Source organism: Ruegeria sp. CDSB114 (genome assembly GCF_059611025.1).
The window spans coordinates 226671-282504 of record NZ_JBXWOT010000004.1 but is presented as its reverse complement, the minus strand read 5'-3'; the positions used below and the strand labels follow the sequence as shown (position 1 = coordinate 282504).

Annotated in this window: 60 protein-coding genes, 1 tRNA gene and 1 pseudogene (2 of these 62 only partly in view); 25 read left to right on the top strand and 37 right to left on the bottom strand. The window is 56.0% G+C overall.

The window, feature by feature from the left end; all coding sequences use genetic code 11:
- On the top strand, positions 1-245 hold the 3' portion of the coding sequence (gene rplT / locus AC2FIP_RS12800; RefSeq protein ID WP_142637903.1) for a 50S ribosomal protein L20. Its footprint begins 121 nt before the window's first position; only the last 245 of its 366 coding nucleotides appear in the window; its start codon lies beyond the left edge, outside the window; the stop codon is at positions 243-245.
- 138 nt (positions 246-383) lie between these two features.
- On the opposite strand, the gene AC2FIP_RS12795 is transcribed toward rplT, so the two are convergent.
- The 4 genes from AC2FIP_RS12795 to dgcN all read right to left on the bottom strand — a co-directional run bounded on the left by AC2FIP_RS12795 (position 384) and on the right by dgcN (position 4543).
- Entirely contained in the window at positions 384-1196 is an 813-nt protein-coding gene (locus tag AC2FIP_RS12795) for a class I SAM-dependent methyltransferase (RefSeq protein ID WP_496786700.1), read from the bottom strand.
- 437 nt (positions 1197-1633) lie between these two features.
- Positions 1634-2494, bottom strand: coding sequence for a D-amino-acid transaminase (locus AC2FIP_RS12790; RefSeq protein WP_142637899.1), 861 nt, complete (start codon positions 2492-2494; stop codon positions 1634-1636).
- Positions 2495-2504: 10 nt separating this feature from the next.
- Positions 2505-3470, bottom strand: a complete 966-nt coding sequence (gene dgcA, locus AC2FIP_RS12785) for an N-acetyl-D-Glu racemase DgcA (protein ID WP_496786699.1) — start codon at positions 3468-3470, stop codon at positions 2505-2507.
- A gap of 71 nt (positions 3471-3541) precedes the next feature.
- The gene (gene dgcN / locus AC2FIP_RS12780; protein ID WP_496749246.1) at positions 3542-4543 is read right to left on the bottom strand and encodes an N-acetyltransferase DgcN; all 1002 of its coding nucleotides are present in this window, start codon (positions 4541-4543) and stop codon (positions 3542-3544) included.
- 295 nt (positions 4544-4838) lie between these two features.
- Between dgcN and AC2FIP_RS12775 the strand changes: the two genes are divergently transcribed.
- Positions 4839-5801 carry an L-malyl-CoA/beta-methylmalyl-CoA lyase gene (locus AC2FIP_RS12775; protein ID WP_496786696.1) on the top strand — a complete coding sequence of 321 codons (963 nt, stop codon included), beginning with the start codon at positions 4839-4841 and terminating at the stop codon, positions 5799-5801.
- Between the two features lie 33 nt (positions 5802-5834).
- On the opposite strand, the gene AC2FIP_RS12770 is transcribed toward AC2FIP_RS12775, so the two are convergent.
- Entirely contained in the window at positions 5835-6413 is a 579-nt protein-coding gene (locus AC2FIP_RS12770) for a PA14 domain-containing protein (protein WP_142637891.1), read from the bottom strand.
- Positions 6414-6530: 117 nt separating this feature from the next.
- Positions 6531-6983, bottom strand: a complete 453-nt coding sequence (locus AC2FIP_RS12765) for an Lrp/AsnC family transcriptional regulator (RefSeq protein WP_496786694.1) — start codon at positions 6981-6983, stop codon at positions 6531-6533.
- 73 nt (positions 6984-7056) lie between these two features.
- Between AC2FIP_RS12765 and AC2FIP_RS12760 the strand changes: the two genes are divergently transcribed.
- Complete coding sequence (locus AC2FIP_RS12760) at positions 7057-7653, top strand: LysE family translocator (protein WP_496696771.1); 597 nt, start codon at positions 7057-7059, stop codon at positions 7651-7653.
- Positions 7654-7799: 146 nt separating this feature from the next.
- Entirely contained in the window at positions 7800-8762 is a 963-nt protein-coding gene (locus AC2FIP_RS12755; protein ID WP_142637885.1) for an acetyl-CoA carboxylase carboxyltransferase subunit alpha, read from the top strand.
- 3 nt (positions 8763-8765) lie between these two features.
- Here the strand turns inward: AC2FIP_RS12755 and AC2FIP_RS12750 are convergent, their stop codons facing one another.
- From AC2FIP_RS12750 to AC2FIP_RS12740, 3 genes are all read right to left on the bottom strand, one after another.
- Positions 8766-9893, bottom strand: a complete 1128-nt coding sequence (locus AC2FIP_RS12750) for a lytic murein transglycosylase (RefSeq protein ID WP_496786692.1) — start codon at positions 9891-9893, stop codon at positions 8766-8768.
- A gap of 111 nt (positions 9894-10004) precedes the next feature.
- Positions 10005-10652: a GntR family transcriptional regulator gene (locus AC2FIP_RS12745; RefSeq protein WP_271950069.1), complete on the bottom strand. Its 648-nt coding sequence runs from the start codon at positions 10650-10652 to the stop codon at positions 10005-10007.
- A gap of 30 nt (positions 10653-10682) precedes the next feature.
- Positions 10683-11378, bottom strand: coding sequence for a M48 family metallopeptidase (locus AC2FIP_RS12740; RefSeq protein WP_496693021.1), 696 nt, complete (start codon positions 11376-11378; stop codon positions 10683-10685).
- Between the two features lie 100 nt (positions 11379-11478).
- Here AC2FIP_RS12740 and AC2FIP_RS12735 point away from each other — a divergent pair, with 100 nt between their 5' ends.
- Positions 11479-11805, top strand: a complete 327-nt coding sequence (locus tag AC2FIP_RS12735) for a TIGR02300 family protein (RefSeq protein ID WP_496693020.1) — start codon at positions 11479-11481, stop codon at positions 11803-11805.
- Between the two features lie 141 nt (positions 11806-11946).
- A tRNA-Ala gene (locus AC2FIP_RS12730) sits at positions 11947-12022 on the top strand.
- Between the two features lie 4 nt (positions 12023-12026).
- Here AC2FIP_RS12730 and AC2FIP_RS12725 read toward each other — a convergent pair.
- The 14 genes from AC2FIP_RS12725 to ehuR all read right to left on the bottom strand — a co-directional run bounded on the left by AC2FIP_RS12725 (position 12027) and on the right by ehuR (position 26003).
- On the bottom strand, positions 12027-12404 hold the full coding sequence (locus AC2FIP_RS12725) for a hypothetical protein (RefSeq protein WP_496786690.1): 378 nt from the start codon (positions 12402-12404) through the stop codon (positions 12027-12029).
- A 184-nt stretch (positions 12405-12588) separates the two neighbouring features.
- Positions 12589-13962, bottom strand: a complete 1374-nt coding sequence (locus tag AC2FIP_RS12720; RefSeq protein ID WP_496786689.1) for an aspartate aminotransferase family protein — start codon at positions 13960-13962, stop codon at positions 12589-12591.
- A gap of 11 nt (positions 13963-13973) precedes the next feature.
- Positions 13974-15449 (bottom strand): NAD-dependent succinate-semialdehyde dehydrogenase, encoded by a 1476-nt coding sequence (locus tag AC2FIP_RS12715; RefSeq protein WP_496786687.1) that lies wholly within the window; start codon positions 15447-15449, stop codon positions 13974-13976.
- Positions 15450-15561: 112 nt separating this feature from the next.
- Positions 15562-16044, bottom strand: a complete 483-nt coding sequence (locus AC2FIP_RS12710; protein ID WP_142637871.1) for an Lrp/AsnC family transcriptional regulator — start codon at positions 16042-16044, stop codon at positions 15562-15564.
- Positions 16045-16067: 23 nt separating this feature from the next.
- Positions 16068-17060, bottom strand: a complete 993-nt coding sequence (doeB, locus tag AC2FIP_RS12705) for a N(2)-acetyl-L-2,4-diaminobutanoate deacetylase DoeB (RefSeq protein ID WP_496696764.1) — start codon at positions 17058-17060, stop codon at positions 16068-16070.
- Positions 17061-17063: 3 nt separating this feature from the next.
- Positions 17064-18251, bottom strand: a complete 1188-nt coding sequence (gene doeA / locus AC2FIP_RS12700; protein ID WP_496689993.1) for an ectoine hydrolase DoeA — start codon at positions 18249-18251, stop codon at positions 17064-17066.
- 15 nt (positions 18252-18266) lie between these two features.
- Positions 18267-19259, bottom strand: a complete 993-nt coding sequence (gene eutC / locus AC2FIP_RS12695) for an ectoine utilization protein EutC (protein ID WP_496786685.1) — start codon at positions 19257-19259, stop codon at positions 18267-18269.
- Between the two features lies 1 nt (position 19260).
- Entirely contained in the window at positions 19261-20250 is a 990-nt protein-coding gene (eutB, locus tag AC2FIP_RS12690) for a hydroxyectoine utilization dehydratase EutB (protein ID WP_496786684.1), read from the bottom strand.
- A 20-nt stretch (positions 20251-20270) separates the two neighbouring features.
- Complete coding sequence (gene eutA / locus AC2FIP_RS12685) at positions 20271-21035, bottom strand: ectoine utilization protein EutA (protein WP_496786682.1); 765 nt, start codon at positions 21033-21035, stop codon at positions 20271-20273.
- An 8-nt stretch (positions 21036-21043) separates the two neighbouring features.
- The gene (locus tag AC2FIP_RS12680; RefSeq protein WP_496701214.1) at positions 21044-21481 is read right to left on the bottom strand and encodes a universal stress protein; all 438 of its coding nucleotides are present in this window, start codon (positions 21479-21481) and stop codon (positions 21044-21046) included.
- A 12-nt stretch (positions 21482-21493) separates the two neighbouring features.
- Positions 21494-22780 carry a TRAP transporter large permease gene (locus AC2FIP_RS12675; RefSeq protein WP_282027707.1) on the bottom strand — a complete coding sequence of 429 codons (1287 nt, stop codon included), beginning with the start codon at positions 22778-22780 and terminating at the stop codon, positions 21494-21496.
- A 2-nt stretch (positions 22781-22782) separates the two neighbouring features.
- A complete protein-coding gene (locus AC2FIP_RS12670; protein ID WP_142637854.1) occupies positions 22783-23355 on the bottom strand; it encodes a TRAP transporter small permease in 573 nt (190 codons plus the stop codon).
- Positions 23356-23493: 138 nt separating this feature from the next.
- On the bottom strand, positions 23494-24513 hold the full coding sequence (gene dctP / locus AC2FIP_RS12665) for a TRAP transporter substrate-binding protein DctP (protein WP_496786681.1): 1020 nt from the start codon (positions 24511-24513) through the stop codon (positions 23494-23496).
- Positions 24514-24608: 95 nt separating this feature from the next.
- Positions 24609-26003, bottom strand: a complete 1395-nt coding sequence (ehuR, locus tag AC2FIP_RS12660; protein ID WP_496786680.1) for a MocR-like ectoine utilization transcription factor EhuR — start codon at positions 26001-26003, stop codon at positions 24609-24611.
- Between the two features lie 143 nt (positions 26004-26146).
- Here ehuR and AC2FIP_RS12655 point away from each other — a divergent pair.
- Positions 26147-26403 (top strand): annotated as a pseudogene (locus AC2FIP_RS12655) (site-specific integrase); the annotation flags it as partial.
- 160 nt (positions 26404-26563) lie between these two features.
- Positions 26564-27511 (top strand): DMT family transporter, encoded by a 948-nt coding sequence (locus AC2FIP_RS12650; RefSeq protein ID WP_496786678.1) that lies wholly within the window; start codon positions 26564-26566, stop codon positions 27509-27511.
- A gap of 103 nt (positions 27512-27614) precedes the next feature.
- Here AC2FIP_RS12650 and AC2FIP_RS12645 read toward each other — a convergent pair whose 3' ends face one another.
- On the bottom strand, positions 27615-28010 hold the full coding sequence (locus AC2FIP_RS12645) for a hypothetical protein (protein WP_496701220.1): 396 nt from the start codon (positions 28008-28010) through the stop codon (positions 27615-27617).
- Between the two features lie 367 nt (positions 28011-28377).
- Between AC2FIP_RS12645 and AC2FIP_RS12640 the strand changes: the two genes are divergently transcribed.
- From AC2FIP_RS12640 to AC2FIP_RS12605, 8 genes are all read left to right on the top strand, one after another.
- Positions 28378-29589, top strand: coding sequence for a caspase family protein (locus tag AC2FIP_RS12640; protein WP_496786677.1), 1212 nt, complete (start codon positions 28378-28380; stop codon positions 29587-29589).
- 89 nt (positions 29590-29678) lie between these two features.
- A complete protein-coding gene (locus AC2FIP_RS12635) occupies positions 29679-30425 on the top strand; it encodes a M15 family metallopeptidase (protein ID WP_496786675.1) in 747 nt (248 codons plus the stop codon).
- A gap of 46 nt (positions 30426-30471) precedes the next feature.
- Positions 30472-30861 carry a hypothetical protein gene (locus tag AC2FIP_RS12630; RefSeq protein WP_496786674.1) on the top strand — a complete coding sequence of 130 codons (390 nt, stop codon included), beginning with the start codon at positions 30472-30474 and terminating at the stop codon, positions 30859-30861.
- Entirely contained in the window at positions 30845-31570 is a 726-nt protein-coding gene (locus tag AC2FIP_RS12625; protein ID WP_496701225.1) for a hypothetical protein, read from the top strand. Before AC2FIP_RS12630 ends, AC2FIP_RS12625 begins: the two co-directional genes overlap by 17 nt.
- 1143 nt (positions 31571-32713) lie before the next feature.
- On the top strand, positions 32714-33145 hold the full coding sequence (locus AC2FIP_RS12620; protein ID WP_496786672.1) for a c-type cytochrome: 432 nt from the start codon (positions 32714-32716) through the stop codon (positions 33143-33145).
- A 10-nt stretch (positions 33146-33155) separates the two neighbouring features.
- Positions 33156-33497 carry a copper resistance CopC family protein gene (locus AC2FIP_RS12615; protein ID WP_281973150.1) on the top strand — a complete coding sequence of 114 codons (342 nt, stop codon included), beginning with the start codon at positions 33156-33158 and terminating at the stop codon, positions 33495-33497.
- A gap of 2 nt (positions 33498-33499) precedes the next feature.
- Complete coding sequence (locus AC2FIP_RS12610; protein ID WP_496786671.1) at positions 33500-34366, top strand: CopD family protein; 867 nt, start codon at positions 33500-33502, stop codon at positions 34364-34366.
- A 77-nt stretch (positions 34367-34443) separates the two neighbouring features.
- Positions 34444-34812 (top strand): c-type cytochrome, encoded by a 369-nt coding sequence (locus AC2FIP_RS12605; RefSeq protein WP_496786670.1) that lies wholly within the window; start codon positions 34444-34446, stop codon positions 34810-34812.
- 79 nt (positions 34813-34891) lie between these two features.
- Here AC2FIP_RS12605 and AC2FIP_RS12600 read toward each other — a convergent pair whose 3' ends face one another.
- On the bottom strand, positions 34892-35983 hold the full coding sequence (locus AC2FIP_RS12600) for an NAD(P)/FAD-dependent oxidoreductase (RefSeq protein ID WP_496786669.1): 1092 nt from the start codon (positions 35981-35983) through the stop codon (positions 34892-34894).
- A gap of 87 nt (positions 35984-36070) precedes the next feature.
- Here AC2FIP_RS12600 and AC2FIP_RS12595 point away from each other — a divergent pair, with 87 nt between their 5' ends.
- The gene (locus tag AC2FIP_RS12595; RefSeq protein WP_142637835.1) at positions 36071-36430 is read left to right on the top strand and encodes a winged helix-turn-helix transcriptional regulator; all 360 of its coding nucleotides are present in this window, start codon (positions 36071-36073) and stop codon (positions 36428-36430) included.
- Between the two features lie 54 nt (positions 36431-36484).
- Here AC2FIP_RS12595 and AC2FIP_RS12590 read toward each other — a convergent pair whose 3' ends face one another.
- The 5 genes from AC2FIP_RS12590 to AC2FIP_RS12570 all read right to left on the bottom strand — a co-directional run bounded on the left by AC2FIP_RS12590 (position 36485) and on the right by AC2FIP_RS12570 (position 42173).
- Positions 36485-37795, bottom strand: coding sequence for a TRAP transporter large permease (locus AC2FIP_RS12590; protein WP_271950034.1), 1311 nt, complete (start codon positions 37793-37795; stop codon positions 36485-36487).
- On the bottom strand, positions 37792-38331 hold the full coding sequence (locus tag AC2FIP_RS12585; protein WP_142637832.1) for a TRAP transporter small permease subunit: 540 nt from the start codon (positions 38329-38331) through the stop codon (positions 37792-37794). Before AC2FIP_RS12585 ends, AC2FIP_RS12590 begins: the two co-directional genes overlap by 4 nt.
- A 65-nt stretch (positions 38332-38396) precedes the next feature.
- Positions 38397-39461, bottom strand: a complete 1065-nt coding sequence (dctP, locus tag AC2FIP_RS12580) for a TRAP transporter substrate-binding protein DctP (RefSeq protein WP_496678000.1) — start codon at positions 39459-39461, stop codon at positions 38397-38399.
- Positions 39462-39659: 198 nt separating this feature from the next.
- Positions 39660-41198 (bottom strand): aldehyde dehydrogenase (NADP(+)), encoded by a 1539-nt coding sequence (locus AC2FIP_RS12575; RefSeq protein WP_496786668.1) that lies wholly within the window; start codon positions 41196-41198, stop codon positions 39660-39662.
- A 9-nt stretch (positions 41199-41207) separates the two neighbouring features.
- Positions 41208-42173: a dihydrodipicolinate synthase family protein gene (locus tag AC2FIP_RS12570; RefSeq protein WP_496696947.1), complete on the bottom strand. Its 966-nt coding sequence runs from the start codon at positions 42171-42173 to the stop codon at positions 41208-41210.
- A gap of 255 nt (positions 42174-42428) precedes the next feature.
- Here AC2FIP_RS12570 and AC2FIP_RS12565 point away from each other — a divergent pair, with 255 nt between their 5' ends.
- The 8 genes from AC2FIP_RS12565 to AC2FIP_RS12530 all read left to right on the top strand — a co-directional run bounded on the left by AC2FIP_RS12565 (position 42429) and on the right by AC2FIP_RS12530 (position 51244).
- Positions 42429-43130: a GntR family transcriptional regulator gene (locus AC2FIP_RS12565; protein ID WP_496692997.1), complete on the top strand. Its 702-nt coding sequence runs from the start codon at positions 42429-42431 to the stop codon at positions 43128-43130.
- A gap of 159 nt (positions 43131-43289) precedes the next feature.
- A complete protein-coding gene (locus tag AC2FIP_RS12560; RefSeq protein WP_281973159.1) occupies positions 43290-43895 on the top strand; it encodes a helix-turn-helix domain-containing protein in 606 nt (201 codons plus the stop codon).
- A gap of 133 nt (positions 43896-44028) precedes the next feature.
- Positions 44029-45612 carry an ABC transporter substrate-binding protein gene (locus AC2FIP_RS12555; protein WP_271950020.1) on the top strand — a complete coding sequence of 528 codons (1584 nt, stop codon included), beginning with the start codon at positions 44029-44031 and terminating at the stop codon, positions 45610-45612.
- Positions 45613-45669: 57 nt separating this feature from the next.
- Complete coding sequence (locus AC2FIP_RS12550) at positions 45670-46611, top strand: ABC transporter permease (RefSeq protein ID WP_496749276.1); 942 nt, start codon at positions 45670-45672, stop codon at positions 46609-46611.
- The gene (locus AC2FIP_RS12545; protein WP_496701234.1) at positions 46608-47465 is read left to right on the top strand and encodes an ABC transporter permease; all 858 of its coding nucleotides are present in this window, start codon (positions 46608-46610) and stop codon (positions 47463-47465) included. Before AC2FIP_RS12550 ends, AC2FIP_RS12545 begins: the two co-directional genes overlap by 4 nt.
- A gap of 2 nt (positions 47466-47467) precedes the next feature.
- The gene (locus AC2FIP_RS12540; protein ID WP_496696734.1) at positions 47468-48460 is read left to right on the top strand and encodes an ABC transporter ATP-binding protein; all 993 of its coding nucleotides are present in this window, start codon (positions 47468-47470) and stop codon (positions 48458-48460) included.
- Positions 48457-49452: an ABC transporter ATP-binding protein gene (locus tag AC2FIP_RS12535; protein WP_496786666.1), complete on the top strand. Its 996-nt coding sequence runs from the start codon at positions 48457-48459 to the stop codon at positions 49450-49452. The genes AC2FIP_RS12540 and AC2FIP_RS12535 overlap by 4 nt, the downstream gene beginning before the upstream one ends.
- Positions 49439-51244 carry an aminopeptidase P family protein gene (locus tag AC2FIP_RS12530; protein WP_496786665.1) on the top strand — a complete coding sequence of 602 codons (1806 nt, stop codon included), beginning with the start codon at positions 49439-49441 and terminating at the stop codon, positions 51242-51244. The genes AC2FIP_RS12535 and AC2FIP_RS12530 overlap by 14 nt, the downstream gene beginning before the upstream one ends.
- A gap of 15 nt (positions 51245-51259) precedes the next feature.
- On the opposite strand, the gene AC2FIP_RS12525 is transcribed toward AC2FIP_RS12530, so the two are convergent.
- From AC2FIP_RS12525 to AC2FIP_RS12495, 7 genes are all read right to left on the bottom strand, one after another.
- Positions 51260-51772, bottom strand: a complete 513-nt coding sequence (locus AC2FIP_RS12525) for a hypothetical protein (RefSeq protein WP_496786663.1) — start codon at positions 51770-51772, stop codon at positions 51260-51262.
- Positions 51773-52081: 309 nt separating this feature from the next.
- The gene (locus AC2FIP_RS12520; RefSeq protein ID WP_142637805.1) at positions 52082-52477 is read right to left on the bottom strand and encodes a RidA family protein; all 396 of its coding nucleotides are present in this window, start codon (positions 52475-52477) and stop codon (positions 52082-52084) included.
- On the bottom strand, positions 52474-52881 hold the full coding sequence (locus AC2FIP_RS12515; RefSeq protein ID WP_496786661.1) for an acyl-CoA thioesterase: 408 nt from the start codon (positions 52879-52881) through the stop codon (positions 52474-52476). The genes AC2FIP_RS12520 and AC2FIP_RS12515 overlap by 4 nt, the downstream gene beginning before the upstream one ends.
- Positions 52881-53567: an ABC transporter ATP-binding protein gene (locus AC2FIP_RS12510; protein ID WP_496786660.1), complete on the bottom strand. Its 687-nt coding sequence runs from the start codon at positions 53565-53567 to the stop codon at positions 52881-52883. Before AC2FIP_RS12510 ends, AC2FIP_RS12515 begins: the two co-directional genes overlap by 1 nt.
- Entirely contained in the window at positions 53564-54313 is a 750-nt protein-coding gene (locus AC2FIP_RS12505) for an ABC transporter ATP-binding protein (protein WP_496786658.1), read from the bottom strand. Before AC2FIP_RS12505 ends, AC2FIP_RS12510 begins: the two co-directional genes overlap by 4 nt.
- Entirely contained in the window at positions 54306-55286 is a 981-nt protein-coding gene (locus AC2FIP_RS12500) for a branched-chain amino acid ABC transporter permease (protein WP_271950103.1), read from the bottom strand. Before AC2FIP_RS12500 ends, AC2FIP_RS12505 begins: the two co-directional genes overlap by 8 nt.
- 2 nt (positions 55287-55288) lie before the next feature.
- Positions 55289-55834, bottom strand: the 3' portion of a protein-coding gene (locus AC2FIP_RS12495) for a branched-chain amino acid ABC transporter permease (RefSeq protein ID WP_281995512.1). Its footprint extends 375 nt past the window's final position; only the last 546 of its 921 coding nucleotides appear in the window; its start codon lies off the right edge, out of view — the gene reads right to left on this strand; its stop codon occupies positions 55289-55291.

Below are 55834 nucleotides of genomic sequence, written 5' to 3'. Positions count from 1 at the left end.
AGGCCAACCAATATGCAACCCGTGACCGTAAGAACCGCAAGCGTAACTTCCGCGCGCTGTGGATCCAGCGGATCAACGCTGCTGTACGTTCGCATGACGAAGCCCTGACATATTCCCGCTTCATCAACGGCCTGAACCTGGCCGGTATTGAAGTGGACCGTAAAGTTCTGGCCGATCTGGCCGTGCACGAACCGGAAGCGTTCGGCGCGATCGTCGCCCAGGCTCAGGCTGCTCTGACCGCCTGATCCTCTGTAAAGAGACAGTGAATAAAGGGCCGTTCCGTTTGGGGCGGCCTTTTTTGTTACTGGTAACTGGTAGGGTCCGCTTTGAACCAAGAAGGCCGGATGCTGTGCAATGTCTGTCTGCTCGATTACTGAGAACGGTCAAACGATCTTGGGTTTATTTGCGATTTGGCTCACATAGGACATAAAACCAAAAAACATCTTGGCAGATACTCTGCGTTTCGCTTCTGATTTCAAAGCCTCTGCAGTTTCGGAAAATAACAGACCCTCTTCCACCATGCGGTCCGCTCCGCGTTCAATTACGGTGAGAAAATAGGTCGCTTCCCCTTCTGCCACATATCCATGACCTTTCCGGGCCCCAAGTCGAAATCCCGCATCGACCAGGATGGCTGAAATCTGACGCATTTTCCAAAGATTAGTGACATTTTGATTGATCATGAATTTGATGAGTTGATCGAGCGGATCAAAGTCCGCGATCTGTGCAGTTGCAGTGCTGTAGTCGCCATCACAAATTGCCAGCACACCTCCGGGCTTCAAAAGGCGGAAGGCCTCTTGAACAACGTCTTCCGGTCCAGGGACGTGGCACAACAACGTGTGCATTACCACAAGGTCAAAGGTCTCGCTTTCAAAACCTGTGTTTTTGGCATCCCCGATATCGAAGCTAAGTCGATCATCATCCCCAAAGCTCTTCTGGGCCCGTGCGACCATGACGGGCGAGGGTTCAATTCCATGAGCCGTTGCGGCTCCTGCAAGCTCCAACAAATCTCGGGTAACGTGTCCTGTTCCTGAACCAAGCTCCAGCGCCCGTGCACCTTTGGGGAGACTCAGGTTCTCCATGTAGGCTTTGCGAATTGCAATCTGCGCAGGCTCTAAACAGCGCACTTCCATTGCTGTTGCGATCCGCTCTTGAAGGGCGGTGTCTTGCGCGCCGAGGTCAGAGTATGGATCGGCCATAAGTTAACTCATTTGAAATGGACCACAGGAGGACATGATAGACCAACATTTTCATCGGCACCAATAGCGGCCATTGAGGCCCATAGGTCGTTTGACGGGGCATCTCCGGCCCTCTGTCCCCTTGCTACACCAGCAGCACGTAGGGGCTTCGCCATCATTATGTGTGAAGTTGGCTCCTGAAAACCGCAACTCAGCGCGTAATATGCCGCCTGGTTTCGGCCATACCAATACCGCTCGTCAGGCTGGATATGCCTATTCTCATAGCGGCCTGTCAGGATGCAGGATCACCAACTATCGTGTTCAGATCGCGCTCAGAGATTTTGGTGCCGCACCCTCTTTGCGCCGTTCATCCCGACCAAGACCTGCACGCGGCACCAAATGTTGTCAAATTCGTAGCGACCACCCCATGCCACACAAACGCCCAGCATGAGATTCCTTTAGAGCGCTGCCTTGCGGCTTTCGTCCAGATAAATCTCGCGCAGACGTTTGGCTATGGGTCCCGGCGTGCCGTCGCCCAGCGCTGTGCCGTCAATTTCAACCACAGGCATGACAAAAGCACTGGCAGAGGTGGTGAACGCCTCATCAGCCTCCTTGGCCTCGTCGATGGTGAACAGGCGTTCTTCGACAACCATCTGCGCTTCGGCTGCCATTCGCAGAACGGCCTTGCGGGTGATGCCGTGCAGGATGTCGCTCGACAACGGTCGGGTGACAATCTTGTTGCCTTTGACAAAATACGCGTTGTTGCTGGTGCCCTCGGTCACATAACCGCCTTCGACCATCCAGGCATCATCACAGCCCGCGGCCTTGGCCATCATCTTGCCCAGCGAGGGATAGAGCAGCTGTGTCGTCTTGATGTCGCGCCGGCCCCAGCGGATATCCTCGATCGAGATGACCTTGGCACCTTTCCGGGCAGCAGGGCTGTCTGCCAGACCCGGCTTGTTTTGGGTGAACAAAACCAGTGTGGGTTTGGTATCAGCCGCAGGAAATGCAAAATCTCGGTCGCCGTCGCTGCCGCGCGTGACCTGAAGATAGACCAGCCCCTCTTCAATGCCGTTCAACTCAACCAGCTTGCGGTGGATCTCCAGCAGCTCGTCCTTCGCGCAGGGTTCAGCCATCTGTAATTCGTCCAGCGAGCGCTTGAGGCGGACCGCGTGGCCTTCGAAGTCGATCAGCTTGCCGTCCAGAACGCTGGTCACCTCATACACGGCATCGGCCATCAGGAAGCCACGATCAAAGATCGACACTGTGGCTTCGGTTTCGGGCAGGTAGTCGCCATTCACATAAACGGTGCGGGTCATGTCAATCTCCTTAGCCCCAGAGCGCTGCCAATGGCGGGTACACTCCGGCATCATCAAAAGTCAGCGGGTTGTCGCGGTCTTCGGCCAACAAAAGTGGTCCGTCAAGGTCCGTTACCATCGCACCCTGCGCCAGCAATGTCGCAGGGGCCATCGCCAAAGAGCTGCCGACCATACAGCCGACCATGATGTCATAGCCTTCAGCAATCGCCGCTTTGCGCAGCTCCAGCGCTTCGGTCAGACCTCCGGTCTTGTCGAGCTTGATGTTGATCACATCATATTTGCCCTTCAGTTTGGGCAGGCTGGCACGATCATGGCAGGATTCGTCGGCACATACGGGTACCGGGCGCTCCATCCCGATCAGCGCGTCATCGTCACCGGCGGGCAGAGGTTGCTCGACCAAGGCCACACCCAGGCGCACAAGATGTGGCGCAAGATCGGTGTAAACGGCGGCGGACCAACCTTCATTTGCATCCACGATGATCGTCGAATTCGGTGCGCCTGCGCGAACGGCCTCAAGCCGGGGCATGTCATCCGGCGTGCCCAGTTTGATCTTTAAAAGCGGGCGATGCGCATTCGCAGCTGCCTGCGCCTGCATCGCCTCGGCTGTGTCCAGCGACAATGTATAGGCGGTGATTTCGGGGCGCGGCTGAGGCAGTCCAACCAGATCCCAGACACGTTTACCGGCTCGCTTGGCCTCAAGATCCCACAGCGCACAATCTACGGCATTGCGGGCAGCACCCGCAGGCAACAGATCCATCAGTTGCGCCCGGTCAAAACTGTCCGGCAATCTGGCAATTTCAGCCTCAACCGAGTCCAGAGTTTCATCATAGCGCGCATAGGGTACACATTCGCCCCAGCCCTGATGCTGACCGTCAGAAATGCGTACGGTCAGAACCTTGGCCTCGGTCCGTGACCCGCGTGAAATCGTAAAGACCTGAGCCAGCCTGAACACATCGCGAGAGACGTCAATTTGCATCACATACCTTTTCCTGGCTGAACCGCCCGGCTTTTCCAAATTTCGATCCGGGCCGGCGGGACCAGACCGCTTTACACTGCTGCCAGCGCGTCGACCAGCTTGCCCGCACCAAAGCGGAACGGGTCCGTTGCGGGCAGTCCCATGTCGGCCTCAACCTGCGCCAGATAGGCAGAAGCATCCGCTTCGCTCATGTGCTGCGTATTGACCGAGACGCCGACGACCTGACAGTCAGGGTTGGCAACCTTGGCCAGCCCCAGCGCCGTATCGCGCAAGGTTTGCAAAGACGGCAAGCTATAGGTCGGCAGACCGCGCATATGTTCGCGTGTCGGTTCATGAGACAGGATCAACGCATCGGGCTGACCGCCATGAATCAGCGCCATCGTCACGCCGGAATAGGACACGTGGAACAACGAGCCCTGCCCTTCGATCAAATCCCAATGGTCGTCATCATTGTCAGGTGTCAGCCATTCAACCGAACCCGCCATGAAATCGGCAATCACCGCGTCCAGCGGCACGCCGTCACCGGTGATCAGAATGCCGGTCTGGCCGGTGGCCCGAAAGGTCGATTTCATGCCCCGCTTGCGCATCTCGGCATCCATGGCCATCGCGGTGTACATCTTGCCGACCGAACAATCGGTGCCGACGGCAAGACAGCGCTTACCTTTACGTTTGATGCCGTTGGCGATTGGATAGTCGACCGACGGAACCCGCACATCATGCAGCTTGCGGCCTGTTGCTTCGGCGACTGCGACTAGATCGGGTTCATCACACAAAAGGTTGTGCAGGCCCGAGGCCAGGTCGAAACCTTCCTCCAGCGCCATGACCAGCACCTTTTTCCATTCCTGACTGATCACACCGCCACGATTGGCCACGCCAATGACCAAAGTCTTGGCCCCGGCCTCTTTGGCCTTAGCAAGGGACATGTCGGTCAGGCCCAGATCGGCTTTACAGCCCTCCATCCGGTATTGACCCACGGCGTTTTCCGGACGCCAGTCCTTGATTCCTACGGCAACCTTGGCCGCCAGCTGGTCGGGCGCATCGCCCAAAAACAACAGATACGGTGTCTCGATCATTGCGGTGCACTCCTTTGATTCTGGCGCAGGCTATGGGACGGGCAAGGCGAGTGTTTCTCGATTTCGCCCAGCATCGCTGGATCCCGCAGGAAAATTTTGCGCAAATATCGTAGCTTGCGCAAAATTCTTTCAAGTTTCTAAAGCGATTAAACTTTAATCACCAGAGACATGGCGCATTGCGGCGAATGCTGCGACTGCATTGCCGCAGATGCACAAACGTGCTTGCGGAGACCTGCGCAATTTAATACCTCATAAGACAACAAAATCGCAATTTCCTTTCCGGCACGAGGTCCAGATGAGCTTTCGCATTCAACCCGCCGCCCCCGCGCGCCCTAACCGTTGTCAGTTGTTCGGCCCCGGGTCGAACACCAAGCTCTTCCCCAAGATGGCGGCCTCTGCGGCGGATGTGATCAATCTTGATCTTGAGGATTCGGTTGCACCATCTGACAAGGACACAGCGCGTGCCAATGTCATCGAGGCGCTGAACACCCTTGATTGGGGCACCAAATACATGTCCGTACGAATCAACGGACTGGATACGCCTTACTGGTACCGCGATGTCGTGGATGTGATGGAGCAGGCCGGAGATCGACTGGACCAGATCATGATCCCCAAGGTCGGTTGTGCGGCGGATGTCTATGCGGTGGACGCGCTGGTCACCGCCATCGAACGCGCAAAAGGCCGTACCAAACCGATCAGCTTTGAGGTCATCATCGAATCCGCAGCTGGCCTCGCCCATGTCGAAGAAATCGCTGCCTCGTCCCCCCGGATGCAAGCCATGAGCCTTGGGGCAGCCGACTTTGCGGCCTCGATGGGCATGCAGACAACTGGCATCGGCGGCACGCAGGAAAATTATTACATGCTGCGCGAAGGTGAAAAACACTGGTCCGACCCGTGGCACTGGGCGCAGGCCGCCATCGTTGCCGCCTGCCGCACCCATGGCGTGCTGCCGGTGGATGGACCGTTCGGCGATTTCAGCGATGACGAAGGCTATATCGCGCAGGCCAAACGTTCTGCCACTTTGGGCATGGTCGGCAAATGGGCAATCCACCCCAAACAGATCACGCTGGCCAACCAGGTCTTCACCCCCTCGGACGAGGCGGTGTCAGAGGCCCGCGAAATCTTGGCCGCCATGGAGCAAGCCAAGGCCATTGGCGAAGGTGCGACGGTCTACAAAGGGCGTCTGGTCGATATCGCCTCGATCAAACAGGCCGAGGTGATCGTGGCCCAGGCCGAATTGATCGCTGCCAACAGCTAAAAGTAGAAAGGCGCCTCACCGGGCGCCTTTTTCTTACCGTCCGAAGACATCATTGGGTGTCCAGGTGAACCTTTCGCCCTTTTTACCAGATTTCATCATCAGACAGGATGTTCCGAGCTTCTGGAAATAGATGATCTTGAGCGCGTACCACCCGGCTTTGGGCACATCGACTTCGGTCCGCTGATTGGCCTCGCAGCCCTGAATGCCCGAGACTTGTCCAATGTTCTGGCCTCCGACGAATGCCTCTATCCCGTCATTTGACCACGTTTCCAACTCGTAGATTCCAGCAGAGTCGAACCGCATGTACCCCGTAATCTCGGCGGCGACATTGTAAGCGCCGTCAAACGTCATGACGTCCTGACCCTTACTGGTGTCCCTGTAATCCAAGCCCCGCAACGGTTGTCCGGGCTGCGCTTTAGACAGCATGCTTTTTGCATGGCTCAGATCTCGGATCTTCTTGTGTTGATTGCCAGTGCCAAAGTAGTTCACATTCAATCCCGCCTTGGGGCTGGGCTGTGGGTTGGCAGGTTGCAGCTTTAACGGAGCTGCAAAAGATGCTCCCGCAATCATCACCAAAGTTGCGACCAGTGCTCCGGTCCGAACAAGTTTCATCGTCTTCTCCCTGAATACGACCGGTTGGGGTTGTCCCCATTTTTGGTCAAATCTTTGGCAAGACAGTAAAACGTGAATCCAACTCCGGCAAGCCGGTACAGAATCATCTTTCCAATGTCAGGCCCGCATATCCTTGGGCGAGCCCATGACGACATAGGACGTGATCGACGTGACATGGGGCAAAGTCCCCAGAACTTCGGTGTGAAAAGTTTTGTAAGACGACAGATCGGCACATTCCACGCGCAACAGGTATTCGATCGTGCCGGTGATGTTATGGCACTCCACCACCTCAGGCGCGCGCTGCAATGCACGCTCGAACCCTTCCTGAGCGGCCTTTGTATGTTCGCCCAGCCCCACGCCAATATAGGCGACAAAGCCGATGCCCAGCGCAGATGGGTTCAATACAGCACGATAGCCCGAGATCACGCCCGCGCGCTCTAATTCCTGAACACGGCGCAAACAGGCCGAGGCTGACAGCCCGACCCGATCGGCCAATTCAAGGTTGCTTATCCGCCCATCACGTGTCAGCTCACGCAATATATGGCGATTTATATCATCCAACTTGATCATTAATTGCAGAATTACCGCAATAACCAGCGCAAACGCAATTTCATTTGGGCGGATTCCATCAATTATCTGCGCTATGAACCCTGAATTGCTTTTTGCCCTCGTCACCTTTGCCTTCGTCTCGTCGATCACGCCGGGACCCAATAACCTGATGCTGATGGCCTCGGGCGCGAATTTCGGGTTTCGACGCACAATCCCACATATGTTCGGAATCGGGTTGGGCTTTACAGTCATGGTCCTTCTGGTCGGAACGGGGCTGGTGCAGGTGTTTGATGCCTATCCAATCAGCTATACCGTGTTGAAAGCGGCGTCGGTGGCCTATCTGCTGTATCTGGCATGGAAAATCGCGCATTCGGCCCCAGCCGAAGCGGGCGCGCCTGCGGGAAAACCGATGACGTTTTTACAGGCTGCAGCATTCCAATGGGTCAATCCAAAAGCCTGGGCCATGGCCCTGACAGCAACAACTGTATACACACCCGACCGGACGCTGAACGCCATCGTCATTGTCGCGATTGTTTTCGGCGCAATCAATTTGCCCTCGGTCAGCACATGGACGGTACTCGGGCAGCAGATGGCGCGGATTCTCACGAACCCACACCGACTGATGCTGTTCAACTGGGTGATGGCGGGGCTGCTGGTCGCGTCGCTCTACCCTGTGCTTTGGCCCGTTTGAGAACGTTCGCAGGTTAGCAATGACCGGTCATCAAGGCCCTTTTGAGGGTGAATACGGGCACCCCTACCAACCCTTTAAATCTTGCTGAGTTGCATCCGGGGCAACGTCAGGCCATATAGCAGGGAACTTCCGCGTTGAGAGGCGTCATGACCCAGTATCTGGAATTCGAAAAACCCCTGGCCGAGATCGAAGGAAAGGCCGAGGAACTGCGTGCGCTGGCGCGCGCCAATGAAGAGATGGATGTGGCCGCAGAGGCCGCCGCTCTGGATGCCAAGGCTGAAAAGCTGTTGGACGAACTCTATGCCGATCTGACGCCATGGAGAAAATGTCAGGTCGCTCGTCACCCTGGACGTCCCCATTGTAAAGACTACGTGGAAGATCTGTTCACCGAATTCACACCGCTGGCAGGCGATCGGAATTTTGCTGACGACCTGGCCGTGATCGGCGGTCTGGCGCGGTTCAACGATCAACCTGTTATGGTGATCGGCCACGAAAAGGGCAGCGACACCAAATCGCGCATCGAACGCAATTTCGGCATGGCTCGCCCCGAAGGGTATCGCAAGGCTGTCCGACTGATGGAAATGGCAGGACGCTTTGGACTGCCGGTTATCACCTTGATCGACACGGCGGGCGCCTATCCCGGCAAAGGCGCCGAAGAGCGCGGCCAGTCCGAGGCGATTGCCCGCTCGACCGAGATGTGCCTGAAGATCGGCGTGCCGTTAGTCTCGGTCATCATCGGCGAAGGTGGATCAGGCGGTGCGGTGGCTTTTGCAACGGCAAACCGTGTCGCGATGCTGGAACATTCGGTCTATTCGGTCATTTCACCCGAAGGCTGCGCCTCGATCCTTTGGAAAGATTCAGAGAAAATGCGCGAAGCAGCCGAAGCGTTGCGGCTGACCGCGCAAGACCTGCACAAGCTGGGCGTTTGCGACCGGATCATTTCGGAACCCAAGGGCGGCGCACATCGCGATCGCGCTGCGACCGTGGACTCCGTGCGGGATGCGATTACGGCGATGCTCAAGGATCTGGACGGCAAGGATTCCGCCGCCCTGATCAGAGATCGTCGTCAAAAATTCCTCGACATCGGCTCAAAAGGGTTGGCTGCGTAACCCTCAGCCCCCCAACTGCCTGAGCAGCGCAACGGAGGGCTCTCCGGTCACGGACAGCCCCTTGGCTCGCTGGTACGCAGAAATCGCGGATGTCGTGTTATTCCCGATGACACCATCCGCCCCTTGCGTATCGTAGCCCGCGGATGTCAAACGGCGCTGCAACTCTTTGCGGTCCTCAAGTGTCAGCCCAGTCGCATCCGGTCCGAAAGAGGCCTGGAACGGCGCACCTCCGGCAATCCGGTCTGATAGATGCCCTACCCCGATCGCGTAGCTGTCCGAGTTATTGTACCGTTTGATCACCTGAAAATTGTGGAACACGGCGATGCGGGGCCCTGGCACCTGGGGTTGCAGCACAGCAACCGGCGTACCGGATACCGTCCCGGCCTCACCGCCCCAGGGCTGCCCACGCACCCAACCGGAACGCGCCAGATAAGCCGCCGTTGATGCCAGCGAATCCGTTGGATCGTCGGACCAGATATCGCGCCGTCCATCGCCGGTGAAATCCACCGCATAGGCCAGATAAGAGGTCGGGATGAACTGCGTGTGCCCCATGGCACCGGCCCAGCTACCTGTCATGTTGGCAGATGTCGTGTCACCGTTCTGCAGGATCTTCATCGCTGCCATCAGTTGGTTCTCAAAGAACTGCCCGCGCCGACCGTCATAGGCCAGCGTCGACAGGGCCGATACAACAGGCACATCCCCGCGCCGCGCACCATAACGGCTTTCCAGCCCCCAAATTGCCACGACAACTTCTTTGTCCACGCCGTACTGCGCCTCGATCTGAGACAGCGTTCCGGCATGGCGCACCAGCATTTGCTTGCCGGTCGCGATCCGTTCATCCGAGGTTGCAATCGCTAGGTAGTCTTCAAGCGACCTCTTGAACTCGACCTGATTTCGGTCCCGCTCGATCACTCCGGGCAGATATCCGGCGCCCTGGAAGGCGCGGTTAATTGTGCTTTGCGAAATCCCCTGTGCGGTCGCGCGGCTTTTGAAGCCCGCCACCCAGGCGTCCCAGCCCGCGTTCCGAACCGGCTGCATACGCCCGGCAGGCGCCGAAGAAGGCACGCCATCCGTACAGGCAACCAACAAGCCGGAGCCCAGCCCAAGGGAAAATAACCGTCGATCAATCATGGTTGAAAACTGCTCTTATTGTGATTTCTCACAGCCTAGCGCAGAGAAATCGCCGGGGCCAGAACAGCGATACCGAACCGGGCGATTTCGGCAGCTTCGGCAACAAGCCGCTTAGCTGACCAGCATCCGCAGGCCCTGTGTAACATCCGAGCGAACCGCAAGGCGCAGACCCGGCTCATCCCCGGCCTTTAGCGCCGCAATTATCAGCTTGTGGTGATGCGGTGGTTCCGTTCGCCGCAGCCGCCCATAAAGCGCGCGCATCGTCGGCCCAAGCTGCAACCATACGGTTTCGGCAATCGCCAGCATCGCTGGGGCCTGCGCCCGCAGATACAGAGTTCGGTGAAACTCCAGATTGGTGCGAATATATCCAACGGCATCACGTTTGGTGACCATCTCGGCCACCGTCATGTTGATGCTCTGCAATCGGTCAATCAGGGCAATATGCGCACGGGGCAATGCCCGGCTGGCCAGCTCGACCTCAAGCAAGGCCCGCAGCGCAGCAAGCTCCTCGATCCGGTCATTGGTCAACTCAGGCGTCGAGACGCGGCCCGAGGACGACAGAAATAGCGCCCCTTCAGCCGCAAGCCGACGCACCGCCTCGCGGGCCGGTGTCATCGAGACTCCAAACTCTTTGCCAATTCCCCGCAAGGTCAGCGCCTGACCGGGGGCGATGTCGCCATGCATGATGCGGGATCGCAGGGCCCGGTACACCCGGTCATGCGTTGCGGTCTGCGTTTCCGAGGGGCGTGTGTTCAACATGTCTCTATGTGATCACAAACACCGCACAGGTCAACTCGCAGGCGTGTCAAATCTGTACTGGTGCAGCTGCGCCCCGTTGTCGCGCAGCCAGCGCCGCTGTTCTTTGTAATCTCCGAATAACCGCTCGACCTGGGCCCAAAAGGCTGGGGAATGGTTCATCTCGGCCAGATGCGCCACCTCATGTGCGGCAACATAGTGCAGGACGTCTGGTGGAGCGAGAATCAGTCGCCAGGAAAACATCAACCCACCCTCAGAACTGCATGATCCCCAGCGCGATCGGGTATCCCGAATAGAGATGCTGGCATAAGCCCTACCCAACATCGCTGCGTAGTCATCACATGCGCCGGTCAGCCGGTCGCGTGCCAGTTCTTTCAAAAAGCGCGCCAAACGTCGCGCTTCAGCGCCTTCAGGTACTGAAATCTGATCCGCCTGCAACAGAACGCGTCGGCCCGTTGCCCGGACAATGCGCCGTTGGGTGCCCTCAACAGGAATATGCTGCCCAAATTGAACCACCGAGGGGTCTGGCCGATCACTCAGGTGCTGCCGAATCCAGCTTTCTTTTTGGCGGGCAAAGTTCAACGCATCGGATTCAGCGACACCGTTTGGATAGGTCAGTGTAACACGCCCGTCCAACTGGGATATACGCAGACTGATCCGCCGTGCCCGCGCCGATTTGCGCAATGTCAGCGGCACCGGAGGCGATCCTGGCAGTGCGTGATCTCCCATAGGTCTGTTTCTCCTGCTCAAAGGCTTTGACAGTGCCCGCTGCTTGTGGCACCTGACCTGAATCGTCGATACGACTCACCTGATATCAAGGGGATTGGACATGCCCAAGGAAGAATGGGGTGTAAAGCGCGTTTGCCCGACCACCGGTAAACGGTTTTATGACCTGAACAAAGACCCGATCGTTAGCCCTTATACCGGCGAGATCGTGGAACTCGAAACCGGCAAAAGCCGGATGATCGCAGCAGATGCAGAAGATGCCGCATCGGCCAAGGCGCGCGAAAACGCGCCCGAGGAAGAACTGGTTCTGGATGACGACGACGAAGTCGAAGTCGATCTGGATGATGATTTGCTGGATGACGATGATGACAGCAGTGATGAAGTTCCGCTGGACGACATCACTGACATTCCAGCAGAGGACGATAGCTGATCACGGTTAGAGGCGGCCTCGCGCCGCCTCGTGCCATTTGCAATCTGGTTGCAAAATTTTAACGGCGACGCCTGTTTTTGGACTTGCGCTTAGCGCCACTGTCTCATAAACGTCCGCCCACTGCTTCTGCAGTACCTGTATGGGGCCTTAGCTCAGTTGGGAGAGCGCTTGCATGGCATGCAAGAGGTCAGGGGTTCGACTCCCCTAGGCTCCACCAAAACCTAATTCAGATAATTTGCGTCACTTAAGAATCTGAATGGAAAAGATAATTCACCGATTCGAAGATCCGATTTGGAAGAGTAACTTCCCTTCTGAAAAAATAGCATTCTAAGCAGCGCTCTCTTGCCCCTATAGTCGCTTTTTTTCCATACTTTCCAAGATTTTGACAGAATTTCGGCGACCGGTTCGAACATCTCTTCAAAATTCCTTTGCGGAACTTCGAAATCTTCCAACTTCCGCTTGAGCTCTTCCTGCTTCATCGTCTGTCTGGCTACAGGAATGGCAACCCACACGTTGCGGACTTTTCCGCCGCTCCACCCATGATTGATAATATCTGGTCTGTAGCACATTGCGACAATAGTGACGTGTGCTTGTTTCAAGTTTCAATCCAGGCCGCTTTGACCGGATTGGGCCTTGTAGTAAGGAATCTTGGAATTGCGGCCCGATCCAGGCAATATTGCCAAATCAAAGCGGTCTCAATTGAGTGCTGCGCCCACCCCAGAGTTTGATGCGGTAATGTTTACCGCTGTCAACTCAGCCAAGGATGGGCGAGACAGACATCCCCTAGCCCAATACTGCTGTAACCGCGCGCAGAGTTGCCGCGACGACGGTATCAGCTTCTTCACGACTCAGGCAAAACGGTGGCGCGAAGCCCAAGATGTCGCCTTGCGGCATAGCGCGTGCGATGACCTTATCCTGTGCCAAAAGAGCGGCTGAGACTTGCGGGCCGATCTTGTCCGCGGAGTCAAAGAAGGTACGGCTATCTTTATCCTTCACGAACTCGACCGCGCACAACATTCCTTCGCCGCGCACATCGCCGACATTGGCGTGTGCTGACAGTGCATCCTTCATCGACTGTTTCAGATAAGCGCCGATGTTGCCTGCGTTTTCGATCAGGTTCAGATCATCAATCAATTTGAGGTTTGCCACACCGGCCGCGGCCCCGATCGGGTGTGCCGAATAGGTCCAGCCGTGGCCGATGGCGCCGTTTTCATCTGTGCCCTGTTCCAGCACCTTCCACACTTTTTCCGAAACAATCGAACCTGACAGCGGCGCGTAGGCCGAGGTGAGGCCTTTGGCGATGGTGATGATATCGGATTCCAAGCCGTAATGCTCAGAGCCGAACATGCTGCCCAGGCGGCCAAACCCGGTCACAACCTCATCGGCAACCAACAGGATGTCATGCTTGCGCAATACGGTCTGGATGGCGGCCCAGTAGCCTTCCGGCGGGGGCACGATACCGCCGGTTCCCAACACCGGCTCGCCAATAAACGCGGCGATTGTATCAGCGCCTTCACGTTCAATCAGCGCCTCCAGTTCAGTCACGCAATGCGCGACGAATTCGGCTTCGCTTTGGTCCAGATTATCGCGGCGGAAATAATAGGGCGCTTCGGTATGAACCACCTGCGTGAGCGGCAGATCGAACTTTTTGTGGAATAGTTCCAGCCCAGTCAGCGACCCGGTGACAAGGCCCGAGCCATGATACCCGCGCCAGCGCGAGATGATCTTTTTCTTTTCGGGGCGACCCAGGATATTGTTGTAATACCATATTAATTTGACGTTGGTTTCATTTGCATCTGAACCACCCAGGCCGAAATAGACCTTGGACATATTCGAAGGCGCGCGATCAAGGATCATCTTGGACAGGGTGATGGAGGCTTCTGTGCCGTGGCCTACGTAGGAATGATAATAGGCCAACTCGCGGGCTTGATCCGCAATCGCTTCGGCAATTTCCTGACGGCCATAGCCCACATTCACGCAATAAAGTCCTGCAAAGGCGTCCAGCAATTTGGTACCATCACGGTCTTCGATATGGACCCCGCTTGCGGTTTTGATCACACGGGTCGCTGTTTCGCCCCGCGCGTGCTGGGCCAGATGAGTGGAGGGATGGAAAAAGTTCTCGCGGTCCCATTGGTCAAGTTGATCGTTCTTCAGCATCTTTTCACTCCTCATGCCCAGTCGCGGCAGACATATTTGATTTCGGTAAACTCTTCCATTCCCCGTCTTGCCCCTTCACGGCCCAGACCGGATTGTTTGGTGCCGCCAAAGGGGATCGGCGCGCCGGTGACCTTGGTGCGATTCACCGCCACCATGCCAAATTGCAATGCACGAGATACGCGGTAAATACGGCGTGGGTCATGGCTGTGCAGATACGCAACCAGACCGTATTCGGTGTCATTGGCCCGGGCGATCACCTCTTCTTCGGTATCAAAGGGCGCAATGGCCGCCACAGGGCCAAATGTTTCCTCTGACATAAGCACGGCATCGGCGGGCACGTCGGTCAGAACCGTGGGCTGATAAAACAGCGGGCCGAGAGGATCCCTTGCACCTCCGCACGCCAGTTTGGCCCCCTTGGCCAGCGCATCGGCGACATGTTCTTCCTGCTTTTGAACCGCCTTTTCATTCATCAGAGGGCCGATGTCGGGGTCGTCCATACCGATGCCAAGGGACAGCCTGCGGGTCGCTTCGGTAAACTGCGAGCAGAATGCGTCGTAAATTGAGCGCTCCACAAATATCCGATTGGCGCCAAGGCAGTCCTGCCCGGATGTGGCGAATTTGGCCTTGATCGTTTCAGAAACCGCAATTTCAAGATCGGCCCCTTTGAACACAATCACAGGTGCATGCCCGCCTAGTTCCATTACAAGTTTTTTCACTGTGTCGGCGGACTGACGGTAAAGTAACCGTCCGATTTCGGTGGAGCCTGTAAACGAGAGTGCCCGAACACGGGTGTCTTTCGTCCAAGGTTCGACCACGGTCGAGGCCTGGCCGGTGACCACGTTGAACACGCCCGCCGGAATACCCGCCTTTTCCGCCAGTTCAGCCAACGCGAGGGCCGAAAACGGGGTTTCAACTGAGGGGTGAGCCACAACCGTACATCCCACTGCCATGGCTGCTGCTGCTTTGCGGGTCAGCATGGCAGCAGGGAAATTCCACGGTGTGATCATTGCCACCACCCCGACCGGCTCTAGCCAAACCTCGACCTCAGCATCGGGCAGATGGCTGGTGACGCCTTCAATATTGGGTCGCTTGGCCTCTTCGGCGTAGAATTCTACAAAAGACGCAGCATAATCAATTTCACCGCGCGCCTCGGACAGGGGCTTGCCCTGTTCCAGTACCATGATCCGTGCCAGATCTTCTTTGTGGTGCAGCATCAGGTCGAACCAACGGCGCAGAATGGCGGATCGGTCTTGTGGCAAGAGGCCCGACCAGGTCGGAAAGGCAGCTTGTGCCGCATCCACGGCGGCAGAGGATTCCTCTGCCGAAAGGCTGGCGGCCTCACCGATAACATCGCCAGTTGCCGGATCGGTGACGCGGATGGTGTAACCCGACGAAGCTGCACACCATTTACCATTCACATAGGAAAAACTGCGCGCCAAAGATTTGTCAGCAATATCATCGCGCGCAGAAAGTGCAGTGTCTTTCATGGATACCTCTCCCTCGATGCCCGACAATGTCGGGCATTACAGGCAAAGGATGAGACCAAATTTCGGGCCCAAAGCAGAGTATTCTGCTGCCAACCATCTCTCAAGCAGAGGGTTACTCCTGCCATCCAGCAATGAGGGAAATCGGCGGAACGCCCTGACCCTTCACTGGTTTGGTGACAATATAGGTAAAATATTTTTCCAGACCTATGTCAGCATTGAGCATTTCATCAATCAGGCGTTGATAGGCATCGATATCGCGCGTCACGATTTGCAGGATGTAATCAAATCCTCCGCCAAGCGCCCAGCAGGCCAACACTTCTTCATAGCGTTGCATTGCGGCCTCAAAAGCCTGAAAGCTGGCGGCGGTATGATCGGACAGTTCGGCCGCAACAAAGACAGTTACATGTGGCCCAAGTTTGCGCAGGTTGATCTCGGCTCTATATCGCTTGATCAACCCGGCTTTTTCCAACTTTTTCAGCCGCTCCCAGCAGGGGGTGGGCGACAGGCCAACGCGGTCGGCCAAAGCCGTTTTTGTGATGCGCCCGTCGGTTGAAAGCACCCGTAGAATATCCAGATCGCGGGCGTCGAGCCGCATGGTCTCACCTCCGGGGAATAAAGTTATCCAACGTTCAACCCGATCACCGCCGCGCAATCGCCCGCTTTGATGAGACCGGGAAAGTGGCGACTGATCAAAAGGCCCGTAACTTTGGCACGGTATTCAATCGGGGCAATCCCGGTGCGATCAACGGGCCAAACGCGGGCCACAACATCGCCTTGGTTGACCTGTTCACCAAGATCAACCATCGGCTCGTAGAGGCCATCGTTTTCCGAGAACACGAAGCAGTTACCATCGGGCATATCCAGGCGCACGGTTGGATCAATCTGCATCTCGCCCTTCAGAATTCCTGCATGGATCAGCACATTGCGCAGGCCCTTTTTTGCAACAGCAATCGACTTGGCTGTTGCAGAGCCACCACCGCCCAATTCTGTTGAAACCAGAACCTTACCCATATCTTCGACCGCGGTGTCGTACATTCCGATATTGTCGATCTCCAGTAGCTGCACCGAATAGGGGGCATTAAAGGCGGCCATCGCGGCGAAACAGGCCGTTTCATTGGCTTTATCTTCAAGGATATGGGCCGCCGCGAAGGGCACGAAATCCAGCGTTTTTCCGCCCGAGTGAAAATCCACCGCAATATCGGTCATTGGCAAAAGAACGCGCTGGAAATAGTCGGCAATCTTTTCGGTTGGGGTGCCATCTGGCCGGCCCGGAAAAGCACGGTTCATATTGCCTTTGTCGATGGGGGACGTGCGTAACCCGGCGCGATAAGCGGGATAATTAAAGGCAGGCACGATGATCACACGTCCAGTGATGTCCTCGGGCTTTAGCGTAACCGTCAGTTCTTGCAACGCCACGGGCCCTTCATATTCATCGCCATGGTTGGCGCCGGTCAGCAAAGCCGTAGGCCCATCTCCGTTTTTGATAACCGTTAGCGGGATCATAATTGACCCCCATGCACTGTCATCCCGGCTGTAAGGCAGCCGTAGGAAACCGTGGTGGATACCATCGCTATCCAGCGGGATCGTCGGGGAAATTGGGTTGGGTGTCATTACTCAGTCCTTCACAACCATTTTGCGGGGCACGTTGGCCAGGCACTCATGGCCGGTTCTGGTGATGCGGATGCTTTCAGTAATCTCAAAACCCCAATCCTCCATCCAGAGGCCGGTCATGAAGTGCAGGGTCATGTTCTCCTGCAGAACCGTCTTGTCGCCAGGGCGAAGCGAGAAGGTCCGCTCGCCCCAGTCAGGCGGGTAGCTGACACCGATCGGGTAACCGGTGCGGTTATCTTTGGTGATCCCGTATTTCTTTAGCACGCTGAAGAAGGCAATGGCGACATCCTCGCAGAGGTTGCCCTCTTTTGCAGCCTCCAGCCCGGCCTCCATGCCCTCAAGCACAGCCTTTTCAGCGTCGAGGAATGTTTGCGTGGGCTTTCCAAGGAAGACCGTGCGCGACAACGGGCAGTGGTAGCGTTTGACGACACCTGCGATCTCGAAAAACGTGCCTTCGCCGGATTTCATTGGCTGATCGTCCCATGTCAAATGCGGGGCTGAGGCATCCGCGCCTGAGGGCAAAAGTGGCACCAGCGCAGGATAGTCTCCGCCCGCACCGATCTGTGCGTCATAGCGTAAGGCCGCATCATAGATTTCGGCCACCAGATCGCATTTGCGGATGCCCGGCTCGACCTTTTCAAAGATACGTTCATGCATACGGCCCACAATGCGGCCTGCTTGGCGCATGTATTCCAGCTCGGTTTCAGATTTTACCGCGCGCTGCCAGTTGACCAACGCAGTCGCATCGGAAAATTTGGCATTTGGCATGTGGTGCTGTAGCGCGGCAAAGGCCGCAGCTGTGAACCAGTAGTTGTCCATCTCAACGCCGATATGGCCCTTATCCAGCTTACGATCGGCCAGCTGTGCCGACAGGTAATCCATCGGGTGACGTTCGGTGGATTGTACATAATGGTCCGGGTAACCGATGATATTGGCGGGATCCATAAAGCAGGTGCGAAGCGCGCCATTGGCATCTTGTCCACGGCCGTACCAGACCGGCTCGCCAGTGAGACTCAGCACTACGCATTGATGCACGTAAAAAGACCAACCGTCATAGCCGGTCAACCAGTTCATGTTCGAAGGGTCCGTCACGATCAGAAGGTCAAGCCCACGTTCGGCCATGGCGGCGCGGGTTTTTGCAATGCGCTGGCTGAACTCATCGCGTGAGAAGTGGAGTTTTGGTTCTGGCATAGAATTAATCCGTTGTTAGCTTGAAAACGTGGTGCCTTTGCCTGAGTTTTCCGCGCGCTGGCGAGCAAGCGTGGCAATGGCGGTGTCTTGGACACCCGTACCTGTCAGGTCAGCAATAATGATGTCACTGTCGGATTGTCGCCCCGGCGCCTTGTCGGAGGTGATATCACCCAGTTCAGCAAACCTGCCATCAGCCGGGAAAATGCCTACCGCAATGGCGCTGCGCAGCTCGCCTTTGAGGGCGCATTGGGCTTGGCTGTCGGGCACATAGAGCGTTGCCTTGGCAAGACAACCCGGGTCAAGCTCGACCTTGTGTTCCTGATCCGAACCCATCGCAATGACAAGCTGCCCCGGTTGCAGCCAGTCCGCTTTGATCAGCGGAATGTCCGAAGGGGTTGTCGTGACGATGATATCTGCCGAGGACACGGCACCTGCCCTATCAGTGCTGGCCGTGACGTCGACCCCAAGTTCTTCGCGAAGGCTGGAAGCCAAGGTTTCGGCCTTGGCCGCATCCCGCGCCCAGATCACAGCGCTTTCGATGCCGCGCACAAGGGTCAGCGCCTTAAGTTGTAGCTTCGCCTGCACACCAGCACCGATGATACACGCGCGTGTCGCGTCCTCGCGCGCAAGGTGGCGCGCAGATACCGCTCCTGCAGCGGCGGTGCGCACATCCGTGAGATAACCATTATCCAGAAGCAAAGCTTCCAGGACGCCAGTGGTGCTTGAGAATAGCACCATCAAGCCTGATGTGCTGGGCAGGCCCAGCTTGGGATTATCGAAAAAGCCGGGACTCATCTTCATGGCAAAGCTGTCGATGCCCGGGACATAGGCTGACTTTACACATACCTCACCGTTATGATCTGGAACCATCAGTGTCATGATTGGCGGCATGACCACTTTGCCCCCGGCCAGTGTCGAAAAACCCTGTTCGATGCAGTCCACTGCATCGATATCGAGCGGCACCAGATCGCGCAATTCGGCTTCTGTCAGAATTTTAATCTGCGCCATTTTAGCCCTCCGCCGTCACATCTACATCTTCGCCGGAAATGATCCGGTGATGCAGCTGCATGTCGATGTTTTGCCCCGAGATCAGCGCGACGCACCTACCTGGGTCTTTGATTTTTCCCGCCAGAAGCGCGGCAATGCCGACACTGCCGGACCCTTCAATGATCTGACGTTCCTGCCAATAGGCGTGGCGGATGGCAGCAGCAATCTCGGTCTCGGTCACAAGAATCAGATCATCAACAAAGGCACGAGTCATGGCAAAAGTGTGCTGGTTGTCCAATCCAACCCCACCGCCCAGCGAGTCGGCCAGTGTCGACAGTTCTTCGACCAGAACCGGTTTCCCCGCCTTCTGGCTTTCATACATAGCCGCCCCGCGCTCCATCGAAATTCCGATAACGCGGACCTGCGGATTAACCGCCTTCATCACCATCCCGACGCCGGAAATCAGCCCGCCGCCCGACAGCGGCACCAGAACCGTTTCAAGATCCGGGGATTGTTCCAGCATTTCCAGTGCAACGGTGCTTTGCCCGGCAATGATATCGCGATGATCAAACGGGGGAAGCATGACCATCCCATCGGCGACCAGCCTGTCAACTTCTACCTGTGCGTCATCCTGAGAACGCCCGACAATGCGCACCTCTGCGCCTTGCGCCTTGATGCCGTCCACCTTGTTTTGCGGCACCAGTTCCGACATGCAGATGATGCAGCGCACCCCGGCCTGTTTCGCCGCATAGGCCAGCCCACGCCCGTGATTGCCGGTCGAGACGCCGACCACGCCCTTGGCGCGCTGCGCATCACTGAGCGACAACACAGCATTGGTTGCCCCCCGCAGCTTGAAACTGCCTGTGATCTGGCCTTGTTCTAATTTCAGGTGAATTTCGCCCCCCGTGGCTTTGCTGAGCGTGTCTGACGACACCGTCGGCGTGACCCGGATCGACTGTGCGATCCGCGCGCGCGCAGCAAAACTATCCTGAAGTGTGATTTCAGAGCTCATCTCTTGTCCTGACTTTTTTCCTATTTACTGAACAACATACCGCCCGCGGGATAATCCGAAGTAATCCCAAGATGCCTCATGCAGCGCCAAACCATCGCCTGATTGGAGGTAACAACCGGTTTGCCAAGCCGGGCCTCCAATTGTGCGACACATGGGGCGGCACGCACCGCCGTACAGGAAATAAAAAGCGCATCAGCATCGGGATCGCACGCAGCAACACCACCTTCGATAACGCTGTCCATTGAGACGCGCGCCATGTCGCGATCATCGGACAATCCAAAGCAAACAGCGTTCACCACGTCGAGGCCGTGTTGCGAGAAATAGGTGACCAGAGAATCCGTCACATCCTGCGTATAGGGCGTAAGAACGCTTACTTTTTTTACCCCCAAAGCCTCAAATGCATCAAAGGCTGCCGAGCTGGGTGTGACGCATGGCGTGCCCGGCTTTGCGCTGTTCATGTGCTCGGCCACTTTGTCGTTCCCCAAAACTACCGAAGCTGCCGTGCATCCATAGACCAATACATCTAGCGCCTCGCCAGGCAGGATCTCTGCTGCGGCATCGGTCAGCAGCGGCCCTGTCTTCAAAAGGCTTTCATGTGTGGTTGGGTTTTCAAACCCGATCCGGTTTACATATACGCCCACATCATGCCCTTGCAGAATGCGTGCGAAGTCAGTTTCCGTCGTATGATCCGTGGCCAGCGTGACCAACCCGATACGATGTGTGACAGGGCGAGCATCCAGCGCGAGAGCCACAGACGAGGTCGAAGATTGTATATCCAAAGCCATTGCCATCCTCACACCACCAGAACCGGGCATTGCGCAAGGCTGGTCACTTTGTGAGAGACGCTGCCCAGCAAATAGCCCTCAATCGATCCCAATCCCCGGCTGCCCATGACGATCAGGTCATTCTCATGTTCTTTGGAAAAGCTGACGATAGTCCGCGCCGTTGGCCCGCCTTTGACAAAGGCCCGGATGCTCTCGCACCCTGCCTCGTGCGCAATGGACGCGCCGCGTTCAGCAGTTTCCTTTGCGTGATCGCGCATGATCCCGTCAATATCATCGGGCTTTTCTGCATCGATGACATACATCGATCCTTCCAGTATCGAATGATGACGGTAGAGCGTCAGTACCAACATTTCCGCATCACACAACTTAGCCAATTCAGCGGCTTTGCGAAGGGCGGCCTCTGATCCTTCAGACCCGTCGAAAGCAGCGAGTATTGATTTGAACATTTGTCGCTCCTTTTATTTGTTAAAGGCGATGTCGCGCAAAAACAGTGCCACCTGCGGGAAGAAGATCATCAAGACCGAGACACTCAAAAGCATGATCACGAAAGGCGGCGTTCCTCTGATTACTTCCAGATAGGGACGTTTGAACACCGCAACCGCTGTGAAGATATCGCATCCGAACGGCGGGGTGGCCGAGCCGATGGCGGCCTGCAATGTGATCAAAGTGCCGACCAGAATTGGGTCCAGCCCGGTTTTCTCGACCACGGGCGCAAAGATCGGAACAAAGATCAAGATGACCACGATGGGATCCACGAACATACAGCCGATGAAGAACGCAATCGCAATTGTGAATAGGACGCCGATCTGCCCCATTTCATCAATGCCAAGAGCGCCCAATATCTGTTGCGGTATCTGCGCGAATGACAGAACCCAGGCAAAGGCAGCACCTGCACCCACCAAAATAAAAACTACCGCCGTTACCATGCCCGTTGACAGGGCGACCTGGTATAGGCCGGTGATTTTCATTGTTTTGAAAATGAAGACTTCCAGCAACACCGCATAGGCCACGCTGATTGCTGCGGCTTCGGTCGGGCTGAAAACGCCGAAGAAGATGCCGCCGATGATCAGAACCGGGAAACCCAGCGGCCACAAGGCCCGTTTCACCGCTGCCGCGCGTTCGCACCATGTGGCGGCCGGTTCAGTGGGGACGTCATTTATTTTGGCGTAGATCATACTGTAGACCGAGAACATGAACAGGATTAACAATCCGGGCCCTATGCCCGCGATGAACAGTTCAGGGATGGAGGCCTTGGCAACTACACCGTAGATGATCATCCCAATACTGGGCGGGATCAGGAACGCGATGTCACTTGAGTTGACGATCAGGGCCAAAATGAAAGAATCCTTGTAGCCACCTTTCAGCATTCGGGGCCTGAGTGGCGTTCCCACCGCAACGACCGTGGCTTGGGTGGACCCGGACACGGCACCGAACAATGCGCAAGCCGCAGCTGTACTGACGGCCAACCCCCCTCGAACATGGCGAACAAAGGCCATGACCATATCAATCAGCCGCCCTGCGGACTGGCCACGTGTCATGATATCCGCTGCCAGAATGAACATAGGCACGGCGATCAATGAAGAGGGCCGGATACCACCCAACATTTGCTGAATCATAAACTCGGTTTTGTCGATTGTGCCAAACAACTCGATCACGCCGATGAACGCGCCGGCAATGAGGGGTACCATCATCGGGAAACCCATAAGCAGCAGGACAACCATTGCGGAAAACATCAAGAGTGCCATGGTTAAAGCTCCACTTCCAGTTCCCGCGCATCTGCTTCTCGCAGATCAGTTGACAGGTAGATTTCAGGTTCCTGAAGATTTTTGATGAAAGTGAGCGCGTATTGAACCCCGGTCACAAACAGCCCAATCGGCACCCAGATGTAGCTGAGATAAACAGGGAATCCGAGGGCAGGATAGACCCGCCCCTTGGCGTACATGCTGATGATGTATTGCACAGCGTACCACGCCAAGAGCAGCAACAGCACAGCGGTGACTCCCGTGACTACAACCATCAAGATTTTTCTGACCCGTTCGGGTAACGCGTCTGAGATGGCGGACATGCGGATATGCCGACCATGGCGCGCGGCGTAGCCGATACCAGCAAATGTCACCAACAATATGAATATACTGTTCAACTCTTCGGCGAATATAATGGAGTGGTTGAAAACAAACCGGCTGATGACATTTGCGATGGTGTTGACTGCCATCAGAATGACGCCTGTGGCCATGATCACCCGCTCAAGCGCAGCGATCCCCTTGTCAATGCCATCAACAATTCCGGCAAGGCCCGACTTTTTCTGCGTCGTTTCGCTCATATTCCCCCCGAACATTCGCAATATAGGCTGATCGCCGGTTTACTATTTCCAAATTGCAGGCCCGAACTATGGTTCTGGGCCTGCACCGATTTTTCAGATGAACACATCGCAAACGTGATGGATGCCTGTGGCAAAGCGCTACTGCTGCGCAGCCGCTAGATCCTTCTTCATTTGCTCGAGGATGGCAGCGCCACGTTCGCCCGCTCTTTCGACAAAGGCTGCTTCGACCGCTTTTGCACGTTCTTTAAAGGGTGCACGCTCTTCCTCGGTTAGCCGGTTTATTGTGTAACCCGGATTGCTCTCCTGAATTTTTGCCAGACCGGTTGCATCCAGTTCGACGGCAACATCAAGAATATAATCGAGTGCGACTTGCGACGCATTCTGAACAAGTTCTTTGTCCGTATCGCTTAGCGCGTCGTAAAACTCTGCATTTGCCATCACAGCAGTCGTGTACTGACCATGTCCGGTATAGGTCATCACATTAGTCAGGTTATCCAGATCATAGGCCTCGATCCAAATTGCCGGGTTTTCTTGCCCGTCAACCATTTTAGTTTTCAGTCCGCCGATCAGCTCGCCCCAAGGCATAGCAATCGGGGAAGCGCCAAAGGCCGTGTAAGTCTCCAAAAGCAATGGTGAGGTCATGGTCCGAATTTTCATACCTTCCAAATCGGCAGGTGTCCGAAATTCCTCCATTGTAGTGACCACCATTTCACCTTCCGGGAACACCGACAACAATTCCAGTCCCTGTTCGCGATAGATGTCGTGGAACATCTCGTTCACAGCGACGCCTTCTTTGAAAAACTTGCGCACGACTTGAGGGTCCGTCGGCTGGATATATGGCACCAGAAAGGCTTCGGCCTCTGGGATCAACGCACCGGTGAAACCTGGAGATTGATCAATGAACTGCAGCAATCCAGCCTGGGCCTGCTCCATGGCGTCGGCCGATTCACCAAGCGTACCCACAGGATAAATCTGGACTGTGTGATCCGAGTTGGCTTCGATTTCCTCTTTGAACTTGGTGGCGTACAGGCCTTGCGGATCTGTCAGCCCCTCTTCCATAGCATAGCGCCAATTGTCCGCATAAGCGGCAGTTGAGGTTAGCAATGCAGCAGCAAGGGGTGCGCAGACGCGCAGGGCAAAACGTGCAGTCTTGGTCATCATATCCTCCCAGATATCACCTTCTTTGTTAGTGATGTTCCACCACATCCCGAAGATTGTACTGCGAGTCAATTATTATATTGTTGCGCTACATTCTAATAAGCGAATTGCGGCAAAGGCTCGCGTGGGCGCAAAAGTAAACCGGCCAGAAGCTTCAGAGCTTGGCGAAAACGTTCGATTTCGCGAATGCTTCCCACCGAAATGCGCACTGCATTTGTTGCGGTAGCCTTGGGAGAAAGGAATGGGCTTTCGGGGGACACCGCAACATTTAGTTCGCGGGCATGGGCGACAAAACTGTTGGAATCCCAATCTGGAGGGAGCTGCAACCAAAGATGCAAACTGGCCGGATGGCCCGTCCATTTAAAACCAGCAAGCTCTTGCGTTGCTATATGATACCGCTTGACAATTTCCGCGCGCTGCCAATCCGCCAGCGCTTGTGCTGTGCCATCTTCCACCCAGCGTGAGGCAAGTTCGCAGATCAGCGGCGTTGCCATCCAACCAAATACAATCAGTCTCGCTGTCAATGCAGGAAGCAAATGGTCCGGAGCAACGGCATAACCCGCACGCAACCCGCTGACCGTGCATTTGGTGAACGTTGTCAGGTAGACCGACAGTTCTGGTGCGAACATCGAAACAGGCGGCTGGCGATCCGCTGCGACCGGACCAAACGCATCGTTTTCAATAATATGCAGCCTATGTTTGCGGGCGATTGCAGCAATTTGGCGCCGACGTTCCTCTGGCATCATATGTACATTAGGATTGGCAAGAGATGGTAATAAATACAATGCCTTAGGCGACTTATCAACGCACGCCCTTTCCAATGCATCGGGCAGGATTCCGTGCTCATCAGTTTCAAGGCCAACATGTCGGTATCCGAAATATGCGACACTCGAAACCAAGAGGTGATGCGTGACCATATCTGACAGAATGACGTCGCCAGGACGCAATATCGCAGACATTGCTGCCGACATTCCATGCGTTACCCCGTTCGTCATGAGGACTGAATCTGCATTTGTCTCAAGGCCGCAATGTGAAAGCCATTTGACTCCCGTTTTTCGGTGAGTTTCGTGGCCTACATTCGGGCGTGTAGAAAGATATATGGCCGGGTCGAGCCCGGCATGCAAAGTCCTCAGCGTAGATTGCATCGCCTCAACATGCAGGCCATTAAACAAGGGGCGCGAAATCGACATGTCGAACAAGTTTCGAGGTTCTGACTCCAACTTGAATGGCTGTCCGTCGGTTTTGTCAGTGTCGACAACATAGCTGCCACGCCCAATCTGACCATCGATCAGGTTTTGGCGACGCAGAATGTCGTAAGCTTTGCTGACGGTATTAACGCTCAACCTCAGGTCATCGGCCAGTTTCCGGTGTGTGGGTAATTTCTGTCCCGGTGACAAACTGCCGTCTTCGATCGCGCCTGCAATCATCGTGGCAAGGCTCGTATGCAGCGGTGAACTCAGCGTATCTCGGGATGGTTTCCAATTTGTCATGCGACAATAGTAACCAATTCGAATTCGCGAACAAGCAGATCAATCACAAAGAGCTTCACAGGGGTCGGAATTACAGCTTTTTGTATGTGTCTCCCTTGAAAAGAAAGTAATGGCTGTGACCGTGGGTCTATCACTTGGTTTTCCTGCACATCTCAACACGCCAGTATGCGCGGATTGTCCGGGACTGGATGAAGCCCATTGGCTTCGAGGCCAGCGCCTACGGAACTCCTTCAATGCGCCGAACCAAAGTCGCGCAGTTCTACAAGAAAAGACGGGAAATCTTCGGGCGATTCAGTTGCTCTTGGGTCATGCAAAGATGGTAAGCACGGTTCGGCATCTGAGCGTCGAGCTTGAAGACGTCTTTACCATCGCAGCCGCAATCGAGATCAAGAGCTTGTAGACCAATTTTGAACCGGCCATCTGCTGCTGCGCAGCTCATCGAACCTGCTGTTCGCTGCTTGCGCAAATTCTAATCCACCCCCAACTCGCGAGTTGGGAGATTTTTGCTCTGCGTCGCATAGAGAACAGACACGCATTTAGCGACGTTTCTACAAGATGAGATGTCCTCGGCTGATTCCATACCTCAATCTACGGATCGCATCCTTGCAGGAGTTGCACTGATGCTTGGATTTTGCCTCACCGCTCCTTTGCTGGACGTAGCTGCAAAACTCGCGTCGGCTAGCGTACCAGTTGGGCAGATTACGGCTGCTCGCTTTGTAGTGCAGTGCGTGTTGATGGCCCCGTTCGTCTGGATAATGAGGCTGTCGTTGCATGTAGCGCGAGGCAAATTGATCGTACTGGCATTCCGCTCATTACTTTTGCTGTTCGCAACTTTTTGCTTCATTGCTGCCATCCGTGTGATGCCACTCGCCGATGCGTTGGCAATCGTGTTTGTGGCCCCGTTCATTGTCTTGTTGGTTGGTAAGTTTTACCTTGGTGAAGACGTAGGTCCGCGTCGTGTCGGGGCAGCTCTTGTCGGGTTTGTTGGGGTAATGTTCGTCATCCAGCCCAGTTTCGCGGCCTTCGGCGCGGTTGCAATAATTCCGCTTGGTACGGCAGTTGCTTTCGCTTTCTACATTCTTGTGACGCGAGGATTGTCACGTCGGATGCATCCCGTGGCTCTGCAATTCCACACTGGCCTGATTGCCAGCCTGTTTTCCATTCCAATCTTAATATTTGCGCAAGGCTCTGGTTCGGAGCTGTTCGATCCTGTTTGGCCGACAGACATCGCTTTGTTGTGGCTGTTGGGAGCTGGTTTTTTTGCAACGGTGAGCCACATGATGATGACCTATGCGCTTTCGTTCGCGCCTTCAGCCACATTGGCACCTTTGCAGTACTTTGAGCTGCCGGTAGCGACCCTGTTCGGCTATCTTGTCTTCAATGACTTCCCGAACACGCTTAGCCTACTTGGTATTGCAATCATCATCAGTGCAGGGTTGTACATGATTCATCGCGAAAGAGTCGTAGCCAGACAATTGGTCACAGAACGTGCAGCACCTCCAATCTAAAACTACTCTCTCTCGCGGCCCATTTCAGACATTCAAGCAAAGCAGAATTTGGGATGACCGCTTCCGCCGAGTTAGCCCCGGTACATTGCACAACATCGGACGGCTACGGCCCTTCGCAAACCAGCGGGAAGGCACCGATTTCCGGAATCGTGAGCGTGCCTACAGTGACGGATTTGTCTCCTTCGACAGCGGTTATCAATCGAACCGAGGCAACGATCCGACTGTATTCGGGATCGGCAAAGTCGATTACAGTACGCATATCGACATCGGCCCCCTGTGCCACGATGATTGGTATCGCACCATCGACTTCAGTAAGGCTCCAGTGTTTGCCGTCTGCGTGAATGGTCGCGCTTACGACTGCGAGACCAGGGACAGTTCCCAATCCGACATCAAATACAGCGCCTGATCCATCAGGGGCCTCGCAATACAGCCCGACAGTTGCGAATGCCGAGGTTGCCGAGAGGAGAGCTAAGAGCGCCAGTGCAGTAGTTCTGATCATGAACTTTCCTTTTCGTTCGCAATCCGGTCAAAATATATCTTTGGTTCAAAGTTCTCAATAAGCGCGTCTGAACGCAGGTCAAAGAAGCAGAAACACCGGCACCCTCAAACCACTACGTTGCCCCAAATTAATGGCACCGCACGGCTGGAACTTGGCTGGTTCCAGTGAGATTCTGCGCGTCGGAGCGGACATCCAACTTCAGCGCAGCAGCGAAAGCAAAGATTTGCATCATCCATTTCTCTGGATGTCGACATTGTCAAAAATGTGGACAACGCTCCGCCCGGCTTTCTAGGTGAAGTTGGACACGACCTCACACACACGTTAGCCTTAAATTCAGAGCGGTACGACAAACGTTAAGGAGACCGTTTTGCGTTTATTTATGTGGATCGCCGCCACACTGCTATGCGGTTCGCTCGCCACTGCCGAGGAACGGCTGGCGATGGTTATTGGGATCGACAGCTATGAAAATATTAACGACCTGCAAAAGGCAGGCAATGACGCTCGAGCCGTCTCTGCCACGCTGAGCGAACTCGGATTTGTGGTCACCGAACTGATCGACCCCGAGCGGCTGGACCTGCGGCGCGGCCTTGTAGATTTCTCTCGCCAGATCAGTCCTGGCGACGAGGTCGTGTTCTACTTTGCAGGGCACGGCATCGAAGTAGAAGGTCGCAATTACCTGCTGCCCACCGACGTACCCCAAGTGCGTCCGGGCGAAGAAGATTTTGTGACCGGCGAAAGCATCGCTGCTGACCAGATCCTTGATGTAATCCAGTCCCGCGGTGCGCGCGTGGCACTGATGATACTCGATGCCTGCCGCGACAACCCATTCCCCACCCAAGGTACCCGGTCCGTGGGCCGCTCGAGCGGGCTATCGCGAATGGAGCCGGCCGAAGGGGCCTTCGTCCTCTTTTCTGCCGGTACAGGCCAGACTGCGCTGGACCGACTGTCGGACAATGACCCAAACCCCAACTCGGTCTTCACTCGCTCCCTGCTGGAGCGGATGACCACACCCGGCCTACCTCTGAACGAGCTAGTGCGCCTTGTGCGAACCGACGTGCGTAAACTGGCTGCCAGTGTGAACCACAACCAGTTCCCAGCTTACTACGACCAGCTACAGGGCACATTTACCTTTGAGCACGGCGGCCCCGCCCCGCTCCCAGTAACTGTTCCAACGCCCCAACCCACTGCCCCTCAGATCAGCCCATGCGACGCGGCACGCGCTGACTGGGAGGTGCTACAAACCACGTCCAGCACCTCCGCGCTGGAGGCGTTCATGACCATGCACGCGGGCTGCCCCATCTATGCCGCCGCTGCTCAGGATCGGATCGACACGCTCAGTGCCGCTACCCAACCCGCCGAAAGGGCCGTGGCACCAGTGCCTTCGCCGCCCAGCACCTGCGAACAGCTTTGGTACTCGCGCAACCTCATCTTTCATAACAACGGCTTCTGCTTTCAGTCCACGCGTGCGCGGGCTGCCTTTGACACAAGCCAATGCACCACTCGAAACCCGCGCTTGACAGCAGCTGAACAAGGCGAGGTGCAGCGTCTGCAAGCGCTCGAAAGGGCCAATGGATGCTGATATCGCGGCTAGTCGCTGTCTCTCTTGCGCTTGGACTCTTGCCGAGTTTTGCGCGTGCAGATGGCTGCGTCCCCCGCGATTTTTTGGCAATGCCACTGCCGCAGGGTCGGTCCGCCATCGCCACAGCACTTGAGACCGCATATCCCGGCCTGACCGTCGACGAAGCAGCGAAAACGCTGACAACGGGCGGCCAGACGCTGCCACTTGGCGCGGCTCATAACGGTCCGCCGAAGGAACGGCTGGCGAACGCCTCCATCACCGACCAGTTCGCACAGATTTATCCGCTGGCCTTTGACCTCGTGGCGCGTGACACACCCTGGTTCGATCCAGGCCGCGCCCGCAACGACGCCTTCTTCCGCGCACTTTATGGGCAAACAGAAACTCAGGTTGCCGCCCGGCTCTGGCGCGCAGAATACCAGGGGCCGGAGCGCCGCGCCCGTTTTGCCTTGAACAGCCACCACTGCGCTGCACATCAATTACAAGCTGCGTTCGATGCGATGGCTGCCAGTGGTGAGGATTTTGACCCATATTTCACCCAAGTCGGCGGAAGCTTTAACTGGCGCCGTATCGCTGGCACGCCACGGCTAAGCGCGCACAGCTTTGGTATCGCGGTCGACTTCAACACGCAGCTTGGCGGCTATTGGCGCTGGTCAGGCGCTCCTGAAGGCAACGCCGGGGCCTACGAAAATCAATACCCAGTTGCGCTCGTTCAGCAAATGGAACGCTTTGGGTTTATCTGGGGAGGCAAATGGCACCACTTCGATGGAATGCATTTTGAGTACCGACCCGAACTCATCTTATACGCACGCCTCAAAACGGGTTCACAAAACAACTGAGTCGCGCTTATCCTTGTCTGTCAAGACTCCTGAGTGGACACACACAATGAAGAACCTGACATCAGCGGCCTCTATTTGCATCGCGTGTGCCCTCGTGGCACCGCCGGTTTTTGCGGATTGCGGGTTTTGCGCCGAAAAGGTCACTTTGAACGAACTGCTCGCGAAATGCTATCTTAAGCGGCTGAACGACGAACGCTTGGCGGCATCACAGAACAACTCAGAGGTGCACCTTGTTGATTTGTCCGCATGTGGTTTAGATCGCAGTGCAACTGCGCTTCCTGACGTGCAAACCGATGGAGGGGGGCCGGTGCAGCTGGACCAGGCGTTTCTAATACCCGAACCGGCGCTTGATTGTCTTGCGCGCGAGGTCAAAACCGCGCAATTCGAAAAGGACAAAACACTGACATTTGAGGTCCGCGTTGACTGCTCCAACTGACAAACGGTCGATTAGGCGTACGCGTTCCAATGATCTGGACCCGGGCGCAGCCGAACTTTCCGGTGTTCTTGAACCTGTACAGGCGGACGAGGATGTCGAACCAGGAGACGACGGCCCGCTTGGCCGCCGCATTGCCACCGCCGACACGGCCCCCGCGCCTAAAACCGCATGGGAACGAATTGAAAGCACCTTTCGCCTTTTGTCACTGATCGCTATTGCCGCCTCCGCCGGGGTCTCGGCGTTGAACTTCTATCAGGGCTACCTCGACACAAAAAAGGAGCGCTCCATCGAGTTGATGTCGGACTGGCAGAAAACCGGTGCACGCGAAACATACACCCAACTAGGCAACGTTCTGATCCCCGCAATCAAAGCTGCGGGCGAAGTACCCGCGGACTTGCCCGAGCGAGCCCGGCAACTGGCCCGTAAGCAGATCGGGGCGAACCTATTGGAAAATCTCAAAACAGGCGATGCAGATACACTCAAAGAAATCGAAGCGCAGATCGACACAGTAGTTGTATTTTTCAGCGAGGTTGAATTTTGTTTACGCGCCGACCTTTGCAATACTCCTTTGCTCAAAGACTATTTTGGAACGGAAGTGACCTTATTTTGGGACTATTTTCAGGCCTACGCCTTTGAACAACGCGCCGGTCTATACCCAACCTACGGGGACGCGGTAGAAGCGCTGGCAATCAGCTTTGCAAGCCCATGAACGACGTCACGAAACGGCGCATATACTGAGGACCAACTTTTCCCAATAAAGATAAGGTCGGCCCAAAAGAGACATTCCCCACCCGCGCGCGATGCTACGTTCGCAACCAGCGCTGCCCACCCCAGCCAGACACCGCAGCGTGTCAGACATGAGTTTCGCCAGAATATCGCCGGTAGCTGGCCAGACCGATGCTCTCGCCAGCAAGGGCAGTTACAACATCTGGATCAATACACAAACTCACACGTCGATGAGAAGGTCTTGGGAAACCATATTTCCGACTTGGAGTATTTGCTGCGAGAGTGGCGAGAAGACCTCGACTATTCGACGGATTTAAATGCAACAAATCGAACAACGGCCCAACGGCCAATGCACAAAGCATATACGATGTGACTAACCTTCCAGAAGATTGATGCGACCACTGAATCCCAGAGTAAGTTCCTCTACTATCCGATCGTCGGCGTTGGCACTGCTGCGACCTGTGTTGCCGTTTGGCCGCTAATCAGTTGCTTGGCCCAACTGATAGAAATCAAAATAGACCCGGTCTCTCTGCATTTGATGAGAATCGCGCGCCGGACAAGAGCGGGGAATGCCCCATCACGAAAATCAGCGTTGTAATTTCCTTTAGAACGGCGCGGCGCATAATGAAGCTGCAGGCGTTGTCTTGTGTGTTCCGCTGCATTAGCGTCCGGAATCATGGTCATCCGACGATACACATTTGCGCTATTGACGAGTCTTCTGGTCATTCTGGCCGGATTTGTTAGCGAGTCTCATGCCTGCGTCGGGCTTCATTGCGGGGACCATATGCAATCGGCAGGACACTCCGCCGCGGTGAAAAGTATCCCTGACATCTCGGCCCAAAGCAGCCAGCACGACACGGATAGTGCTGGAGCCGGAGAGTGTAACCCCTTGCTTTGCCAAGCCGTCGTACTGATCTCGCAGAACAGCCAAGTCGTGTGGAATCAATATCAGCTTGACCGAGAGTTCCAGATTGGATCCCAATCCAAGTTGACTGAACCAGATAGCCCCTACAGACCCCCTGACCTTTGAAGCTGCCAAAATCCGCGCGCGCCTAAGTGACCGGCCCTTGCGGCTGTTTGCGATGTGCCGCAGCACTTCCAGCTTCTACAAAGTCAGGTTCAACCCATGAAGAAAAGTCACGTGTTAATCGGCGCTTGCGTCATCTCGGCTGTTGCCGCTTTCATAGTTTTTCGTTCAGACCCAATCGCAGAATCCAGCCCTCAGGCGACAGTTTCAAGAATCGACCTAGTCGCAATTCAGATGCCACCTATTGAGGGCAATGCAGCAATCGGCCAGCGGGTCTTTGATGCCTCCTGTGCCACTTGCCACGGTGTCAATGCGGTCGGAATTGACGGCGCAGGACCGCCACTGATCCACAAGATATACGAACCTAGTCACCACGCTGATGAAGCGTTTCAGAGGGCGGTTTCACAGGGTGTAAGAAGTCACCATTGGCAGTTTGGAGACATGCCGCCCGTCGACGGCTTGACGCGAGGTGACGTCGCTATGGTGATCGCCTACATTCGTGAAATCCAGCGCGCCAACGGAATAAATTGAGGATAGCCCCATGAAGAAGATTGTAATGCTTATACTCTTGGCTGCGCTCCCCAGTTTTGCGCTGGCGCATTCCAAGGTCACAGAAACAACACCTGCAGACGGAACCACAGTAACGACTGTGCCTGCTGAAGTTGGCCTCAATTTCTCGAAAGACATCCGGTTGACGCGGATAGAGATGGCACACGAAGAACACGGGGCAGTACGACTGGATTTGGGCGACCAGGCAAGATTTGCTCAGAAGTTCAAAATTCCACTGCCAGGCAATGGCGCGGGCACCTATGTCATCGAGTGGCGCGGTTTAGGTGAGGACGGTCATGCGATGCAGGGCGCGTTTACCTTTACTGTGGAATGAGCATGCCAGACATCTGGGGAATTGCTGCAATCCTCGCAAAGCTAGCACTCTATATCGGCTTTGCGGGGGCCACTGGCCTTGTGGTCGTTAAGTGTCTCTATTCCAGATTGGTCACACCGATAAGCCTGGCGATGAAACGCCAATCCATGGCCTTGGCATGGCTTGCTCTCATTGCGACGGCACTGGGGTTCATGCTTCGTGGAGCCCTCTTGACGGGCGGAGCGGATGGGCTGGTCGACCCCGAGATGCTTGGATTACTCTGGCAGACATCCGTAGGCGATGTATTTGTTTATCGAGTGATAGGCGCAGCAATGATCCTTGTCGGATTGTCTGTTCCGCGCTTTGGTTTAGGGATCGCACTTGTGGGTGGCACGATGGCTCTGTGGTCCTTTGCACAGATCGGGCACCTATCGGATCTAGAGAATTTTGGTACCCAACTCTTGTTACTAGCACACCTGCTCTGTGTAGCTTTCTGGGTAGGCATCTTCAGCCCGCTGCGGAGTATGGCTCTTCAACCTGAGCAAATTGCAGACGCTGCTGCACTTGGGCATAGGTTTGGCCAAGCTGCGGCACTGATGGTACCCGCATTGATCGTCGCAGGTTTCTGGATGGCTTGGTTGCTTGTTGGCGATATCCGAGCGCTCATTTCCACTGGTTATGGGCAGGCCCTGTTGCTCAAAGTACTATTTGTAGGGCTGCTATTGATCCTAGCCGCCGCGAACAAGCTTCGATTTGTTCCGGCAATGCTGGACGGAGATACCAAGGCGGCGCAGCACCTCGCCCGATCCATCGAAGTTGAGGCGCTGATCGTTCTGGCGGTGCTGACAACTACGGCGACACTAACAACCGTTCTGACGCTTCCGAATTGAGGTGGGTGGAGATGACCAGGCACTTATTTATTTTGGTCCTATGCAGCATTTATTCCAGCGTTGCCGCGGATCATACGTTGACAGACAGAGACGTGGCGAATGGACAGAGGCTCTACGTAGATCAATGCGCCGCGTGCCACGGCGTTAACCTGGAAGGCCAACCCAACTGGCAAACACCGGGTGAAGACAGTGTGATGCCTGCGCCACCACATGACGTGACCGGGCACACATGGCACCATGATAGCCTGCTTTTGTTTGACTACACCAAATTCGGCGGTGCAAAGACACTGGCCGCACGCGGCGTCAAGAATTTCAACAGTGGCATGCCGGGTTTCGAAGGCACTTTGACTGATGACGGCATATGGGATGTTCTGGCTTATATCCGTTCCACATGGCCGAAAGATATTCAGCAGGTACAAGCCAGTCGCAACCTCGCACACGACTAGAGGCAGGCCAACACGAATGTCACAGATATCATCCGAGTGGGATGCCTGAACGTTGGCAAATCGCAATGCTCAGAAGGAACTATTTTCCCGAGCTCGAAATCCCAAAAGCCTTTCGATATTTGGGAATGAAAATATCTTTCCCCTTTATCTTGCGTGTGATCCAGTCACCCACTGTCACAAAAAGCCAGCTGCTTCCGATGACCGGCCCAAGGGGCACCAGAATTGGTGCTTTTTTCCAGGGCGCGTAGGGTTTCAGACTTTCGACGGGTGCGCCCTCGATTACTTTCTTAAGCGTTTTGATCAGCCACGGATTCTGCCGTGCCGTTGCTACGATTGTCATTCCGTCGCCAATGTCGGCAATGTCACCGCCGACGAAGACATTCGGATAGCTTGACGGTCGCAACCATTTGTCGGTTTTGACCCTACCCAATGCATCAGCCGACACGCCCGGAAGGCTTTGAACCAAAGACGATTGGGGTTTCGATCCAACCACCGGAAATACAAGATCTGCCGCAATCACTCTACCGTCGGTCAAGCTCACGGATCCTTCGTAGGGCCGATCCAAATGGCGTAAATCCTGCGCCCTCTGGCCGAAAATGACAGTGACGCCCAGCCGTTCCAACTTACCTTTGAGCTGCGCGCCTAGCTTGGCTGGGTACTTGGGAAACAAGGTATCATCCGACGAAACCAGGGTGATGGATTTACCCGGATGTGCCGAGGCTGTTTCGCCCGCAAGCTCTGTACCGACAGCGCCTGCCCCTACGATCACAACTGAATTCGCCTTGGCCAGTTGCGCGCTGACGTCTTTGCTCGCTTGCTGAAAATCCGCAATGCTGTCACCCGACGGCTTGAACGGCGCTGCATAGGATGATCCGGTGGCGATCAGGATATAGTCCGCCGGAAAGACAGCTCCAGATTCCAAAGTGACCTCGGTTTCAGAAACCGAAACGGCGCGCCCGCGCACGACCTTACCCGATTGCAGCAGATTGTCGTATGGCAGGATGATCTGGTCCAGCAAGGCGGGTTCAACCAGCGCGCGGATCGCTGCAGGCGGATGCACGAACGCTTCGCGTTGCTCGATCAGGGTGACGTCCGCGCAAGCGTCCAGTTCCCGGGCAACTTCAAACCCGACATAGCCCCCGCCAATGATCACAATTTTCTTCTTCGCCATAGGGTCCCCCCGTTGCGGCATAACGTTCTGACCACTATCTAAAATTGCAGGTTCACACGAACAAGTACGGTCATCTAGGATACTGCCTTGAAACATGATGAGTTAGAGGATCATTGTCAGATCGAAGCATTGATCTCGGCGATCTCAGGTCGATGGAAGCTGTTGATCATCTACTGGCTTTCGCAGGGAGACTGCCGGTTCAACCAGCTTCAGCGAAACCTCGGACGCATCACGCATCGAACGTTAACGCGCCAGCTGACCGAGTTGCAGACGACGGGCTTTGTCTCTCGCAAAGACTTCAAGACCATACCGCCGCATGTCGAATACAGCCTCACACCTCTGGGTCAAAGCCTGCTTCCACTGCTGTATGAGATGCATCAATGGGCGGCGCAGAATGCGGACAAGTTACCGGAACCGAAAGATCTTTCGAAACAGCTTGGGCGATGACCCAGCCCCTTGAACCAGGGCCAGGCATCTGAAGGGGCAAGACCAAGATCTATGTCAAAGCCCGACCAATATCTCTGGCAACCATGTCGCCACTTCGGGGATCAGGATGATGACCACAAGAACCAGCATTTGCGCCCCTACAAAGGGCAACACGCCGCGATACATCTGCCCATAGCTCATGTCACGCGGAGCGATTGAGCGAAGATAGAAAATCGACGGTGCCATTGGCGGTGTCAGATACGAAGTCTGAATCACCACTAGAACCATCATGGCAAACCAGATCGGATCAATTCCGGCGGATTTCACGATCGGGGCAAAGATCGGAATGAAAATCAGAACGATCGACACCCAGTCCAGTACAAAGCCCGCGAAAAAAACCACCAACAAAAAGAATGCGATGATACCGGCATTGCCATACCCGATCCCGGCAACGGTATCGCGCACCAGCTGTCCGCCTCCGGTGACCGCAAAGATGCTGGTGAACATCGTTCCTCCGGCCACGATCAACATGATCATAGCGGTGATGCGCAGGGTCACATTCAGTGCCTCGGACATCAGTTTCAGGTTTAGTTCCCGAAACATCAAAGCCAGCAGGATCGTACCGGCGGCCCCGACTGCGGCAGCTTCGGTGGCCGAGGCAACACCGGCCAGAAGCGAGCCCAGCACCAGGACAATCAATGCCAGCGGGGGCAACAATGCCGTCAACGTCACCTTCATCTTACGGCCGGTTGACATCGCGCGCTCTGCCTGTGGCAACGGAGGAGCGTCAGCAGGTCGGACCATGCTGCGCACCAAAATATAAAGCACGAAGAATACCACCATCAGCAAGCCGGGCAGGATAGATGCGGCAAACAGCTTGCCAATCGACAGCTGCGCAATCGACGCATAGACGACCACAATGACCGAGGGTGGAATTATTGTCCCCAGTGAGCCCCCTGCACAGATTGTTCCCGCGATGAGGTCATTACGATAACCCGCTTTGGTCATGGCTGGGATGGCCATCAACCCCACAACTATCTCGACCGCGCCTACAACGCCGGATGCGGCGGCGAAAACTGCGCACATTGCAATCGTCGACAGCGCCAATCCACCGGGCAAGCCGCCCAGCCACAACTGCAGTGCAAAGAACAGACGTTTCGCGATCCCCGAACGCTCAAGTATCGCCCCCATGAAAATGAACAGAGGGATTGCTGCCAGTACGAAATTCGAAGCCGTATGAAGCAGCGGACCATAAAGCTGCAAAAAGATCAGCTCACCGAACACCATGTAGCCAAAGGCGACGGAGATGATGATGAGCGAAAAGGCCACCGGCACTCCGGCAAAGACCAACACAAAAAGGGCTGCAAACATCAGTAATGGTGTCATTGGTTTTCTTCCATGCCGTCCAGTTCGCCCGGTGCCTCACCAGGGTTCTTGCGCCCCGAAAGCAACTTGATCGCCTCAGCCAGGAATTGCAGCGCCAAGGCCGCCAGACCAACGGCGATGACCGTGTAAAACGGCCAAACAACCGGCGCCCAGGGGCTGACGCTTTCGACCTCTCCGGTGATCAGTGCTTTCCAGGCTTTTTTGCTTGCAACCCAGGCAAAGATGGTCGTGATCGGTGTCATGACCAACAGAAAGACAGCACCGTTCAACAGCTGCTGCGCCCGCATCGGCATACGCTGAGACAGAAAGTCGATCCTGACATGCACGTCACAGCGCAGGGCATAAGCCGCCCCAAGCAGAAAAACCGAACCGTTCAGCATGTACGAGATATCAAACGCCCAAAGCGTCGGCGCACCAAACGCATAGCGAGCAACAACCTCGTACAGCATTGCCACGATCAGGGCAAAAATTACGCATCGACCCAGCAGGGCCAGCGCCCCGGCAATCGCGTCGATGACTCTGAGAATAGTGGTCATGTATGTCCCCGGAAACGGATGACCGGCACGAATATCCGGTCATCCAACCAATGTCAGGGCAGAGCCTATTCGGCGCTGTCGCGAACCAAATAACCCGAATTCTCGGCCCAGTTCGCTTGATAGGTGAGGTAGCTGTCCAGAACCTCTTGCATCCGGGCGCTTCCGTCTTCGGCTTTTTTGGCAGCCTGGCTACGGGCCCAATCGCGCCCGGCGGCGCGGATCTTTTCGGATTCCGCTGGTACCATGTTGATGATTTCAACTTTGGTATCGCGGAAGGCAGCCATGGCTTGAATGTCCGCGTGACCGAAATGTGTGAAGCTTTCGTATGTTGTCAGCTTGGCCGCTGCGGTAACCTGAAGCTTGATATCCTCGGGCAGAGCATCCCAGGTTTCCTGTTTGACGAAGACTTCCCACAGAAAGGATGGCTGATGCACGCCGGGCATGATCATATAGGGCGCAACCTCGTGGAAACCTTCAGAGATATTGCCTCCTGGCGTCGACCATTCGACCGCGTCCACACCCTTGCGCTGCAGCAAAGTGTAGATTTCATTTCCCGGGACAACCGTCGGAACGCCGCCAAAGCTTTCCTGTAGAACAGCGGCCCATGCGCCCGAGGTCCGGTATTTGACGCCCTTCAGATCGCTGGTTGTTTCGATCTTGACGTTCGAATGCGCCATCACTTCGGACGTACCGACCCCAACGACCAGCGTGTGCAGACCCATTTCTTCGCGGCGGAAATCCTGCAGCATCTGCTCACCGCCGCCTTCATAGATCCAGTGCAGGGTCGCCTCGCCGGACATGCCACCGGGGAAGCTGGCGAAAACGGCATTGGTCGGGTCCTGGTTTACCAGATAAGACGGCGTGGAATGACCGGCTTCGACGATGCCGTCCTGAACTACTTCATACGCCTTGAAGGCCGGGGCCAGAACGCCCGCGCCAAAAGGTTGGACATGCATGCGTCCCGCGGTCAGTGTGTCCACATTAGCCGCAAATCGTTCCATGAAGTTCTGGTAAAAGAATGAACCTTCACCAATCGCTGCGGTCATCTTCCATTCAATTTCTGCGGCGCTTGCGGGCATTGCAAGCGTGGCTGTTACCGCCAGGGCGGCAAAGTTCGAGAAGAGTTTCATCTTGTCCTCCTGTTATGGGCCAAAGCCCGATTTTGCACGTCGAATGACGCGGAATTTCCGGTGATCTGCTTCTATGGCAGAGTGTTGCGGATGATACGGAACAGCCGATCTGGGTGTCCCTGCCCGGCCCCGTTCACCGGGGCCAAAGCCTTTGATATGGCCGAAGGAATTTATTGCCTCAGCCCTGTGGTTCACCGCTTATTGCGTCGAGCCTTCCAGATCTTCGAGGCTGAGTGCGGCGGGCATGTTTTGATATGCTACGGGTCGCAGCCAACGGCGGATGGCCATTGTGCCGACGCTTGTCGCGCCGAAATTCGTGCTGGCAGGATAAGGCCCCCCGTGGACCATGGACCCCACCACCTCGACCCCGGTTGGGAAGCCGTTGAACAGCAACCGCCCGGCCTTGTGCTCCAGAATCGGGAAGAGTTGCTGCGCCAGCGCGGTGTCACTGTCATCCATCTGGATCGTGGCCGTAAGTTGCCCGTCCAGCTGGGCTGACAAGGCAACCATCTCTTTTTCCGAGCCGACGCGCACAATCAGCGATGCGGGCCCAAACACTTCTTCGCTGAGGCTGGGATCAGCCAGAAACGCTTCGGCATCGGTTTCGAAGAGCGCCGGTTCAGCTGAACGGCCTGCCGTGGAACCTTGATGGATCGTGCGCACGGCGGGATGTTCGGCCAAATGCGATTGGCCGGATCGAAATGCCTCGGCAATCCCATCGGTCAGCATGGTCTGTGACGGCACTGTACTCAGGGCACTCGCAGCAGCATCGATAAATTGGTCAGCATCATCGCCTGTGATCATCACGGCAACGCCCGGATTGGTGCAAAACTGCCCTGCCCCCATGGTCATCGACCCCGCCCAGGCTTTGCCGATCTCTTCACCTCTGGCGGCCATAGCGTTTGGAAGAACAAACATCGGATTGACCGAGCCCAATTCACCAAAGAACGGGATCGGGTCAGGGCGGCTTGCGCAGAGGTCAAACAGCGCCCTGCCTCCGGCCAGCCCACCGGTAAAGCCCACGGCACGGATTGCCGGATGCTTTACCAATGCTTCTCCGATGCTGCGGTCCCCACCTTGCACCAATGAGAATACGCCGTCGGGCATACCGGTCGCCTTGGCCGCCGCTTGAATGGCATCAGCGACGATTTCGCCGGTGCCCGGATGGGCGGGGTGGCCTTTGACCACGACCGGGCAACCTGCGGCCAGTGCCGATGCGGTGTCACCTCCGGCAACCGAAAATGCCAAGGGGAAGTTCGAAGCGCCAAAAACAGCCACCGGGCCAACCGGGCGCTGCATCATCTTGATGTCAGGACGTGGGGCGGGTTGGCGATCCGGCATCGCCAGATCATGGCGGCGCTCTAGATACGCACCATCCTGGACGAATTCGGCAAACATGCGCAACTGACCAACCGTGCGTCCCCGCTCGCCCTGAAGACGCATCTCAGGCAGACCGGTTTCTGCACTGCCAATGCTGGTGATGGCCTCGGCACGGGCCTCGATCTCATCCGCGATAGCATTCAAGAACCTGGCCCGATCCCCTCGGCTGCGATTGGCGTAATCTCCAAAGGCGGCCTCGGCCAGGGTACAGGCCTGATCAACCAACTCAGGCGTTCCCGCAGCAAAGTTGCTCCCCTCACCCGAGACGGGGCTGGAGGCAAAGCTTTCATCAGCTCCAACCCACTGACCGCCAATCAAGTGCTGACCGCGAAAAACATATCCATTATTCAACGACATACCCAATCCTCACGCTGCATTTTGCGCCGAAGAATCGGCCTGACCAGTCCAGTTCTCGTACCAGGTACGGAACAGTCTGAACTGTTGTTCAACATAGCCGCGCTGGCTGTCAGTAAGGGCATCTGTTTCGTTGAAATGATGCGTGTATTCGGGATGACCCGTCATAACCATCAAATGTTTGTAGTAGAGCACAAGATCGGTGCCTTCGTCGAAGGACGACAAAACGCCCAAAGCCGCCTCAAGCTCCAACGCCCGGGCACGCGCGTTGGCATCGCCCTTGGCCGCCGCCTGACACAAATCCACCAGATGCAGAATCTCATCGGGCAGCACATTCCCGATCCCAGTGATGGCGCCGGTAGCGCCACAATTCACGATCCCGTGGAACACCGCGGTATCCACGCCGACCATCAGGGAAACATTGTCATCACCGCTGGTGATGTTTTCGGACGCATAGCGGAGATCTTCGGCGCCGCCGAATTCCTTGTATCCGATCAGGTTCGGGTGGTCCTTGCGCAGATCAAAGAACAGGTCCGCACGGGTGGTAAATCCGTAATAAGGGCTGTTGTAGATCACTGCGGGAAGATCCGGTGCTGCGGCCAGAATGCCTTTGAAGTGGTGCCGCTGCGCAGTCATGGACGCGCCGCGTGACAGTACACGGGGAATGACCATCAAGCCGCTGGCGCCCACTTTCTGCGCGTGTGCGGCATGCTGGATTGCCAAGGCCGAATTGATCGCGCCTGTTCCCACGATCACCGGGATACCAGCCCCGACCAACGCCTCGACGCCCTGCATACGCTGCGCATCGGTCAAAAGGGGCCAATCACCCATCGAGCCACAATAGACAACCGCGGACATGCCCGTCTCGATCAGCTCATGACCTTTACGCACAAGCGCCTCAAAGTCAGGACTGCGATCCGCGCGACAGGGCGTCATCAGGGCCGGGATGCATCCGGAAAAGACATTCGGGTTCACGATTTGGGTCTCCGTATTTTTTTGCCGGGCCGGTGGATTGCCCCACCGGGTTAGGGATTCGTGTAATCTTGCCGTCAGTCTACTTTAAATATTTTATTTGTCGACAAATTTTCGACAAGAAGGAATAAGGCCCTAAAATACGTGAAAAACAACTGGTTTTTGGCTGGGATTAACACTCGACTTAGCACCGGTACGTGTGGCAAAATTGATGTGCGAACGCAGATGGACCGCGATCCAGCGGCTAGGGAATGCTCTGACATGGAAAAACGAAAGCCGGTCGAAGCCGGCCGCAAACGTGGATCAGGCGTTCAGTTCGTCTATGAAACCCTGCGGGACGAAATCATCGACCTCGCCCTTGCGCCCGGCAGCGCCATAGACGAGGCCAAGCTGAGCGAGCGGTTCTCGATGTCGCGCACCCCGATCCGCGAAGCCCTTGTCAGGCTGACATCGGAAGGGTTGGTGGCGACACTGCCGAACCGCGCGAGCATCGTGGCGCCCATAGACTTTTTGAATCTTCACACATTCTTTGATGCGATGACCCTGATGTATCGCGTTACAACCCGGCTGGCCGCCGAATACCGAACGGACCAGGATCTGAGCGACATTCGCATACGGCAACAGGAATTTTCGGATGCGGCTGCCAGAAATGACGTTCTGACCATGATCGCAAAAAACGCAGAGCTTCATAATGCAATCGCCAAAGCAGGGCGCAACCCATATTACGAAAGCCTGACGCGCAGATTGCTGAACGAAGGGCAACGGATCATGCGGCCCTATTATTCGTCCTTTGGGGATCGGTTACCGGATCGGTATTCCCTGGAACATGACGACATAATCGCAGCTATAGCGGCCCAGGACATCACCGAGGCCGACCGATTGGCGAGCGCCCATGCGGAACAAATCGTCCAGAACATCCGCGACATGATCTCGGCGGATCGGCGTCACTCAATCAAACTCTGATTCTGTTTCGCTAGATACTAAGCCGTTGGAAAAATTGAGGGGTTTGAAGGTTTACACCCGGATCTTCCCAAAAAAATTTACCTCTGCTAAAAAAAATTTTGATATTTCCTCTGCGATCCGGTTGAATGCGCGGCAACCCACGATTCCGGGAGACAGGGAATGAACGCAGCAAACGCGCGCGACAAATCAAAGCCGAAGGGCACGCCGACCGAGCTGGGGCAGGCAATTCGCAGGCGGCGCAAGGCGATGGGCCTGACTTTGGACAAGGTCGCACAGACCTCTGATCTGACAACGGGCTTTCTGTCTCAGGTCGAGCGCGGCCTGAGCTCACCCTCGCTGACCTCGCTGATGGCGATTGCCGCGGCACTTCAAACCAGCATCGAAAAGCTGCTCAGCGTACCCGAGGTGTTCAGCGAATATGTGGCAAAGGACAACCGCCAGACATATTCCCTGGGTATGCGAGGCAGGTTTTATGAGAAGCTGGGCCCTGGTTTTACCGGTGCATTGTTCAACCCACAGATCGTTCATCGCCCCCCGGGGCACGTTTCCGAAAAGATGCGGCATGAGGGCGAGGCGTTTTGCTATCTGATCTCGGGACGGCTTGAATATCACCTTGGTGACAAGGTTTTCATTATGTCGCCAGGTGACGTCGTTCACCACGACACATCTACCCGTCATTTCTCGGTCGTATTGGGGGACGTAGAAGCCGTAGAGCTTTGGGTAACAACCTCTCCGATCAATGATTCCGGCTTTGTGGCAAGTTAAATTGACCAACCGAACAGAGGTCAGCCTAAATACATTTGGCCATTTTTCACCCTCCACTAAAAAAAGCTTTAGTATTGTTAAGAATCGGATATGGTCGCCCCGAGCATGAATTCATTCTGCGGGAGGACTGATTATGAAATTGAAGACGGTTTTGGGACTAACCGTTGCCGCCACCCTGGCCATGCCTGCTTTGGCACAGGAAAGAGGCGGCACACTCAACTTTGCACGCTATGACGGGTCGCGCCTGATTGATCCGATCTATGCGGATCGCAACCCTGATATCTGGATGGTCGGCAGCCTGTTCGACACCCTGCTGCGGAGCAGTGCCGACGGCAATTCCGTCGAACCCGGCCTTGCTGAGACCTATACAGTCTCTGACGATGGTAAAACGGTTTCGCTGACCCTGCGCGAGGGGATCAAATTCGCAAACGGTACGCCCATGTCAGGTGACGACGTAGTCTTTTCCCTCGACCGAGCGCGCAATCCCGACCTGAGCCCCTGGGCTGGCTTGCTGGGTTCGATCGACGCGGTTACCGCAGATGGAAACGCGATCACGGTTGCCCTTGGCAGCCCGGATCCAACCATCCTGTCCATGCTGGCCACATTCAACACGGCAATCGTGTCCAAAGCGGCCTTTGAGGCCGCAGAAGGTGCAACAGATCAGGAAAAATCCGCTGCGATATTTGCCGCCACAGCCGCCGGAGTAGGCTCTGGCCCCTTCTATCTGTGTGGCTTTGAACAAGGTGCATCGATGGATTTCTGCGCCAATGAAAACTATTGGCGCATGGGCGCAGACGGCAAAGCTCTGCCGTATCTGGATGCCGTACATTTTGAGATCATCCCGGATGACGCAACCCGCATCCTGAGTTTGCAGGCCGGAGAAGTTGATGCCGCAGAATTCATCCCGTTCAGCCGTGTGGCCGAGCTGGAGCAGGATTCCAACATCAACATGAACCTCTATCCGTCCACGCGGATCATCTATTCGCCAATCAATACGCGCGATAACCGAGCCGATGGTTCTGCCAACCCACTGGCCGACGCCCGCGTCCGGCAGGCGCTGAACTATGGCACCAACAAAGAAGCGTTGATCGGGCTGGTACTGCATGGCGCGGGTCAACCGATGAGCTCGCCGTTGATGGCCAAGGCTACCCAATATGCCGCCGACATGACCCCGCTCTATGGCTATGACGTGGACAAGGCCAAGGCATTGTTGGCTGAGGCCGGGTTTGCCGATGGAACCGAAATCACCTTTACCACGCTGGCAGGTTCTGCGGACGATGCAACCATCTTTGCGGCGCTTCAGCAGATGTGGGCTCCTCTGGGCGTCGATCTTGTGGTCGAGCAAGTGGACGGCGCAACACGCGGCGCAAAGAACCGATCAGGTGAGTTTGACATTCACACCTATGGCTGGGTCAACGATGTAAATGATCCCAGTCAGGTGGTGGGCTGGCTGGGCCACACACCCACGGCCAAGGCAGTAGGAACCGGCTGGGAAAACGCCGAGTTTAACACCCTGTTCGACGAAGCCGCCGGTGAAATGGACGCCGAGGCGCGCAAAGCGAAATTCGCCCGGATGCAAGAGCTCTATGCCGAGGCGGCCCCCCTGCTGTTCATGTATGAGACCCCCTTTGCCGTTGCTGTTGGCTCGGCTGTCGAAGGCTATGTCCAGACCCCTCTGGGCAACAATATCTTCGATCAAGCAACCGTCAGCCGCTAAGGTAAGACCCCTGGTCCCGCCGCTTTCAGGCGGCGGGACAAATTTGCGGAGCTCGCTTTGTCCAGCCTGTCCTATATCTTCAAACGACTCCTGATGATGATCCCGACCTTTTTTCTGGTCATGATCATTATTTTTCTTCTTGTTCGATTGCTACCGGGAGACCCTGCCATTGCGATGGCCGGTGATCGTGCCTCGGACGCCGACATCCAGGCCATCCGTGAACGGCTTGGGTTGACCGAACCTATGCTGGTGCAATTCTGGCTGTTCCTTACCAACACCGTGCAGGGCGATCTGGGTCGGTCCATCCTGATGCGCTCGGATGTGATCAATGTGATTTCTGACCGTCTTCCTATCACTGTCTTCCTGACCGTGTATTCGGTGATTTTGTCGCTGCTGATTGCCGGTCCGTTAGCCTTTGTTGCTGCGCTCAACCGGGGGCGCTGGCCTGATGCGGTGATCCGCACAGTCTTTCAGATCGGGCTGTCGATGCCGGTGTTCTATATTGGCCTCGTTCTGTTGACCTTTCTGGCAGCACAGCTGCGCCTGTTTCCGGTCGGAGGATATGGCGACACCTTTACCGAGCGGCTCTATCACCTGTTCCTGCCTTCAGTGACCGTAGCGCTTTACACCTCGGCCATCATCATGCGGAACCTGCGCAGCGCGATTATCGAGGTTCTGGACGCCGAATATGTCCAGTTCGCGCGTGCCAAAGGCCTGCCGCCTCGTTTGGTTCTGGGTCGCCACGTCCTGCGCAATGCGCTGATTTCGACGGTAACCCTGCTGGGCCTGTCCATTGGCAATCTGATGAGCGGGACATTGGTCACCGAAACCGTATTCGCCGTGCCCGGAATGGGGCGCCTGATGCTCGAGGCTATCTTTGCCCGCGACTACCCCCTGATTCAGGGGCTGACCCTGACATTTGCTGTTCTGGTTTCCGTGGTTTTCCTGATGACCGACCTGTTTCAGAGTCGCCTTGACCCAAGGATGCGCCTGCAATGAGTGACGCGACATTCAACAGCACCTCGCAGCGCCCCACCTTCATGCAGCGGGCCTTGCGCAAGCCTGGGTTCGTGGCCGGGTGCATCATCATCGGGTTTTCGGTGCTGCTTGCCCTGTTTCCCGGCGTATTCGCGCCCTATGACCCAAGCGCAATCGACTATCAGGCCCTGCGCCAACCACCATCCTGGGCACATCCGTTCGGCACAGATCTGTTAGGGCGCGACAGCCTATCCCGCGTCATCTGGGCCTATCAGGTCAACATGCAGATGGCAATTTTCGGGACTGTATTCGCATTGGTCACCGGTATAACGGTTGGCGCGCTGGTCGGGTACTATCGCGGCATCGCGGACATGATCTTTGGCCGCATCGTTGACGCTGTAATCACCTTTCCTTTCCTGGTTCTTGTCATTGCCGTGGTTGCGGTTCTAGGGCCGGGCCTGATCAACATGTATATCGCGATTTCAGTTGTTTACTGGGTCTATTATGCGCGCCTGATGCGGGCCGAGGTAATCGCTCAAATGGGGAATGACTATGCCTCGGCCGGGGTGGTGATGGGATATTCCGACAGCCGCATCATCTTCCGCCACCTGCTGCCAAACGCGATAACACCGGTTATTGTCTATTGGATGACTGACATGGCGCTGGTGATCTTGCTGGGGTCATCCCTTGGCTATCTGGGGTTGGGGGCGCAACCACCGCAGGCCGAATGGGGCGTGCTGATCGCCGAAGGGCGCAACTTTATCTCGACCGCCTGGTGGCTGAGCCTGATGCCCGGCATCGCCATCGTTCTGACCGGCCTTGGCTTTTCGCTTTTGGGCGATGGGCTTGCCGATCTGCTGAGACCGCGGGGATAGCGATGCAGGATCAAACGAAACTTCTAGAAGTAACCGGGCTAAGCACAACCTTTCACAAGAACGGTCGCGCGCTGCCTGCGCTGCGCGATGTCAGTTTCGGCGTGAACCGGGGTGAAGTTTTGGGGCTGGTCGGCGAAAGCGGGTCGGGCAAGAGCGTCACGTTGCGCTCGATCATGGGGCTGGCGCGCCGCTATGGCGACGTGACCGGCCAGGTGCGCTGGAATGGAAGTGATCTGATATCCATGTCAGATAGGGCTCTTCGTCGGTTTCAGGGTCGCGAAATCGCGATGATTTTTCAGGAACCGATGACCTCGCTGAACCCGCTGCTGACAGTCGGACTGCAACTGGAAGAGACCCTGCGCGCCCATACCGACCTGCCCCGCGCCGCGCGCTTGGATCGGGCAATCGAAATGCTGGACCTTGTCGGCATCCCCTCGGCAGCGCAACGCTTGAAGGATTATCCTCACCAATTTTCCGGCGGAATGCGCCAGCGGGTCATGATCGCAATAGCGCTTGCCGCAGAACCCAAACTGTTGCTGGCGGATGAACCCACCACAGCTCTGGACGTGACCATTCAGGCCCAGATCCTCGATCTGATCCTGCGACTGGCGCAGGATATGGATATGGGGGTTGTGCTGGTCACCCATGATCTTGGCGTGGTTGCCCAGACTTGCGACAACGTGGCCGTTATGTATGCGGGACGGATCGTCGAACAAGGGCCGGTCCGCGATGTGCTGCGGTCACCGCATCACCCCTACACTGTGGGTCTGATGCGGTCTGTGCCCGAAAACATCGCTCCTCGCACGCCGCTATATTCTGTTCCCGGAGTGCCGCCCGCACTGGATGCCCTGCCTGCCGGATGCGCGTTTGCACTGCGCTGTGCCGCCTGCATAGACGCCTGCACGCAAGAGCGCCCAGCGATGACCCTGATCACCGAACATAGACAGGTCGCCTGTTTCAACCCGATAACCAAAACCCAAGGGAACGCCGCATGACCGCCCTAATGCAAATCCGTGACCTGCATCTGCGGTTCCCAATGGGCCGCAGCATCGGCGATGTCATTTCGCGGCGTCCTGGTCGCGAAGTACGGGCGCTGAATGGTGTCAGCCTAGATCTGACCCGCGGCGAAACTCTGGGCGTCGTCGGAGAGTCCGGGTGTGGAAAGTCCACACTAGCCCGGTGTATCGTGCGCCTTCATAAGCCCAGCGACGGTTCAATCCACTTTGAAGGTCAGGACATATTCGACGGCGAAATCAAAGCTGACCGCACCTATAACCGCCGGGTTCAGATGATGTTCCAGGACCCCTATTCATCGCTCAATCCCCGGATGACGACAGGGCAAATTCTCGCCGAAGCCCTGAGCGTTCACAACATGCGCCCAGAAGCAGAAATTCCCGACCGTGTGGCCGAGTTGCTTGATCTGGTCCGCCTTCCGAAGGACGCACAAGACAAGCTGCCGCATGAATTCTCCGGAGGTCAGCGTCAGCGGATCGCCATTGCGCGCGCATTGGCGGTCGAACCCGAAGTTCTGATTGCGGACGAACTGGTCTCGGCACTAGATGTTTCGGTTCAGGCGCAGGTGGTAAACCTGTTGCTGGACCTGCAGCGGGAACTTGATCTGACAATCCTGTTTGTGGCCCATGACCTGCGGCTTGTCCGTCATGTTTCAAACCGGGTCGCGGTAATCTACCTTGGGCGGATCGTTGAAATCGGCGACAGCGAAACCTTGTTTTCCGCCCCCTCCCACCCTTACAGCCAAGCTCTGCTTTCAGCCGCCCCTTCGCTGAACCCCGACAACCGGGGCACCGTCAAGCGGCTTGAGGGAGAGCTGCCTTCACCGCTGAACATGCCCTCAGGGTGTCCGTTCCATGTCCGGTGCCCTCACGCCAGCAACATATGCAAAACCAAAGTGCCTGCCCTGATGCCTTTTGAAAATCGTGGCGAGGTCGCCTGTCACCATGTTGAAGAGATAAATGCCGATGCTTGATGCCCCCGGAACCGACCGATCCGCGATTGTTTCGGCCTTGCGCGCAGAGCTTAAAGCACAAGGTCTGGATGCCTTTATCGTGCCCCGCTACGACGCACATCAGGGCGAATATGTTGCCCCTCATGATGAACGCCTCGCCTTTGTAACTGGCTTCAGCGGCTCGGCAGGCATGGCCATCGTCACACCCGAAACTGTCGCCTTATTTGTCGATGGCCGCTATGTGGTACAGGCTGCAAACCAGTGTGCCGAGGCTGTTTTCTCGCACCATCATCTGTTTAACGAGCCGCCCGAATACTGGCTGGCCGCCGTTGCACAGAAAGGATGGAAAATCGGCTTTGACTCTATGCACCTACCGCCGGTCTGGTTTGACCGATTTGAGCACGGGCTGGAAGGCAGCGGTGCCGCGATGGTAGCGACAGCTTCAAATCCGGTCGATGCAATCTGGACCGACCAACCCGCTGCCCCCCAAGGACAGATCGAGCCATTTCCACTTCAGTTTTCGGGCCGGGCGGCGGGTGAAAAGATCTCGGATCTGGCCACCGAGCTAACACGCCGAGAGGCCGGCTTGCTGGTGGAAACTCAGCCCGACAACATCGCCTGGCTGCTTAATGTGCGTGGCTCAGACGTGGCTTTCAACCCTGTTCCCAACTCTTTCCTTCTGTTGCAAAGCTCGGGCCAAGTGCACTGGTTCGTGTCTGACCAAAAACTGGATGCCGATGTCACTGACCACATGCCGGAAAATGTTTCGGTTCAGGCGCCGGATGGTTTTCTGTCTACACTCAGTGATCTCACAGCGCCCGGCCAGGCTGTGATTTTCGACCCCGATTTTTCGCCGACGGCGGTCAAACAAGTGCTGGAGCGTATCGGAGCGAAGGGCGTGCCGGTCAACGGATTGTTAAGCAAAACCAAAGCCCGCAAGAATACAACGGAACTGGAAGGGTTGCGCGCTTGCCATATCCGGGACGGGATCGCCTGGACCGAATTCTGCGCCTGGCTGGCGGCTCAGGTACAGAAACAGGCTGAACCGGTGACCGAGCGTGAAGCAGAACAGCGGGTATTGGCCTTCCGCCGCGCTCAGGATGGGTTCATCCACGAAAGCTTCAACACAATCTCGGCCGCCGATGGCAATGCCGCGATGTGCCATTACGCGACCGAGGCCGACAATACCGTTCCGATCCAACCGCGGGGCACATACCTGCTGGATTCCGGGGGGCAGTACGACACCGGCACAACGGATGCCACGCGCAGCTTTTCGTTCGGGCCTCAGCGGCCTGATGGATATGACCGGGCCTATACCGCAGTGTTCAAGGCCTTTCACGCTCTGGCCACGCTGCGCTTTCCTGCAGGCACACAGGGCCATCACATTGATGCAATCTGTCGCCGCCCGCTGTGGGATCTGGGATTGGATTATGACCACGGTACGGGTCATGGAATTGGCCACCGGTTGTCTGTCCATGAACATCCGCAGCGCATTGGCAAACCTTACAACCCGGTCGACCTGATGCCTGGCATGGTTATGTCGATCGAGCCGGGATATTACGAGGCCGGCAGGTTCGGCATTCGCATCGAAAACCTGTTCGAAATTGTCGAGGCAGATGACGGATTTCTGGAGTTCTCGAACATGACCTGGATCCCGATCCAGACGGATATGTTGATGCCAGATATGCTGAACCAGTCAGAAATTGACTGGATCAATGACTATCATGCCAAGGTTCTCAGACAGGTCGGGCCGCATCTTTCGCCTCTGGCCCTTAGATGGGCCCAGACGGCCTGTGCAACGCTGACCAAATAAACCAGAGTTTTGCCATCAGACCACCGTTCGAGGCGTCTTTCCGGCAAATACCGGCTGGACCGGGGCACCCTGATATTCGCCTGCGTTATCCAACCAGTCCAGAAACAGGCGCGTGTTTCCAACGATGTAAGGGACAAAGCCGAAATCCGGTCGATTACCAGCCAGCTTTTGAACCACTGAACCCGTTTGCAACACGAAGATCGCGCCCCCTACCACAACGGCGGCGCTGATTGTGGGCGAGGCTGCGATCTCATGGCTTTGGGTTCCGGCCACCCAAAGAGCAAATGCCAGACGCGTCATCGCCACCGTATCCGTGACGCGGCGCAAGCCAGGAAGGAAATAGGTGGATAGAGCCGTCGCGCATACAATGACAGCCATATAGATCAGGCCGATAACAACCGGGACGGGCAATCCGAAACGCGTTGCATCTATATGTGAGTAAAGAGTGAAACCTGAGGCAAAAGCCAGAGCCGCAATCAGCGACAACCGCCGTCTTTCGAGACTTAGATGCCTTGTGACTCTATTCACTGCGTCGACCCTCATGTTTTGTTGAGGATCTGTTTGAAATATGAATTTGTGATTGATCTGACGAAATAGCGGCGGAAGTTTGTCTTTGTCTCCCTTCACCATTCAATCGGTCGCCCAAATGACTTGGTTACGCCCTGCACGTTGGCCTTTTAACTCTGGTACGAGTAAAAAATCCAGCGCGGTTCAGGCCGCTGCAACCCGCTTCGGCGGCCCTGTGATTTCAGAAAAGAGGTTTGGCAGAATTCTCACCTCCTATGGTGAAAATCGCTCATATTCATTCCGCTGGGCCGGTTTCAATGTCGCTTGCCTTCAGGATAAATGTGCTGTCGCTTCAATTTCCAACAAGGCCTCGTCTTCGACCAAACCCGCCACGATGATCATTGACATCGCAGGAAAATGCCTGCCGAAAACCTCACGATAGGCGGCCCCAACTTCGGCTTGCAGAGACAGATATTCGCGTTTGTCAGTTACGAACCAGGTCAGGCGGGTCACATCGCGGGCCGAGCCACCAGCGGCCTCGACAATATCAACGATATTCTGCAGCGCCTGTTTCATCTGTCCGATGAACCCGCCGCTGACAAATTTCTTGTTCGCGTCCCATCCTATTTGCCCGCCGATATGTAACGTTCCATCTTTGGTCAAAACGCCATTGGCATATCCTTTGGCAGGCAACCAGCCGTCGGGGTGAATTGTCTTGTGGCTCATAGCGCGTCGTCCCTGAATGCCTCGAGTTTTTTACGGATGTCTGCGGGCCAGGCCGTTGGACCGCCCTTTGAATCTACATGAACAAGCGTTGCTACGCTTGTCAGTCGCTCCTCTTGCGCACAACTGGCCACGATCGAGTATTCGGCTGAACTGCGTCCGATCTTTGTGATCTTCATCCGGAATATCAAATGGTCACCGTGACGACTGGGCGCTGAAAATCGGGTTTGTATCTGTGCGGTAGGCACTGCGCCAACAGGATGAATCTCTTCAAACGGTTTGCATAGCACCTGATCGAAATAGGTCTCAACGCAATCATTGATCATCTCGAAATAGCGCGGGAAAAAGACAATCCCCGCCGGGTCGCAATGTTTGAACAGAACCTTTTGGTGGAATTCAAAAGTCATCAGACCCCCACATATTTTTCTGTGATGTCATGACCGAGATCCACCATCGCGCCAGACCAGACTGTTTTACCGCGCTCAAGAATGACCGCGCGGTCAGACACCAGCGCCAACTCTTTCAGAGACTTGTCGATCAACAGGATCGAAACATTGGTTTCCTGTTTCAGGCGATGCAAGACCGACCAGATTTCCTGCCGCACGATCGGAGCCAGCCCTTCGGTTGCTTCATCGAGGATCAAGAGCTGGGGATTTGTCATCAGGGCGCGCCCGATAGCCAGCATCTGTTGTTCTCCGCCGGATAGTGAGGCTGCCCCTTGGCCCTGACGTTCCTCTAACCGTGGGAACAGTTCAGCCACCTTCTGCAATGTCCAGTCACCGGGTCTGGCAGCGGCGATCAGATTCTCGCGCACCGTCAAGTCGGCAAAGCACCGGCGCCCCTCGGGTACCAGCCCGACACCAAGACGCGCGACCATATAGCTGGGCAAAGCGTGCAGATTCTGATTGTTCAGCGACAGAGTGCCCTCGGACCGGATCATCCGGCAAATGGCTTTGACAGTCGTGGTCTTGCCCATCCCATTGCGCCCCATAAGGGCTGTAACCTCGCCCTGCGCCAGAGAAAGATCGACCCCAAATAACGCCTGACTGACACCGTATGTCGCGGTCAGGTTTTCTACCCGCAACAAAGTCATGCCTCATCCCCCAGATAGGCATCGCGCACCTCACGGCTTGCGCGGATTTCATCTGCCGTCCCGGTTGCGATCACCTTGCCATAGACCAATACGCTGATCCGGTCAGCCAGCGCAAAAACGGCGTCCATATCATGTTCGACAAGCAGTATGGGCGCCTCTTCCCGCAGACCGTCAAGAAACCCGGTCAACCGTTTGGACCCTCCAGCGCCAAGCCCGGCCATCGGTTCATCCATGACAAAGACCCTAGGTGACAAAGTCAAAGCCACGGCGACTTCAAGCTGGCGGCGTTGACCATGGCTGAGATTTGCGCAACGCGTTTCGCGTTCATCGCCCAGGCCCACCCTTTCCAGCGCAGCCTCGGCCCTTTCGAGCAGCTCTGGCCGTTTCAAGGCAGGTTTCCAGAACTGCCATACGAGGTTTTCCGAACCCATGGCGCTCAACACGACATTTTCCAGAACCGTATCTTCCATGCACAGTTCCGATATCTGGAACGTCCGCCCCATCCCTGCCCTTGCCCGCTTTTGCGTGCCAAGGTCCGACACATCCTGTCCGCACAGCAAAACACGCCCCGAATCCGGTTGCAAACCTCCGCAAATCTGCTGGATCAACGTGGATTTTCCCGCTCCATTCGGACCAATGATGGCGTGGATCTCTCCTGGCCTGAGATCAATCGAGACGTTATCCGTAGCCTTTAACGCACCAAAGCTTTTGTTCAGACTCTCGGTGGCAAGGACGGGATCAGACATGTGCCCCCTCTTTCCCGGTTAGAAGCCCAATCAGGCCACCGCGACCAAACAGAACGATGCACAGCAGAACAATACCCAAATATACATGCCAGAAATCGGTTAGTTCACCCAGAAAATGCTCGAGCGCGACAAACACGCAAGCCCCAATTACCGGACCCATCAGGCGTCCGACACCTCCGATGATTATCAGCACAATCAATTCGCCCGAAAGCTGCCAACTGAACATAGACGGCGAAACGAACCGGTTGAGATCGGCAAACAGCGCCCCGGCCAGACCAGTGACAGCGCCGGACAGAACAAAGGCCAGAAGTTTCAGCCGCATGGGGTTCAATCCCACGGTCTCGACCCGCGCCGTAGATTGCCGCGTCGCATTAAGAGCCAGCCCGAATGGCGCGGCTTGCATCCGCGCAAACAGGAACAGGACGAGACATAGCAGCGCGAAACAGATGCCGTAAAACTGGATCGGATCCAATGTGTTGAGGCCGGGAAAACCGTTGCGAACATAGATGGATAATCCGTCTTCGCCCCCGTATTGCGCCCAAGAAATCGCGAAGTAGTAAAACATCTGTCCGAAGGCCAGCGTAATCATGATGAAATAAACGCCTGACGTTCTTAGGGACAGAAGACCGACGAAAAAGGCAGCAATGCCCGAAGTAAGCATCGCAACTATCCAGATCACGGGCATGGATTTACTGCCTTCGATAGAAATCAAGCCCAGATCCAGTGCCGTGTAGGTCTGCGCGTGATAGGTCAGAATGCCCATCGCATAGCCGCCGATCCCGAAGAAAACAGCATGGCCAAAGCTGACCAACCCCCCAATTCCCAGGATGACATTCAGACCAACCGCTGCAAGCGCCAAGATCACCGCCCGCGTCACAAGCGTGATTGTGAAGGGCTGGTCCGCGGCCAGCGCCCAAAGGGGCAGCGCCAGCAGGCCGGCGATCATCAGGCCATTGATGTATCTTTCATTCATTCTCATGCGCGGGCTCCGAACAGACCTGTTGGGCGCCAGATTAGGACCAATCCCATCAGGACATAGATTCCCATTGATGCCAGAGCCGAGCCGCTTTTCTGAGCGGCTCCCGGTTCCATGAACAGTTTGAACAGCTCGGGCAGGAAAACCCCGCCCAGCGTGTCGGTTAGCCCAACCAACAGCGCCCCGATGAACGCCCCTCGAACCGAGCCTATGCCACCGATTACGATAACCACGAAGGCCAGGATCAGAACAGGTTCACCCATGCCCACCTGTACCGACTGAATTGCCCCAACCAAAGCACCGGCAAGCCCCGCCAGCCCCGCCCCTAGTGCAAATACCAACGTATAAAGTTTCGAGATGTCGACGCCCAGTGCGGCAATCATTTCCCGGTCGTTCTTACCGGCCCGTATCTGCACACCCAAACGCGTGCGTTCGATCAGGGCCCACAAACCTACTGCAACAGCAAGACCAATCCCGATCAGGGTTAGGCGATAGAGGGGATATTCGATCCCGCCCTGCAGCGTGATCGGACCCGAAAGTGCCGC

Bases quoted from the DNA above. Each gene is read 5' to 3' on its own strand.
- AC2FIP_RS12795 (WP_496786700.1), bottom strand. From the start codon at position 1,196: ATGGCCGATCCATACTCTGACCTCGGCGCGCAAGACACCGCCCTTCAA.
- AC2FIP_RS12790 (WP_142637899.1), bottom strand. From the start codon at position 2,494: ATGACCCGCACCGTTTATGTGAATGGCGACTACCTGCCCGAAACCGAA.
- dgcA (WP_496786699.1), bottom strand. From the start codon at position 3,470: ATGCAAATTGACGTCTCTCGCGATGTGTTCAGGCTGGCTCAGGTCTTT.
- dgcN (WP_496749246.1), bottom strand. From the start codon at position 4,543: ATGATCGAGACACCGTATCTGTTGTTTTTGGGCGATGCGCCCGACCAG.
- AC2FIP_RS12775 (WP_496786696.1), top strand. From the start codon at position 4,839: ATGAGCTTTCGCATTCAACCCGCCGCCCCCGCGCGCCCTAACCGTTGT.
- AC2FIP_RS12770 (WP_142637891.1), bottom strand. From the start codon at position 6,413: ATGAAACTTGTTCGGACCGGAGCACTGGTCGCAACTTTGGTGATGATT.
- AC2FIP_RS12765 (WP_496786694.1), bottom strand. From the start codon at position 6,983: ATGATCAAGTTGGATGATATAAATCGCCATATATTGCGTGAGCTGACA.
- AC2FIP_RS12760 (WP_496696771.1), top strand. From the start codon at position 7,057: ATGAACCCTGAATTGCTTTTTGCCCTCGTCACCTTTGCCTTCGTCTCG.
- AC2FIP_RS12755 (WP_142637885.1), top strand. From the start codon at position 7,800: ATGACCCAGTATCTGGAATTCGAAAAACCCCTGGCCGAGATCGAAGGA.
- AC2FIP_RS12750 (WP_496786692.1), bottom strand. From the start codon at position 9,893: ATGATTGATCGACGGTTATTTTCCCTTGGGCTGGGCTCCGGCTTGTTG.
- AC2FIP_RS12745 (WP_271950069.1), bottom strand. From the start codon at position 10,652: ATGTTGAACACACGCCCCTCGGAAACGCAGACCGCAACGCATGACCGG.
- AC2FIP_RS12740 (WP_496693021.1), bottom strand. From the start codon at position 11,378: ATGGGAGATCACGCACTGCCAGGATCGCCTCCGGTGCCGCTGACATTG.
- AC2FIP_RS12735 (WP_496693020.1), top strand. From the start codon at position 11,479: ATGCCCAAGGAAGAATGGGGTGTAAAGCGCGTTTGCCCGACCACCGGT.
- AC2FIP_RS12720 (WP_496786689.1), bottom strand. From the start codon at position 13,962: ATGCTGAAGAACGATCAACTTGACCAATGGGACCGCGAGAACTTTTTC.
- AC2FIP_RS12715 (WP_496786687.1), bottom strand. From the start codon at position 15,449: ATGAAAGACACTGCACTTTCTGCGCGCGATGATATTGCTGACAAATCT.
- AC2FIP_RS12710 (WP_142637871.1), bottom strand. From the start codon at position 16,044: ATGCGGCTCGACGCCCGCGATCTGGATATTCTACGGGTGCTTTCAACC.
- doeB (WP_496696764.1), bottom strand. From the start codon at position 17,060: ATGACACCCAACCCAATTTCCCCGACGATCCCGCTGGATAGCGATGGT.
- doeA (WP_496689993.1), bottom strand. From the start codon at position 18,251: ATGCCAGAACCAAAACTCCACTTCTCACGCGATGAGTTCAGCCAGCGC.
- eutC (WP_496786685.1), bottom strand. From the start codon at position 19,259: ATGGCGCAGATTAAAATTCTGACAGAAGCCGAATTGCGCGATCTGGTG.
- eutB (WP_496786684.1), bottom strand. From the start codon at position 20,250: ATGAGCTCTGAAATCACACTTCAGGATAGTTTTGCTGCGCGCGCGCGG.
- eutA (WP_496786682.1), bottom strand. From the start codon at position 21,035: ATGGCTTTGGATATACAATCTTCGACCTCGTCTGTGGCTCTCGCGCTG.
- AC2FIP_RS12680 (WP_496701214.1), bottom strand. From the start codon at position 21,481: ATGTTCAAATCAATACTCGCTGCTTTCGACGGGTCTGAAGGATCAGAG.
- AC2FIP_RS12675 (WP_282027707.1), bottom strand. From the start codon at position 22,780: ATGGCACTCTTGATGTTTTCCGCAATGGTTGTCCTGCTGCTTATGGGT.
- AC2FIP_RS12670 (WP_142637854.1), bottom strand. From the start codon at position 23,355: ATGAGCGAAACGACGCAGAAAAAGTCGGGCCTTGCCGGAATTGTTGAT.
- dctP (WP_496786681.1), bottom strand. From the start codon at position 24,513: ATGACCAAGACTGCACGTTTTGCCCTGCGCGTCTGCGCACCCCTTGCT.
- ehuR (WP_496786680.1), bottom strand. From the start codon at position 26,003: ATGACAAATTGGAAACCATCCCGAGATACGCTGAGTTCACCGCTGCAT.
- AC2FIP_RS12650 (WP_496786678.1), top strand. From the start codon at position 26,564: ATGTCCTCGGCTGATTCCATACCTCAATCTACGGATCGCATCCTTGCA.
- AC2FIP_RS12645 (WP_496701220.1), bottom strand. From the start codon at position 28,010: ATGATCAGAACTACTGCACTGGCGCTCTTAGCTCTCCTCTCGGCAACC.
- AC2FIP_RS12635 (WP_496786675.1), top strand. From the start codon at position 29,679: ATGCCACTGCCGCAGGGTCGGTCCGCCATCGCCACAGCACTTGAGACC.
- AC2FIP_RS12630 (WP_496786674.1), top strand. From the start codon at position 30,472: ATGAAGAACCTGACATCAGCGGCCTCTATTTGCATCGCGTGTGCCCTC.
- AC2FIP_RS12620 (WP_496786672.1), top strand. From the start codon at position 32,714: ATGAAGAAAAGTCACGTGTTAATCGGCGCTTGCGTCATCTCGGCTGTT.
- AC2FIP_RS12615 (WP_281973150.1), top strand. From the start codon at position 33,156: ATGAAGAAGATTGTAATGCTTATACTCTTGGCTGCGCTCCCCAGTTTT.
- AC2FIP_RS12610 (WP_496786671.1), top strand. From the start codon at position 33,500: ATGCCAGACATCTGGGGAATTGCTGCAATCCTCGCAAAGCTAGCACTC.
- AC2FIP_RS12600 (WP_496786669.1), bottom strand. From the start codon at position 35,983: ATGGCGAAGAAGAAAATTGTGATCATTGGCGGGGGCTATGTCGGGTTT.
- AC2FIP_RS12590 (WP_271950034.1), bottom strand. From the start codon at position 37,795: ATGACACCATTACTGATGTTTGCAGCCCTTTTTGTGTTGGTCTTTGCC.
- AC2FIP_RS12585 (WP_142637832.1), bottom strand. From the start codon at position 38,331: ATGACCACTATTCTCAGAGTCATCGACGCGATTGCCGGGGCGCTGGCC.
- dctP (WP_496678000.1), bottom strand. From the start codon at position 39,461: ATGAAACTCTTCTCGAACTTTGCCGCCCTGGCGGTAACAGCCACGCTT.
- AC2FIP_RS12575 (WP_496786668.1), bottom strand. From the start codon at position 41,198: ATGTCGTTGAATAATGGATATGTTTTTCGCGGTCAGCACTTGATTGGC.
- AC2FIP_RS12565 (WP_496692997.1), top strand. From the start codon at position 42,429: ATGGAAAAACGAAAGCCGGTCGAAGCCGGCCGCAAACGTGGATCAGGC.
- AC2FIP_RS12560 (WP_281973159.1), top strand. From the start codon at position 43,290: ATGAACGCAGCAAACGCGCGCGACAAATCAAAGCCGAAGGGCACGCCG.
- AC2FIP_RS12555 (WP_271950020.1), top strand. From the start codon at position 44,029: ATGAAATTGAAGACGGTTTTGGGACTAACCGTTGCCGCCACCCTGGCC.
- AC2FIP_RS12545 (WP_496701234.1), top strand. From the start codon at position 46,608: ATGAGTGACGCGACATTCAACAGCACCTCGCAGCGCCCCACCTTCATG.
- AC2FIP_RS12540 (WP_496696734.1), top strand. From the start codon at position 47,468: ATGCAGGATCAAACGAAACTTCTAGAAGTAACCGGGCTAAGCACAACC.
- AC2FIP_RS12535 (WP_496786666.1), top strand. From the start codon at position 48,457: ATGACCGCCCTAATGCAAATCCGTGACCTGCATCTGCGGTTCCCAATG.
- AC2FIP_RS12530 (WP_496786665.1), top strand. From the start codon at position 49,439: ATGCCGATGCTTGATGCCCCCGGAACCGACCGATCCGCGATTGTTTCG.
- AC2FIP_RS12520 (WP_142637805.1), bottom strand. From the start codon at position 52,477: ATGAGCCACAAGACAATTCACCCCGACGGCTGGTTGCCTGCCAAAGGA.
- AC2FIP_RS12515 (WP_496786661.1), bottom strand. From the start codon at position 52,881: ATGACTTTTGAATTCCACCAAAAGGTTCTGTTCAAACATTGCGACCCG.
- AC2FIP_RS12510 (WP_496786660.1), bottom strand. From the start codon at position 53,567: ATGACTTTGTTGCGGGTAGAAAACCTGACCGCGACATACGGTGTCAGT.
- AC2FIP_RS12505 (WP_496786658.1), bottom strand. From the start codon at position 54,313: ATGTCTGATCCCGTCCTTGCCACCGAGAGTCTGAACAAAAGCTTTGGT.
- AC2FIP_RS12500 (WP_271950103.1), bottom strand. From the start codon at position 55,286: ATGAATGAAAGATACATCAATGGCCTGATGATCGCCGGCCTGCTGGCG.